This window comes from Citrobacter sp. R4, from assembly GCF_026719175.1.
Taxonomy (GTDB): Bacteria; Pseudomonadota; Gammaproteobacteria; order Enterobacterales; family Enterobacteriaceae; genus Citrobacter_A; species Citrobacter_A sedlakii.
The window spans coordinates 1-53,555 of sequence record NZ_JAPPSU010000002.1; the positions used below are offsets into that span (position 1 = coordinate 1).

At 53.4% G+C, this 53,555-nt stretch carries 72 protein-coding genes and 2 pseudogenes (1 of these 74 running past the window's edge); 8 read left to right on the forward strand and 66 right to left on the reverse strand.

What is annotated here, in order from left to right:
* The 17 genes from OOJ60_RS05395 to OOJ60_RS05475 all read right to left on the reverse strand — a co-directional run.
* Nucleotides 1-947: phage tail protein (locus tag OOJ60_RS05395; protein ID WP_233470879.1), on the reverse strand; the 947-nt coding region annotated here is incomplete at its 3' end.
* A complete protein-coding gene (locus OOJ60_RS05400; protein ID WP_205612158.1) occupies nt 944-1,549 on the reverse strand; it encodes a phage tail protein I in 606 nt (201 codons plus the stop codon). The genes OOJ60_RS05400 and OOJ60_RS05395, both read right to left, overlap by 4 nt.
* A complete protein-coding gene (locus OOJ60_RS05405) occupies nt 1,542-2,450 on the reverse strand; it encodes a baseplate assembly protein (RefSeq protein ID WP_205612159.1) in 909 nt (302 codons plus the stop codon). Before OOJ60_RS05405 ends, OOJ60_RS05400 begins: the two co-directional genes overlap by 8 nt.
* On the reverse strand, nt 2,437-2,796 hold the full coding sequence (locus OOJ60_RS05410) for a GPW/gp25 family protein (protein ID WP_063886526.1): 360 nt from the start codon (nt 2,794-2,796) through the stop codon (nt 2,437-2,439). Before OOJ60_RS05410 ends, OOJ60_RS05405 begins: the two co-directional genes overlap by 14 nt.
* Nucleotides 2,793-3,371, reverse strand: a complete 579-nt coding sequence (locus OOJ60_RS05415; RefSeq protein ID WP_205612160.1) for a phage baseplate assembly protein V — start codon at nt 3,369-3,371, stop codon at nt 2,793-2,795. The genes OOJ60_RS05410 and OOJ60_RS05415 overlap by 4 nt, the downstream gene beginning before the upstream one ends.
* 68 nt (nt 3,372-3,439) lie before the next feature.
* A complete protein-coding gene (locus OOJ60_RS05420) occupies nt 3,440-3,886 on the reverse strand; it encodes a phage virion morphogenesis protein (RefSeq protein ID WP_063886529.1) in 447 nt (148 codons plus the stop codon).
* The gene (locus OOJ60_RS05425) at nt 3,879-4,310 is read right to left on the reverse strand and encodes a phage tail protein (RefSeq protein WP_013098790.1); all 432 of its coding nucleotides are present in this window, start codon (nt 4,308-4,310) and stop codon (nt 3,879-3,881) included. The genes OOJ60_RS05420 and OOJ60_RS05425 overlap by 8 nt, the downstream gene beginning before the upstream one ends.
* Entirely contained in the window at nt 4,273-4,521 is a 249-nt protein-coding gene (gene lysC, locus OOJ60_RS05430; protein ID WP_223151184.1) for an Rz1-like lysis system protein LysC, read from the reverse strand. The genes OOJ60_RS05425 and lysC overlap by 38 nt, the downstream gene beginning before the upstream one ends.
* Nucleotides 4,406-4,834: an Rz-like lysis system protein LysB gene (lysB, locus tag OOJ60_RS05435; RefSeq protein WP_162926034.1), complete on the reverse strand. Its 429-nt coding sequence runs from the start codon at nt 4,832-4,834 to the stop codon at nt 4,406-4,408. Before lysB ends, lysC begins: the two co-directional genes overlap by 116 nt.
* A complete protein-coding gene (locus OOJ60_RS05440; protein WP_001528673.1) occupies nt 4,831-5,208 on the reverse strand; it encodes a DNZ54_00345 family protein in 378 nt (125 codons plus the stop codon). The genes lysB and OOJ60_RS05440 overlap by 4 nt, the downstream gene beginning before the upstream one ends.
* A gap of 4 nt (nt 5,209-5,212) precedes the next feature.
* A complete protein-coding gene (locus OOJ60_RS05445) occupies nt 5,213-5,722 on the reverse strand; it encodes a lysozyme (RefSeq protein WP_058109215.1) in 510 nt (169 codons plus the stop codon).
* Complete coding sequence (locus OOJ60_RS05450; RefSeq protein WP_000171565.1) at nt 5,703-5,918, reverse strand: HP1 family phage holin; 216 nt, start codon at nt 5,916-5,918, stop codon at nt 5,703-5,705. Before OOJ60_RS05450 ends, OOJ60_RS05445 begins: the two co-directional genes overlap by 20 nt.
* Nucleotides 5,919-5,921: 3 nt before the next feature.
* A complete protein-coding gene (locus tag OOJ60_RS05455; protein ID WP_000868184.1) occupies nt 5,922-6,125 on the reverse strand; it encodes a tail protein X in 204 nt (67 codons plus the stop codon).
* Entirely contained in the window at nt 6,125-6,589 is a 465-nt protein-coding gene (locus tag OOJ60_RS05460) for a head completion/stabilization protein (RefSeq protein ID WP_205612161.1), read from the reverse strand. Before OOJ60_RS05460 ends, OOJ60_RS05455 begins: the two co-directional genes overlap by 1 nt.
* Before the next feature lie 93 nt (nt 6,590-6,682).
* Nucleotides 6,683-7,333: a phage terminase small subunit gene (locus OOJ60_RS05465; protein ID WP_205612162.1), complete on the reverse strand. Its 651-nt coding sequence runs from the start codon at nt 7,331-7,333 to the stop codon at nt 6,683-6,685.
* A gap of 3 nt (nt 7,334-7,336) precedes the next feature.
* The gene (locus tag OOJ60_RS05470) at nt 7,337-8,416 is read right to left on the reverse strand and encodes a phage major capsid protein, P2 family (RefSeq protein ID WP_205612163.1); all 1,080 of its coding nucleotides are present in this window, start codon (nt 8,414-8,416) and stop codon (nt 7,337-7,339) included.
* Between the two features lie 16 nt (nt 8,417-8,432).
* Nucleotides 8,433-9,266, reverse strand: a complete 834-nt coding sequence (locus OOJ60_RS05475) for a GPO family capsid scaffolding protein (RefSeq protein WP_205612164.1) — start codon at nt 9,264-9,266, stop codon at nt 8,433-8,435.
* A 142-nt stretch (nt 9,267-9,408) separates the two neighbouring features.
* Between OOJ60_RS05475 and OOJ60_RS05480 the strand changes: the two genes are divergently transcribed.
* A complete protein-coding gene (locus OOJ60_RS05480) occupies nt 9,409-11,175 on the forward strand; it encodes a terminase ATPase subunit family protein (protein ID WP_205612165.1) in 1,767 nt (588 codons plus the stop codon).
* Nucleotides 11,175-12,215 carry a phage portal protein gene (locus tag OOJ60_RS05485; RefSeq protein WP_205612166.1) on the forward strand — a complete coding sequence of 347 codons (1,041 nt, stop codon included), beginning with the start codon at nt 11,175-11,177 and terminating at the stop codon, nt 12,213-12,215. The genes OOJ60_RS05480 and OOJ60_RS05485 overlap by 1 nt, the downstream gene beginning before the upstream one ends.
* A gap of 8 nt (nt 12,216-12,223) precedes the next feature.
* On the opposite strand, the gene OOJ60_RS05490 is transcribed toward OOJ60_RS05485, so the two are convergent.
* The 13 genes from OOJ60_RS05490 to OOJ60_RS05550 form a co-directional block, all read right to left on the reverse strand.
* On the reverse strand, nt 12,224-12,922 hold the full coding sequence (locus OOJ60_RS05490; RefSeq protein ID WP_205612167.1) for a DUF4145 domain-containing protein: 699 nt from the start codon (nt 12,920-12,922) through the stop codon (nt 12,224-12,226).
* Nucleotides 12,923-13,188: 266 nt separating this feature from the next.
* Nucleotides 13,189-13,446: a hypothetical protein gene (locus OOJ60_RS05495; protein ID WP_205612168.1), complete on the reverse strand. Its 258-nt coding sequence runs from the start codon at nt 13,444-13,446 to the stop codon at nt 13,189-13,191.
* Between the two features lie 75 nt (nt 13,447-13,521).
* Nucleotides 13,522-13,755, reverse strand: a complete 234-nt coding sequence (locus OOJ60_RS05500) for a DinI family protein (protein WP_080113007.1) — start codon at nt 13,753-13,755, stop codon at nt 13,522-13,524.
* Between the two features lie 11 nt (nt 13,756-13,766).
* Nucleotides 13,767-13,955: a hypothetical protein gene (locus tag OOJ60_RS05505; RefSeq protein ID WP_001154444.1), complete on the reverse strand. Its 189-nt coding sequence runs from the start codon at nt 13,953-13,955 to the stop codon at nt 13,767-13,769.
* Nucleotides 13,956-14,112: 157 nt separating this feature from the next.
* Entirely contained in the window at nt 14,113-16,443 is a 2,331-nt protein-coding gene (locus OOJ60_RS05510; protein WP_233470885.1) for a replication endonuclease, read from the reverse strand.
* Between the two features lie 89 nt (nt 16,444-16,532).
* A complete protein-coding gene (locus OOJ60_RS05515; RefSeq protein ID WP_205612170.1) occupies nt 16,533-17,543 on the reverse strand; it encodes a phosphoadenosine phosphosulfate reductase domain-containing protein in 1,011 nt (336 codons plus the stop codon).
* Nucleotides 17,540-18,385, reverse strand: coding sequence for a DNA adenine methylase (locus OOJ60_RS05520; RefSeq protein WP_205612171.1), 846 nt, complete (start codon nt 18,383-18,385; stop codon nt 17,540-17,542). Before OOJ60_RS05520 ends, OOJ60_RS05515 begins: the two co-directional genes overlap by 4 nt.
* Entirely contained in the window at nt 18,382-18,609 is a 228-nt protein-coding gene (locus tag OOJ60_RS05525; protein ID WP_013098805.1) for a TraR/DksA family transcriptional regulator, read from the reverse strand. Before OOJ60_RS05525 ends, OOJ60_RS05520 begins: the two co-directional genes overlap by 4 nt.
* Nucleotides 18,609-18,842, reverse strand: a complete 234-nt coding sequence (locus tag OOJ60_RS05530) for a DUF2732 family protein (protein ID WP_045415245.1) — start codon at nt 18,840-18,842, stop codon at nt 18,609-18,611. Before OOJ60_RS05530 ends, OOJ60_RS05525 begins: the two co-directional genes overlap by 1 nt.
* 67 nt (nt 18,843-18,909) lie before the next feature.
* Nucleotides 18,910-19,251 (reverse strand): DUF5347 domain-containing protein, encoded by a 342-nt coding sequence (locus tag OOJ60_RS05535; protein WP_205612172.1) that lies wholly within the window; start codon nt 19,249-19,251, stop codon nt 18,910-18,912.
* A complete protein-coding gene (locus OOJ60_RS05540) occupies nt 19,215-19,415 on the reverse strand; it encodes a phage filamentation protein Fil family protein (protein WP_015386352.1) in 201 nt (66 codons plus the stop codon). The genes OOJ60_RS05535 and OOJ60_RS05540 overlap by 37 nt, the downstream gene beginning before the upstream one ends.
* Nucleotides 19,416-19,422: 7 nt before the next feature.
* Nucleotides 19,423-19,932, reverse strand: a complete 510-nt coding sequence (locus tag OOJ60_RS05545) for a phage regulatory CII family protein (protein ID WP_103786896.1) — start codon at nt 19,930-19,932, stop codon at nt 19,423-19,425.
* A gap of 32 nt (nt 19,933-19,964) precedes the next feature.
* Nucleotides 19,965-20,207 (reverse strand): Rha family transcriptional regulator, encoded by a 243-nt coding sequence (locus OOJ60_RS05550; protein ID WP_057060132.1) that lies wholly within the window; start codon nt 20,205-20,207, stop codon nt 19,965-19,967.
* A gap of 119 nt (nt 20,208-20,326) precedes the next feature.
* Here OOJ60_RS05550 and OOJ60_RS05555 point away from each other — a divergent pair, with 119 nt between their 5' ends.
* The 4 genes from OOJ60_RS05555 (at nt 20,327) to OOJ60_RS05570 (ending at nt 24,643) form a co-directional block, all read left to right on the forward strand.
* The gene (locus OOJ60_RS05555) at nt 20,327-20,959 is read left to right on the forward strand and encodes a phage repressor protein CI (RefSeq protein WP_057060131.1); all 633 of its coding nucleotides are present in this window, start codon (nt 20,327-20,329) and stop codon (nt 20,957-20,959) included.
* A gap of 1 nt (nt 20,960) precedes the next feature.
* Nucleotides 20,961-21,986 carry a site-specific integrase gene (locus OOJ60_RS05560; RefSeq protein WP_205612173.1) on the forward strand — a complete coding sequence of 342 codons (1,026 nt, stop codon included), beginning with the start codon at nt 20,961-20,963 and terminating at the stop codon, nt 21,984-21,986.
* A 451-nt stretch (nt 21,987-22,437) separates the two neighbouring features.
* Nucleotides 22,438-23,643 carry a DUF4236 domain-containing protein gene (locus tag OOJ60_RS05565; RefSeq protein WP_205612174.1) on the forward strand — a complete coding sequence of 402 codons (1,206 nt, stop codon included), beginning with the start codon at nt 22,438-22,440 and terminating at the stop codon, nt 23,641-23,643.
* 331 nt (nt 23,644-23,974) lie between these two features.
* On the forward strand, nt 23,975-24,643 hold the full coding sequence (locus OOJ60_RS05570; RefSeq protein ID WP_205612175.1) for an SOS response-associated peptidase: 669 nt from the start codon (nt 23,975-23,977) through the stop codon (nt 24,641-24,643).
* A 1-nt stretch (nt 24,644) separates the two neighbouring features.
* Here the strand turns inward: OOJ60_RS05570 and OOJ60_RS05575 are convergent, their stop codons facing one another.
* Both OOJ60_RS05575 and OOJ60_RS05580 read right to left on the reverse strand, forming a co-directional pair.
* Complete coding sequence (locus tag OOJ60_RS05575) at nt 24,645-24,851, reverse strand: hypothetical protein (RefSeq protein WP_199956558.1); 207 nt, start codon at nt 24,849-24,851, stop codon at nt 24,645-24,647.
* 5 nt (nt 24,852-24,856) lie between these two features.
* Nucleotides 24,857-26,125 carry a Y-family DNA polymerase gene (locus OOJ60_RS05580; RefSeq protein WP_205612398.1) on the reverse strand — a complete coding sequence of 423 codons (1,269 nt, stop codon included), beginning with the start codon at nt 26,123-26,125 and terminating at the stop codon, nt 24,857-24,859.
* 147 nt (nt 26,126-26,272) lie between these two features.
* Here OOJ60_RS05580 and OOJ60_RS05585 point away from each other — a divergent pair, with 147 nt between their 5' ends.
* Nucleotides 26,273-26,518 (forward strand): DinI family protein, encoded by a 246-nt coding sequence (locus OOJ60_RS05585; RefSeq protein WP_205612176.1) that lies wholly within the window; start codon nt 26,273-26,275, stop codon nt 26,516-26,518.
* Between the two features lie 216 nt (nt 26,519-26,734).
* Nucleotides 26,735-26,920 (forward strand): hypothetical protein, encoded by a 186-nt coding sequence (locus tag OOJ60_RS05590; RefSeq protein WP_233470880.1) that lies wholly within the window; start codon nt 26,735-26,737, stop codon nt 26,918-26,920.
* Between the two features lie 31 nt (nt 26,921-26,951).
* Here the strand turns inward: OOJ60_RS05590 and OOJ60_RS05595 are convergent, their stop codons facing one another.
* From OOJ60_RS05595 to OOJ60_RS05755, 34 genes and pseudogenes are all read right to left on the reverse strand, one after another.
* Entirely contained in the window at nt 26,952-27,524 is a 573-nt protein-coding gene (locus OOJ60_RS05595; RefSeq protein ID WP_205612178.1) for a serine O-acetyltransferase, read from the reverse strand.
* Nucleotides 27,525-27,622: 98 nt separating this feature from the next.
* Nucleotides 27,623-28,204 (reverse strand): tail fiber assembly protein, encoded by a 582-nt coding sequence (locus OOJ60_RS05600; RefSeq protein WP_205612179.1) that lies wholly within the window; start codon nt 28,202-28,204, stop codon nt 27,623-27,625.
* Nucleotides 28,204-28,824, reverse strand: a pseudogene (locus OOJ60_RS24745) (phage tail protein); the annotation flags it as partial. The pseudogene OOJ60_RS24745 and the gene OOJ60_RS05600, both read right to left, overlap by 1 nt.
* A gap of 318 nt (nt 28,825-29,142) precedes the next feature.
* Nucleotides 29,143-29,490: pseudogene (locus tag OOJ60_RS24750) on the reverse strand (phage tail protein); the annotation flags it as partial.
* 2 nt (nt 29,491-29,492) lie between these two features.
* On the reverse strand, nt 29,493-30,044 hold the full coding sequence (locus OOJ60_RS05610; protein ID WP_205612180.1) for a phage tail protein I: 552 nt from the start codon (nt 30,042-30,044) through the stop codon (nt 29,493-29,495).
* The gene (locus tag OOJ60_RS05615) at nt 30,037-30,954 is read right to left on the reverse strand and encodes a baseplate assembly protein (RefSeq protein ID WP_205612181.1); all 918 of its coding nucleotides are present in this window, start codon (nt 30,952-30,954) and stop codon (nt 30,037-30,039) included. Before OOJ60_RS05615 ends, OOJ60_RS05610 begins: the two co-directional genes overlap by 8 nt.
* Nucleotides 30,938-31,291: a GPW/gp25 family protein gene (locus OOJ60_RS05620; RefSeq protein WP_181822709.1), complete on the reverse strand. Its 354-nt coding sequence runs from the start codon at nt 31,289-31,291 to the stop codon at nt 30,938-30,940. Before OOJ60_RS05620 ends, OOJ60_RS05615 begins: the two co-directional genes overlap by 17 nt.
* Nucleotides 31,292-31,329: 38 nt before the next feature.
* A complete protein-coding gene (locus OOJ60_RS05625) occupies nt 31,330-32,448 on the reverse strand; it encodes a contractile injection system protein, VgrG/Pvc8 family (protein WP_205612182.1) in 1,119 nt (372 codons plus the stop codon).
* A 1-nt stretch (nt 32,449) separates the two neighbouring features.
* Entirely contained in the window at nt 32,450-32,665 is a 216-nt protein-coding gene (locus OOJ60_RS05630) for a tail protein X (RefSeq protein ID WP_205612183.1), read from the reverse strand.
* Nucleotides 32,640-33,110 carry a phage tail protein gene (locus OOJ60_RS05635; protein WP_205612184.1) on the reverse strand — a complete coding sequence of 157 codons (471 nt, stop codon included), beginning with the start codon at nt 33,108-33,110 and terminating at the stop codon, nt 32,640-32,642. Before OOJ60_RS05635 ends, OOJ60_RS05630 begins: the two co-directional genes overlap by 26 nt.
* Complete coding sequence (locus tag OOJ60_RS05640; RefSeq protein WP_205612185.1) at nt 33,107-34,924, reverse strand: hypothetical protein; 1,818 nt, start codon at nt 34,922-34,924, stop codon at nt 33,107-33,109. Before OOJ60_RS05640 ends, OOJ60_RS05635 begins: the two co-directional genes overlap by 4 nt.
* Before the next feature lie 114 nt (nt 34,925-35,038).
* On the reverse strand, nt 35,039-35,326 hold the full coding sequence (locus OOJ60_RS05645; RefSeq protein ID WP_205612186.1) for a phage tail assembly protein: 288 nt from the start codon (nt 35,324-35,326) through the stop codon (nt 35,039-35,041).
* A gap of 55 nt (nt 35,327-35,381) precedes the next feature.
* The gene (locus OOJ60_RS05650) at nt 35,382-35,888 is read right to left on the reverse strand and encodes a phage major tail tube protein (RefSeq protein ID WP_205612187.1); all 507 of its coding nucleotides are present in this window, start codon (nt 35,886-35,888) and stop codon (nt 35,382-35,384) included.
* Nucleotides 35,885-37,354 carry a phage tail sheath family protein gene (locus tag OOJ60_RS05655; RefSeq protein ID WP_205612188.1) on the reverse strand — a complete coding sequence of 490 codons (1,470 nt, stop codon included), beginning with the start codon at nt 37,352-37,354 and terminating at the stop codon, nt 35,885-35,887. The genes OOJ60_RS05650 and OOJ60_RS05655 overlap by 4 nt, the downstream gene beginning before the upstream one ends.
* Before the next feature lie 38 nt (nt 37,355-37,392).
* Nucleotides 37,393-38,010, reverse strand: coding sequence for a phage baseplate assembly protein V (locus OOJ60_RS05660; RefSeq protein ID WP_205612189.1), 618 nt, complete (start codon nt 38,008-38,010; stop codon nt 37,393-37,395).
* On the reverse strand, nt 38,003-38,557 hold the full coding sequence (locus OOJ60_RS05665) for a hypothetical protein (RefSeq protein ID WP_205612190.1): 555 nt from the start codon (nt 38,555-38,557) through the stop codon (nt 38,003-38,005). The genes OOJ60_RS05660 and OOJ60_RS05665 overlap by 8 nt, the downstream gene beginning before the upstream one ends.
* An 8-nt stretch (nt 38,558-38,565) precedes the next feature.
* On the reverse strand, nt 38,566-39,228 hold the full coding sequence (locus tag OOJ60_RS05670) for a hypothetical protein (protein ID WP_205612191.1): 663 nt from the start codon (nt 39,226-39,228) through the stop codon (nt 38,566-38,568).
* Nucleotide 39,229: 1 nt separating this feature from the next.
* Nucleotides 39,230-39,586, reverse strand: a complete 357-nt coding sequence (locus OOJ60_RS05675) for a head-tail joining protein (protein ID WP_205612192.1) — start codon at nt 39,584-39,586, stop codon at nt 39,230-39,232.
* Nucleotides 39,586-39,921, reverse strand: coding sequence for a DUF2190 family protein (locus OOJ60_RS05680; protein ID WP_205612193.1), 336 nt, complete (start codon nt 39,919-39,921; stop codon nt 39,586-39,588). Before OOJ60_RS05680 ends, OOJ60_RS05675 begins: the two co-directional genes overlap by 1 nt.
* A gap of 73 nt (nt 39,922-39,994) precedes the next feature.
* Complete coding sequence (locus tag OOJ60_RS05685) at nt 39,995-42,076, reverse strand: ClpP-like prohead protease/major capsid protein fusion protein (protein ID WP_205612400.1); 2,082 nt, start codon at nt 42,074-42,076, stop codon at nt 39,995-39,997.
* Nucleotides 42,045-43,565, reverse strand: a complete 1,521-nt coding sequence (locus tag OOJ60_RS05690; RefSeq protein ID WP_205612194.1) for a phage portal protein — start codon at nt 43,563-43,565, stop codon at nt 42,045-42,047. The genes OOJ60_RS05685 and OOJ60_RS05690 overlap by 32 nt, the downstream gene beginning before the upstream one ends.
* Nucleotides 43,566-43,573: 8 nt before the next feature.
* Entirely contained in the window at nt 43,574-43,789 is a 216-nt protein-coding gene (locus OOJ60_RS05695) for a hypothetical protein (protein ID WP_205612195.1), read from the reverse strand.
* Nucleotides 43,786-45,903 carry a phage terminase large subunit family protein gene (locus OOJ60_RS05700; protein ID WP_205612196.1) on the reverse strand — a complete coding sequence of 706 codons (2,118 nt, stop codon included), beginning with the start codon at nt 45,901-45,903 and terminating at the stop codon, nt 43,786-43,788. The genes OOJ60_RS05695 and OOJ60_RS05700 overlap by 4 nt, the downstream gene beginning before the upstream one ends.
* Before the next feature lie 3 nt (nt 45,904-45,906).
* Nucleotides 45,907-46,410, reverse strand: coding sequence for a DUF1441 family protein (locus OOJ60_RS05705; protein WP_205612401.1), 504 nt, complete (start codon nt 46,408-46,410; stop codon nt 45,907-45,909).
* 258 nt (nt 46,411-46,668) lie between these two features.
* A complete protein-coding gene (locus tag OOJ60_RS05710; RefSeq protein WP_205612197.1) occupies nt 46,669-46,992 on the reverse strand; it encodes a hypothetical protein in 324 nt (107 codons plus the stop codon).
* A 246-nt stretch (nt 46,993-47,238) separates the two neighbouring features.
* Nucleotides 47,239-47,508 (reverse strand): hypothetical protein, encoded by a 270-nt coding sequence (locus OOJ60_RS05715; protein WP_205612198.1) that lies wholly within the window; start codon nt 47,506-47,508, stop codon nt 47,239-47,241.
* A gap of 7 nt (nt 47,509-47,515) precedes the next feature.
* A complete protein-coding gene (locus OOJ60_RS05720) occupies nt 47,516-48,145 on the reverse strand; it encodes a glycoside hydrolase family 19 protein (RefSeq protein WP_205612199.1) in 630 nt (209 codons plus the stop codon).
* Nucleotides 48,146-48,301: 156 nt separating this feature from the next.
* Nucleotides 48,302-48,583: a phage holin family protein gene (locus OOJ60_RS05725; RefSeq protein ID WP_044268894.1), complete on the reverse strand. Its 282-nt coding sequence runs from the start codon at nt 48,581-48,583 to the stop codon at nt 48,302-48,304.
* Nucleotides 48,570-48,965 carry a phage holin family protein gene (locus OOJ60_RS05730; RefSeq protein ID WP_205612200.1) on the reverse strand — a complete coding sequence of 132 codons (396 nt, stop codon included), beginning with the start codon at nt 48,963-48,965 and terminating at the stop codon, nt 48,570-48,572. Before OOJ60_RS05730 ends, OOJ60_RS05725 begins: the two co-directional genes overlap by 14 nt.
* Nucleotides 48,966-49,060: 95 nt before the next feature.
* Complete coding sequence (locus tag OOJ60_RS05735; protein WP_205612201.1) at nt 49,061-49,846, reverse strand: hypothetical protein; 786 nt, start codon at nt 49,844-49,846, stop codon at nt 49,061-49,063.
* Between the two features lie 150 nt (nt 49,847-49,996).
* Nucleotides 49,997-50,575 carry a DUF1133 family protein gene (locus tag OOJ60_RS05740; protein ID WP_205612202.1) on the reverse strand — a complete coding sequence of 193 codons (579 nt, stop codon included), beginning with the start codon at nt 50,573-50,575 and terminating at the stop codon, nt 49,997-49,999.
* Nucleotides 50,576-50,589: 14 nt separating this feature from the next.
* Nucleotides 50,590-51,630, reverse strand: a complete 1,041-nt coding sequence (locus OOJ60_RS05745) for a DUF968 domain-containing protein (protein WP_205612203.1) — start codon at nt 51,628-51,630, stop codon at nt 50,590-50,592.
* Nucleotides 51,627-53,474 (reverse strand): DNA cytosine methyltransferase, encoded by a 1,848-nt coding sequence (locus tag OOJ60_RS05750; RefSeq protein ID WP_205612204.1) that lies wholly within the window; start codon nt 53,472-53,474, stop codon nt 51,627-51,629. The genes OOJ60_RS05745 and OOJ60_RS05750 overlap by 4 nt, the downstream gene beginning before the upstream one ends.
* Nucleotides 53,467-53,555, reverse strand: the 3' end of a protein-coding gene (locus OOJ60_RS05755; RefSeq protein ID WP_205612205.1) for a phage N-6-adenine-methyltransferase. It continues 790 nt past the right edge of the window; 89 of the gene's 879 nt are visible here — the last part of the coding sequence; its start codon lies beyond the right edge, outside the window — the gene reads right to left on this strand; it ends in the stop codon at nt 53,467-53,469. The genes OOJ60_RS05750 and OOJ60_RS05755 overlap by 8 nt, the downstream gene beginning before the upstream one ends.

The following is a 53,555-nucleotide window of genomic DNA, read 5'->3' on the forward strand; positions in this document are numbered from 1 at the left end:
GAAAATGTCGCACCGTTGAATTTCAGAAACACCATATCTGCCCATTCATCCATAACCGTATTCGGCATCGCAGAGGACGGCCAGAAGAACGGAATTCCTATGGCTGGCGCGCCTGCTCCCAAACCAAGGTTTTTGAGAAACTCTGAAACATCAGCAATGTCTTTGCCATTGGCTGCCTTGTCCATCTTTCCGGCAAGCGCATTTGTCATGGTGGTGGCAAAATTAGGATCATTTCCCAACGCCGCCGCCAGTTCGTTAAGCGTATCGAGTGCAGTTGGAGAAGATGCCACCAGTGCCGCAATTGCCGCCTGCACAAAAGCAGTGTTTGCTAGTTGCGTGGAATTATTGCCTGCCGCTGCCGTTGGTGCTTTTGGCGTACCAGTGAATGTCGGACTGGCTTTGGTCGCATATTGCGTATGAGGATCTGCAGCTGCAAGGTGTTTAGCCATCAGGTCATCGACATACACTTTTAGCTCCAGCACCTTGTCATCCACATACTTGCGAGTTGCCAGCACTACTGCAGGGTCAATTTTCAGGGTGATATTATCGGTGCTGCTGGTAATCAGCACCATGCGCACGGTCTGCGTGCGCCCGCTCCCCTCCGCGAGCTGCGGCTTGTAGCTCTCCGGGCAGTTTCCCACGGCAATCAATGCGCCGGTATCATCGAAAAGACCGACCTCACGAATCCACCAACCGCCTTCCGTTTCGGGGATCACCTGCTCAGCAATAATCTGGCTACTGTTTTGCGGATCGATATACAGCATATTCAGCGCGGCGCGTCGTTTTTCAGCAACTAACGCGGTCTGCTGCGCGCTTGGTGTGGGTAATACGCCGCCACCGTCGCCCACCGCCATCTGGGTAATTTTCAGCGGAACACCAAGCGCGGCGGCGCTTGCCAGTTTCGCCGCACCGATATCCGTCAGCAGGGTATAAAATTTTGCGCTCATGGATTCACTCTCATTGTGTCAATAACATGGACCGCCCCGCCCTCATAAGCGGTGCCGCCGGAAATAATGGTTTCGTTGATATACGGGTAGATCGTGATTTCTTCGCCGGTGTAGGTGGCGGCACCCACAAAATAAGGGCCGCTGGTCTGCAGGTTGATGGACATGCCGATCAGATGGCGGCTGCACGGCTTGGCGTCACCGATCAGGCGCTCCAGTTCCAGATAGGTTTCTTCCGTGATGCCCTGGTCCTGCACGCCAATATCCAGGCGAAACGTCCCCGGCATTTCTCCGGTCTGCCACCATTCAATGATGCGGATCAGGAAGCCGAATGGCTCAACCACTCTCCGAACGGCACTGGTTGTTCCCTTGTGCTGATGGATATAAAAAGCATCCTGTACCACACGACGCTTGACGCTCTCCGTCCAGCTTTCATCCCAGCGGTCAACGGAAAACGCCCACGCCAGATATGGCAGGAACCTGACCGGACACGTTGCCGGGTTCCACAGGTCGCGCAGCGATACCTGCAGATCGGAAATGCCGCTGCAGGTCTGCGCCAGTCGGCGCTCAAGCGGCGATGAACCTGGCGGCAGCAGGCTATTCATCCGTGCCCCCATTGGTTACGCTCCATTCCGTACATGACGCTGCCTGCGTCTTATCCAGCACAACGTCTTCCAGCGGTGATGCCAGCTCCACACGCTGGACACCCTCGACATGCAGCGCGGCATAAATCGCGCTGCGACGGATATCACGGCCCAGCCGCGTCTGACTGGCGATATACTTCTGCAGGCTGGCTTTTGCCGCCTCCATTACCGGCTCAGCTTCCGGCCCCGGATATAGAAAAATCGTCGCATTTACGCTGTACGGGATTATTTCGGCGCTGCGCACCGTCAGGCGGTCTGCCACGGGACGCACGCTCTCGCTGTTAAGCGCCTGCTCCACCACCGCCAGCAGATCATCCCCAGCCGAGCCGTCACCCTCACGGCTCAGAACGGTAAGCACCACCTCCGCCGGTGCCGGGCTGGTTGCGCTGGCATCCGCCACGCGCCCGTCCGCGCTTCTGGCGTGAAATTCATATGCTCCAGTCGGGCCAGCAACCGACAGCCCCTCAAATGCAGCAGGTATGCGCTGTCGCAGCGCCTCATCATCCTCCATCACTGCTGCGACCGGCGGTACCGCATCGTTATCAGCAGGCACTACCGTCAGGCGTTTCACGTTGCAGTTTGCTGCCAGCTGCTCAAGATCATTTCCCATCGAATAGGCGACCATCACCGCCTGCGCAGCCTCGTTGATACGCTGGCGCAGCAGGATTTCTCGGTAGGTGCTTTCCTGCAGTAGTTTGGTAACGGGTTCAGATTCCAGCGCCAGCGTGCGCCGCACCGCGTCCTGCTCATCTGCCGGATAGAGCGCCACAAAAGCGGCCTTGCGCTCAGCCAGCAGTGCCTCAAAATCCGGCATGTCCACTATCTGCGGCGCGGGCAGTTGGGAAAGGTCAATTACTGCCATTTTCTGCTCCTGTTGATACCGAAAGGGAAACCGGCTCGCCGTTATTGCGCTGCCCGGTAAGCTCAACCACCATGGAACCGTCAAAATTGCTGCTGATGGTGATGGAATCCAGCGTAAGCCGTGGCTCCCAGCGACTCAGGGCCACATAGACCGCAGACATGACCTGCAGGCGCAGCGCCGGGTTCTGCGGCTGGTCAATCAGGGCGGACAGCAGGGAGCCATATTCCCGGCGGGCAATACGGCTGCCCTGCGGTGTCAGCAGAATATCCCGCACGGACTGGCGCAGATGGTCAGTGTCTGTAATGCTCTGCCCGTCTTTCTGGTTCATGCCGATGTACAGCGTCATACCGGACCTCCGGTATTTGCACCACCCTTCGCAACACCAGTATGCTCATGGTCATCCACCACGATCCCGTTAGAACTCATCGCGCCGCCACCCTGGGTGACGCCGCCATTGATCACCACCTCGCTGTTAATACGCGTGGTGTCAGCTTCCACCACGAACGCACTGGTTTTGAGGGTGATATTGTCCGCCGCCTCGATCACCATGGATTTGATGCCCCGGACATGCCAGCGCCCGGTGGCGGGTTCATACTCAAACCAGCCCCCGTCCGGGTACTCCGTCACATCAGCACTTTCAGAGTCAGACGGTGGAGGGAATTCATTTGAATAAACTGCCGGTAGCGCAAAGGCGGTTTCCAAATTTCCCCCCAGACTGAACAACACGACTTGCTCACCCGGTGACGGGCACCACCATGTCCTAGACTTACCAGCGCGGTAAGTCAGCCAATTAATCCAGTTCGTTTCAAGCTCACCCGTTTTCACCCGGCACAGCCAGTTTTCCCGGTCCACTTCGGACACGGTGCCGGTGCGGATCAGGTTGGTGATAAGACGCATGATTTCGGTCAGTTGTGCATTCATAACGAAAGGTTGCCATCAGAGGGAAAAGGTAGGCAGTTCTGGCGGTTGTACCAGCGATGAAACAAAGATCACCCCGCCAGCCAGCGCAGCATGGTGTCACGGGTGACGGTTTCCACTTCTTCATTCACGCCCAGCAGGCGGCGCTCTGCGTAGCGAACCTCCGGGCCTTTTCGGCTGACGCGATCCCGCAGGCCGTAATGGTGAACACGGGCAATGCGCTGCACCTTGCCATCAAACTGCACGCTGGCGGAGTCCGCACTGGCGGTGGTTTTCAGGTATTTTGTTGTGCGCAGCTTTGCAAACATCTGGCGTTTGATACGCCCCTTTTTGCTACGGGCCGTCATCCGGCGCGGCTCATAGCCGCTGCCGTCGGGATTACGCTGCAGCCTGATGTTCTGCTGCTGCGTCCGGCGCAGCTGTTGCGCCAGTTGCCGCATCATACGGTTGCGTGCGGCAGGCTCCAGATTTGCCAGCAGCGCCGTCAGCCAGTCATCCACCCTCTGCAGCTCATCCACGTTTCACCGTCCACATTTCTTCGGGTTCGTCCGGTTCCGGCACAGCTTCAACGCTCGACACGCTGCCGTCAGTGCTGACCAGCACGCGCTCCGTCAGTTGCAGATTCAGGCTTATGTCACATACATCGTTGCGCAGAATATCCACTTCAAAGGTGAACAGTTTTTCGCGCAGCTCCGGGTTATTGATAGCATCCGGCTGGTTGTCACTTAGCCACAGCAGCACAGGAGCCATCAGCAGATTCTGGTCGCCGCTGAAATCCTCGATCACCACGTTCAGGGTGTAGCGGTACTCCCATGACATGGAGCTGGCACCTGTTGCCACCAGTGAGCCGTTATCAACGAAAAGATGCAGCTTGTCCGGGTTGTCGCGGACATAAGCAACCGCTTTATTCAGGGCGCTGCGTAAGGACTGCGGTTTGTTCACTGTCTCGCTCCTGACACGCAATAATCGTGTCCACTTTGTCAGCACAGACCGCCCAGGCGGCCTCGGTTTCATCCAGCACCGCGTTCAGATCGCCGTTACTGCGCGGCGCTGACCTTTCCAGACGGCACTGCGTCACTCTGGGACAGCCACTCACGGTAAGCTGCACCTCCGGCGAGGGCCGGACGCTCCCGCAGCCGGATAATGTCAGCAGGCAAAGGAGTATCAGCCCAGCGGCGCAAATCCTCATTTTCACGTTTCAGTTCCTCGATCCGGTGCTGGCGGCTGCGCAGAAGTGCGGTGGTCTGTTCCGCTGCAGCATAAAGCCGCGCCTGCTCCCGGCTGTTGGTTTCGGTCAGAATGGACAGGCCGATCAGTTGGCTGTTTTTCTTCGTCAGCTCCTGCGTTTTGCTTTTCAGCGCCGCGCCCTGCGTCTCGATAGTGTGGCTGGCATTGTTAAGCCGCCACGACTGCCAGCCCAGCGCCGCAAGTGCCAGCGCCAGCACTACCGCCAGCGCACGCATCAGGCCGCCATCGGCTCATGAAGCGGCGCGCGGGCAATCTGATACAGAACCAGCGTCAGCAGGTAAAACACCAGGGTGATCACCCATCCAGAAAACGCCAGGCACAGAACAATAAGCAGCCTGATTACCCATGTACGCACGGGTTTTACGGGGTGTGCCCTGAATTTCAGCAATGCCGCCCTGACCTCATCGCGCGCCCGATCTCCGGCGAACCACCCTACAGCGCACAGCGCAGCAAGCAGCCAGGCGAGAAAGCATGACACCCAGACAGACGCACCAACCAGAACCGGCGCAACGCTGCGCGGATACAGCAGGCTGATAACCAACAGCGCAGCCCATGCCAGCTGGAAAAAAACGCTCATGACTTTCTTTTTCATTCCGTTATGCTCCTTTTAAGCACCAGGCCATTTCCCGCGCGCGGCGGTTGTCCAGCCCCTGATTAAACACACCTTTGACATATACCCAGCGCGGCAGTTGATGGCAGGCATCCGCCCAGCGCCGCTGGTTCAGCAACTTAACCAGCGTGGAGTTGCAGGCGTTGCCGGTGCCCACGTTGAAAGCAAACGACACCACCGCGTCATAGACCTTTTGCGGCATCGGCTGTACCACACATTTTTCCAGCGCCCGCTCCACGCGCAGCACATTGGTGATAAGTCCCTGCGCCGCCTGCCGTTCAGTGATAGTTTTGCCCGGCACCACACCGGACGTATTGCCGATCCCGTCAGTCCAAACGCCCGCGCTGCACTGATAAGGCTGCAGGCGGCATCCCTCGTAATCGGCGATCAGTTTCAGCCCCTCAACGGAGGTATGAAGCGACTGGAAACCGGGCAGCGTGGCGGCGATAGCCAGCACCGCCCCGACAAGGCAGCGCTTAACGATTGAAGGATTCATATTCCCCCCGCGAAATTTTGCCGCCACGTAACAATTTGAAAGACTGGTGTTTGTAGTACCAGTTGATAGCCAGCATCAGCACACCAATCAGTACGCCGCCAACCGTTGACGCATCCTTGAGCGACAGATCGCCCAGCCATGCCAGCAGCACGGCGATGCAGTAAGTGATAAAGGCGCTGATTCGTTCAAGCGTCATAATTCAGTCCCATAGCTGGACGGTCTGCGCCGTGGTTGACGCCGTAATGTCCGGCAGCTCCACCTGCAGCCCGTGCGGTAAAAATGGGCCGTACTCAGCCAGCCCCGGATTTGCCTGCAGAACCTGCTCAGTGACACCCTGCGTACGCCCGTAATGACGCCAGCAAAGCGCGTCCACCGTGTCATACTGATGCGCACGCACTTTCATCAGATAAGCTCCACCGTACAGTGCGGTGCATCCTGCACCCGGCTGATAGCCCAGCGGGCATCACGCCACAGATCGCCGCTGGCCTCCGCCAGCTCCTCCCCTCGCTTCACACCTGACGCCGTGGCGTCATAGTCCTGATAACGCTCATTGAGCACGGCGCGCGCCCAGCAAAAAACAGCGTTGTGGTAGTGCCGGATACGCTCGCTTTTGCCGTCCAGCATTTCTGCGGGAACCTCAGCAAGTGTCCGCCAGCCCAGCATCTGCTGACGGCTGCGGAAGTCGAACAGCTCAGCGTTAACCTCAGAAATTGCCGTCAGCACGACCTGCTTTAAACGTGGCGGCGTCACCGTGCCGTCAGTGCGCATCACACTGCGAAATTCCGACAGATCCACATCAGGCCAGAACGGCGTATTTTTGATGACCTCCGCCAGTTCCGGTGCCTGTTCGGGCGCAACAAACTTCATGCGGCTTTCTCCTGAATAAGTGGGCGGTGGACGGGGTTTTGATGTGGCAGTGCCGTTCGCCACCCCGTGCCGCCCGTGCGCGGGGCACGTTCGTTAGCGGCTGTCATTGCGCAGTCTGCGCTCCAGCTGCTGCTTTTCTTTTTTCACGCCACAGCGGGGATCGAGCTGCAGCGCATGGGTAAGGTGATTCAGTGCAGATGCCGGGTTGCTTTCGCTCAGTACAGCGCCGATGGCTTTATGCAGGCGCGCCCGCGACTGGTCCGGCATATCCAGATCGGCGGTCAGGTCCAGCGTCTGCAGAAGCAGATCGGCATCAAAACCGATAGCGGCAAGCAGAGCGCTTTGCGCCGCGTCTGCCATTTCTTCTGCCAGCACGGTCTGCACGTTACGGTTGCCCAGCGGCATCACCCAGCCATGGCGCAGCGCATGACGCCCGATTTCCAGCGCACCGGCATAATCACCGGCATCGATACGCCACAGCATCACGTACATCAGCACGTCATCCTGCTGCGCACCTCCGGCAGCCAGCACGCCCTCCGCCCAGGCGGAATATTTCGGCAACAGTTCCACCTTGATTTCCGCCTTTTTCACCGTGGACTGGACGCCCTTGAGGCGGCGGCGGTCTTCTGCCAGCTGCAGCAGCATCAGGTCATAGCCCGACGCATGGCGAACACTGCCGCCCTCACGGGCGGCCTGTTCAGCCTGAATGCGCAGGCGGTGCTGCCGTGCGGGACTCAGGCTCATGCGTTATTCCCCACTTTCCGGTGCGGCAGGCGCGCTGAAATCACCGATTTCGATGTTTTCTACCAGCGCCGCGCAGCGGTAGTCCTCGACCACATACGCCTCGTTGACGGATTCAAAGTTTTCAATCCGGTCGCGTTTCGGGTTGTCGATAACTGAACGGCGGCGGGTATCTTCCTGCCAGTAGATGGACAGGTTATCCAGACGGGTGATCAGCAGGGCATTTGCCGGGAAGAAAGGCGCGCGCACAGCCTGCAGGCCGCCCATGCGTTTCTGGCTGATGATCAGATCGGCGGCGATTTTCTCGCTGTTGTCCTGCTCTTTGTTGACCAGCGGGAAATACTTGTCAGACAGCAGTTCACGTCCGCAGACGACAACCAGCTCGTCATCGTCCTGATAGACCACATCGATCAGTTCGTTAACCGCATCCATTACCAGTGCGTCCAGATTTTCGTAGCCGCCTTCAGTTAATTCAGAAGCCTTTTTACCGACTTTAACGGTGCCCGCTGTCGTAACACCGTCTTTTGTGGTGCTTCCCATGACATGATCCGGTGCATCTTCGCGAATTTTCTGCAGCCAGCCTTTATTGACGTCCTGCAGTAGCGGGTTTTCAGCACGGTTGGACGTTTTTGCACGCTTCACGCCGTTAAAGCCAATCATGATGCGGTCCAGTGCCTGACGCTTGACGATGGCGTTGCGGATACGCACCTGGAAGTCCTGGAATTTTGCCCACAGATCCAGCTTTGCGTAGGTTATTGCCGTATCAAAGTTGGTCTGCTCGCATTTATATTCCACGTCCTCCATCAGCATCGGATCGGTAGGTTCACGCTCTTTGGTGGTGGTGTCAGTGGTTCCGGCAATGGTTGAACCAACACCCAACCCCAGCAACTGACCGGACTGCTCAGTGACCGGCGTGATGTTAATTAGCGAAAGGAAAGCTACTGACTGCTGGATCTGGTCTTCCAGCGTCTGCTGAACAGAGGGTTCCACGGTGAACTTGCTGGAGAGTTCTTCAATCTCCACACCGTTCAGGCGCGCCAGCTGCTGCAGGTAAGCGTTAAAGGCAAAGCGGGTTTTCTTTTTCATCGGGTTTTATGCTCCATCAGCAATTGGTCAGGGTGCCTGCCGGTGCGTCACCGCCCGGCGCGCGCTGGCGGTAGTCTTTACGGCTGTCTTCGCTGCTCAGCTTTTGCTCAAGCTCGGCAAAGGCGGTCCGCTGCTCCTGCAGGGATGACTCCAGCTCAGAAAGGCGCTTGTCCTGTTCGGTCAGGGATTTATCCGTGCGCTCGCTCAGGTTCTGCTGCTCGGTGGCAACCAGTTCCACGGCTTTATGCACGTCGGAGAAGCGCGCCTCATCGGTCTGCTCTTTTTTGGTGAACAGCGCGGTGACGCGGGCAAAGAGGGACGGCTTTTCGTCCTGGGCTTCTTCCAGTTCGATCAGCGTTTCAACCGCTTCCGAAAACAGGTTTTCAGGGTTCTGCTTACGGTTCGCCAGTGGGTTGTGCGCGGCGCTGGCGCTGAATGCCAGCATTTCGGTGCCAAGGCTCGCCGGATCGTCCGTCGCACCCAGCCCCACAAGGTAGGCTTTGCCGGTGTCGGCAAACTTCGTGCTGACCTCCATGGAGGTGAAAAGCTTCTGGCCTTTCTTCACCAGTTCCACCAGGGCGTCCGTGGGTTCGATATCGGCATAAAGCGCCATCTTGCCCGCCAGCGGCCCGTCCTTGATTTCTTCTGCAACCAGCCCCGTCACCCTGCCGTAGCGGTTAAAGGTGCTGTCCGGCAGATAAGACTTGATGTGCTCAAGGTTAATCAGCGCGGTATAAACCGTCGGGTTGTAGCTGGCAGCCATCTGTACCAGCCATTCACGCTGGATTTCGCGCCCGTCAGTGGTGGCACCTTCCACCCCGATACGGAAACGCTTTGCTTTCACTGTCATGAGCCGTGCTCCGTTAGAAAAAACTTACTGGAGCCTTATGTTTGCGGTGATGGGGGGAGTGAAACAACGCGCGGCACTTGTACGGTAAACCACACAAACCGCAGCCGGGGAAAGCCGTCAGGCAAGGCCGTATGTTTGGGCCATGAACACGACACTGACCCCCGCAGACCTCGATCCCCGTCGGCAGGCCATGCTGCTGTACTTTCAGGGATACCGCGTAGCCCGCATTGCTGAAATGCTGGGCGAAAAAGTTGCAACCGTTCACAGCTGGAAGAAGCGCGACAAGTGGGGCGACTATGGGCCGCTGGATCAGATGCAGCTCACCACCGCCGCACGTTACTGCCAGCTCATCATGAAGGAGCACAAAGAAGGGAAAGACTTCAAGGAGATTGACCTGCTGGCGCGCCAGTCAGAGCGCCACGCCCGGATCGGTAAATTTAACGACGGCGGGAACGAAGCAGACTTAAACCCGAAAGTTGCCAACCGCAACAAAGGCCCGCGCCGCCAGCCAGAAAAGAATGTTTTCACTGATGAACAGACCGAAAAGCTGGAAGAAATCTTCCGCAACGGCATGTTTGAATATCAGCGCCACTGGTGGCAGGCAGGCGTAAAACACCGCATTCGCAACCTGCTTAAGTCACGCCAGATTGGGGCAACATACTTTTTTGCCCGCGAAGCGCTGATTGATGCCATCACCACCGGGCGCAACCAGATTTTCCTTTCAGCCAGTAAGGCACAGGCGCACGTCTTTAAGCAGTACATCATCGACTTTGCAAAAGAGGTGGATGTTGAGCTGAAAGGCGACCCGATGACGCTCAGCAACGGCGCGTGCCTGTACTTCCTCGGCACCAATGCCCGCACGGCGCAGAGCTACCACGGCAACCTGTACCTTGATGAATATTTTTGGATACCGAAATTCCAGGAGCTGCGCAAGGTTGCCTCCGGCATGGCCATTCACAAGAAATGGCGACAAACCTACTTCTCCACCCCATCCAGCCTGACCCACAGCGCCTATCCGTTCTGGTCCGGCGCACTATTCAACCGGGGCCGCGCCAAAGCAGACAAGGTGGACATTGACCTGACCCACAACAACCTTGCGCGCGGCGTGCTCTGCCCGGACGGACAGTATCGCCAGATCGTCACCGTGGAAGATGCGGTGCGCGGCGGCTGTAATCTGTTCGACCTCGACCAGCTGCGCATGGAGTACAGCCCGGACGAATACCAGAACCTGCTGATGTGCGAATTTATTGACGATCTGGCGTCAGTGTTCCCGCTCAGCGAGCTGCAGGCGTGCATGGTGGACAGCTGGGAAGTGTGGGCAGATTTTCAGGCGCTGGCGCTGCGCCCGTTTGGCTGGCGCGAAGTCTGGATCGGATACGACCCAGCGAAAGGCACGCAGAACGGTGACAGCGCCGGGTGCGTGGTGGTGGCACCGCCAACCGTACCGGGCGGCAAGTTCCGTATTCTTGAACGGCACCAGTGGCGCGGGATGGACTTCCGCGCCCAGGCTGACGCTATTAAAAAACTGACGCAGCAGTACAACGTGACCTATATCGGCATCGACTCGACCGGCGTCGGTCACGGTGTTTACCTGAACGTAAAAGACTTTTTCCCAGCGGTTCGGGAGTTTGTCTACAACCCCAACGTCAAAAACGCCCTGGTGCTAAAAGCCTACGACATTATCAGCCACCGCCGTCTGGAGTTTGACGCGGGACACACCGACATTGCGCAGTCCTTTATGGCAATCCGCCGTGCCACTACCGCCAGCGGCAACCGCCCCACCTACGAAGCCAGCCGCAGCGAAGAAGCCAGCCACGCAGATTTGGCCTGGGCAACGATGCACGCACTGTTTAACGAACCGCTGCAGGGCGAATCCGCCAATACCAGCAATATTGTGGAGATTTTTTGATGAGTGAACACGAAGCCTTAACCAGTACAACGCCAACAGAAGCTACGGCACCTAAAAACACAGGCGTAAGTGCCGAGGCTTTCAGCTTTGGCGATCCGATCCCGGTACTGGACCGCCGCGAGCTGCTGGACTATGTGGAATGCGTACAGATGGACAGATGGTATGAACCGCCGGTCAGTTTTGATGGGCTGGCTCGCACCTATCGCGCCGCCGTACATCACAGCTCACCGATTGCCGTCAAGCGCAACATTTTGACCAGTACATTTATCCCACATCCACTACTGAGCCAGCAAGCATTCAGCCGCTTTGTGCAGGACTATCTGGTGTTTGGTAACGCTTATCTGGAGAAACGAACGAACCGGCTCGGCGGCATTCTGTCGCTGGAGCCATCGCTGGCGAAATACACCCGCCGCGGGATCGACTTAGACACCTACTGGTTTGTGCAATACGGTCTAACCAGGCAGCCCTACGAGTTCACTAAAGGCAGTATCTTTCACCTGATGGAGCCGGACCTGAACCAGGAAATTTACGGCCTGCCGGAATACCTGTCCGCCATCCCTTCTGCTCTGCTGAATGAGTCAGCAACGCTGTTCCGCCGCAAGTATTACATCAACGGCAGCCACGCGGGTTTTATCATGTACATGACTGACGCGGCGCAGAACCAGGAGGACGTGAACAACATCCGCCAGGCAATGAAAAGCGCCAAAGGACCGGGCAACTTCCGAAACTTGTTTATGTACTCACCCAACGGCAAAAAGGACGGTATTCAGATCATCCCTCTGTCAGAGGTGGCGGCAAAAGATGAATTTCTGAACATCAAGAACGTGAGCCGCGATGACATGATGGCAGCTCACCGCGTTCCGCCGCAGATGATGGGGATTATTCCCAACAATACCGGCGGCTTTGGCGATGTGGAAAAGGCCAGCCGTGTCTTTGTCCGCAACGAACTGATGCCGCTGCAGAAGCGACTGCAGGAGCTTAACGACTGGCTGGGCGAAGAAGTGATTAAATTCACGCCCTATACCCTTGCTGAGGAATAATTCTTACCTTATTTATTTCGCCTTTGCTCACGCCTTATTCGGGCTTCGATAAGGCGCTGAGGTTCAGTATAAAGACGCTCTAAAAAAAGATAGGTAAAATCTTCAAGATCCTCAGCGGCAGCCTTATCTAAGATCCCTTCATGAGCGCCATCATTTCCATCATCTTTGACACATTCAGCCAGTTCTCTCAAGGACTCAGGTAAGAGTTGATTATCAAATAACCATCCCATTCTTAAACCTAAGCTTCTCTTGATTTTCTGTGCAGGCCCTTGCTCATCATTAGGAACAAGTCCTTTAGTTGCATAATCAAGACAAAGCCTAAACATGGTTGCCGCAGCGTTATAGCAGCCAATTGCCAAACATTTTGCCCCTTCCTCATATGCGCTGTTTATATGTTCAGGCAAAAATTCAGGTGGTTCATCTACAGCTATGTCAGCTGGTGAAATAGGCCTACCCACATTGACTACCTCCTTTAGCCCAAAAAGCCCACTTCCCCAATTGTAACCATCTAAAGTTTTATTTTTTTCCAAAGGCCAGCAGATAAACATAGTTGTCTTGCGACATTCGCGGCAAACACAGTAAACCTCGTACTCGTACGTTTTTGACCCATCAAGGTTTGTGTAAACTCCAGTAAGGTTCAATCCATTAACATCAAATGAAATTTTTTGCGAACCACACCTTGGACAGTCGTCCACTAACATCACCATGTCAGCCATCCTCCCACTGATGAAACACATGCCCAACTATTAACTTTCAACGGCTTAAAAAGCTAACCCTTTGATACCACAAATTCAATATTCCAACCATGAGCGCGCGCTCGTATCCCCGCCACGCCTGCCCGCTTTATGTAGTGGTTTTCATGCACCTGCATGACATGAGCAAAAGCCCGCCAGTTCTGGCGGGCCTCAGCAAAAACGATCCTCAAACGATCATGCGATCTCATGCAGCATAGCCATGCACCCACACGTGCAGGTCAAAACAAAGAAAAATTATCATCGAACTCATTGCTCAGGGCTTCAACTTTCTTAAGTTGAAGGAGGTAAACCAGACCGTCGTGCAGCGAAGTGGGGAATTCAAGTTCCAGCCAGAACAGCCCATCATAAGTACGGCCTAACCAGTAACCACCTCCACATTCCTTTGGACGTTGAAAGAACACCAATCCCCCCGGAATGTACACTTTAAGTTCTTCACCCCGATAAACTATCTGGTAGTTCTGGTCAACTTTACCCATTTTCTAACGCCTCGCCTTGCTCGTTGTTCAACCTTGCCAGCGCAAGAATTTAAATTCTTACGCTGGCAACGTTCCTCAATGCATCCAGCTGTCGTCCTCCCAGACCTGCTGCATAATTTCCATTACTCGCTTTTTATCTTCATCCAGTCTTAAGCCGCTCAGTTCGAGGCCGTTTGCGCTGCCCTTGCGAATACGAATAGCTGTTTTGGGATACAGAGGGCGCAAATTTCGGTAAAGCTCGGTTTCAAGGGCGTCCAGCGTGGACTGGCTAATCTTCTGCTCTTTATCGATCATTATTTCAATGCGCATACAGATTCCCCTTAACTGGTTACGTCCATTGACCGGCTGTATTCATGGCTGCGAATTTTCGCCATCAGCTCATCGGTCAGTTCAGACACCCACTGGATAGCCAGCCTCTTTTCTTCGTCGCTGCACTCACTGGCAGCTACAAGCTTGATAAAAAAATCAATGCGCTGGAGTTTCAAAGACTCCAAAAGATAGTCCTGCATCTTCCCTCCTCTCACTGCTACGGATACACAATACTGTATATATATCCACTGTTTATAATTACAGTATAGTAGGAAAAGGAAAATGTAAAACTGTTTTTGGTCAGTCAATTAGATGGATCTGATGCTGATCAATAAAGCACAAATTGTTAACCCCGCCTCAGCCGTACCATTGCCGCCATTTATCATCTTCCCGCAGGCGATGGTTGCGGTAAAAAATACGCAGCCCGGCACCTGACGGGATACTGCCGCCGCGCAAAAGTAGATCGATCTCAGATTCACTGCCATCGAACCCTCTGGAACTCAGTTCTGCCTCAAGCTGCAGGCGCTGCTGATCCGAAATAGTCTGTTTATAGGCTTTTTTCCGCTTCGGTTTTACCAGCCTTAGCCTGGCTGTCAGCTCCCGCCGTTCCTTCTGGCCCATGTTGTGGAGATATTCCTGCAGCTCCTTCTCATCCATGGTTTTAATATCGGGTAAATCACCCCCTGATTTGTTTAGATTTTCAACAGGGGGACAGTTATTGCCACGAGTCCAAGGGGCGCAAGCGCCCTGGTCGGCTGCCGCCTCCTGAACGTCAACGGCCTTACGAACCTTTTTCCACTTCATCGCGTGCGTGCAAATCTTGCCCTCTACAATAGGGGACCAGATGCCATAGATACGGATACCGTGATCGCCGTAGGCGCTCGGTTCGTCGTTAAGCTCATAAGCCGTGCGGACAAGGTGATGTTTGCGGGGAACCAGTACACCGCCCTGCTTCATAATGTAGGTGGCAAAGCAGCCCGCATCAGCCGCCGCCAGTACCGCATCCAGACGTGGATTATCCAGTACCGGCGCACCCGCTTTGCGTTCGCCCTGTACTCTCGCCGCCTGACCTGCCAGCAAGCGCAGCTCGCGGTATGCCTGACGCCCAGGAATACCAAAGAAACGAAATTGCTGAACACGGTGCAGTGACGCCCAGGCGCTGACATGCTCGGCGCTGTCACGCAGTGATCTGCCGGTTTCTTTGCTGATTTCTTTAGCCAGCCCACGCCCGTCGATGTTCTTACTGATGTATTTGGCGATATAGCTGGTCGGCGTTCCCTTGCGCGGATTGATTAGCTCGGACTTGAAGCGCGGCCCGGTATTGGTGCCCAGCTCCTCGCGGTCTTCACGGATGGCAAACTTACGCAGCAGTGCGGTGATGGAACGGCGGTCTTTTTTGCGCATGAAGCACAGAAGATGCCAGTGCACGGTGCCGTCATGGTGCGGCTCTGCAACGCGAACGCCATACCAGCGCAACCCGGCCTTGTGCATGGCCTTGCGGAAAGCGGCGAACGTATCAACCAGGTAGTCACTGCTCTGCCGGACAGTGGCACTGGTCCACTTCGGATTAGGTCTGCCGTTGTTGAGGGTTGCGTGGAAGCGTGACGGGCAGGTGATGGTATAAAACACCGCGCAGTCTCCGCGCATTTCCGCGATCAGCTCCAGTCCCTTAACACAGGCCATCATTTCATTACGGCGGTGTGCCGGGTTGCTGTTGCTGGCGTTCACCACGTCTTCCATGTCCAGCGTGTCGCCGTCTTCGTTGACCAGCTCATGCGAGCGGAAGAACTCCAGCGATTTGCGGCGCTGCTCGCGTTTGTGGATCACGGCTTCATAGCTGACATACGGGGACGCTTTTTTGTTGACCAGGCAGACGGCACGCAGCTGTTCCTCCCGCCACTCGCAGCGCATCTGCCAAAGTTTGCGATACCACCAGTCCGCGCACAGCATACGCGCCAGCGACGGTGGGATCAGTTCATAAGGCACCGGCTTGCGGCGGCGCTTTTTGCGGCGCAACTGCTCAAAGGCAGGCGGGATTACCTCAAGGCGCATGGCTTCTGCGGCAACCCTTTCCCATGCCTGGCGGATTTCTTCTGGTTTAACATCGTCACAGACAAACAAATCACCGCAGGCCGCATCAAGACACATGCTCATATGTGCCGCAACCAGCGTGGAAAGGCGCTTGACCTGATCCTGACTCATTTCAGGCAGTACCAGCAGCCCCTCCAGCCCGTCATGGCTCGCCATGAACCGGAAAGACGCAGACACCTGACTGTCACGCACGCGCTCCAGCCGCTCAAGACACGGCCTGATGGTTTCGCGCAGGTAGCGGGAATAAGCCTTTGCCCTGCCCAGGCTATGGAAATATTTAATCCGTTCCAGCAAAGGCTTGCTGATGTGGGGCGGCATGGCGTTAACGTCAGCCAGAATGACCAGATCGGGATTAAAACGCTGCTGCTCGCGCGCCATTTTGGCACGACTAATCAGCCGGTCCTGCTCCATTTCGCGCTGGACAGGATCACGGGATTCATTGAAGAAATAACGTTCCCAGACCTCATCGCTCAGCGCCTCACGGCGCAGCTGCTCCTGCTCGTTATCCGCAGCGTAAAGAGCGATCAGGTTTGAAAGCGCAGACTCCGGCGCAACTTCCGCCGGGTTCAGATAGGGGTTAACTGCGTTCCTGGGCAAATTCCACGAATAAGGCCCGGTAGCATTTTCAACACTACCGGGAGTTTCAGTAACAAATGGGGCGGCGAAGCGGCCTGTACTGATTTCCGTCACTCGCAGACTCCGGCATAAACACTGCTGCACACTGCCTTATCGTTCATGCCAGCCAGCAGATCGAACTGCACACCGCCACGAGTGGTTAAGGCCCAGTCGCGATAAGACTCAATGCCATAAGCATCAACGGTAATGACTTCAATACGTTTTTCAGCACGGCGCGGGTCATGCGTGGACGGGAAGAATGTTGAATTGCCACGCCGTGAACATTCCGCAACCATCCTCTCCCATTCAGCCACACGGCGGATTTCTTCAGGCCAGCGCTGGAAAATTTCTGCAAGCTCGGACTTGCGGGCGTGAATGCATGGCATACACCCGACACGGCTGCAGCCCTGCAGATAAAGTGGGTTAGGCTTAATGCCATGGCGTCTGGCAAGAGCGAACACATCTTCATGCAGCCAGTTGAGGATCGGACGATAAACATGAAGGCCCGGTGTATCGTCTGCGTCTTCCTCCCACTCAGGCAGCAAAGCACGTTCTGGGGATTCCTGTCCCCTGACGCCCTGCCAGCTGATTACCTCGTCGTATTTCTCCAGAGCCGGGACGATCACCTGCGTACGCACCGGCTCATGTTTCAGCTCAAAAGTACAAAAACGAACTTTTGTTGAAGGAAAACGGCCTTTCCACATGCACAGATCAAGAAACGGAATGCCGGTTGGTTTAAGGATTTCCAGTGCCCGGTGGATACGTTCTGCAGCCTCATCCGGCGACATACCGCATTCCTGAACCAGAGAAACAGGCCACTTTTCCGCAATAAATTTACGTTTCCCTTCTATCTGGCGTGTGAAATCAGCTTTAACGCGGATAACCTTGCCCAGCTTTGATTCCAGATAATCCAGATATTCCATCGTCTGGGGGTGTTCATGGCCCGTATCAGCAAAGACAGAGATATGCGGAACATCGTTTTCAATGGCTCTTAGCCACTGTGCAAGACTATCTTTGCCGCCTGAAATACTGATGGTGTTGATGGTGCTGGCAGCGAAGCAGCGCGGATCGATGGCATTCATACGCGCACCTCAACGGTACGGTCTGGACCTCTGGCTAAATCAACACCGAACCAGCGCACTGACTTCGTGGCGATGATTTCGGCTGCAGATTTACCATCACCCGCAGCCACACCCATGCTGCGTTTTGCGGTGATACGGTGGCGGGTGAAATTACGATAAAGGGAGCGTGTCAGGGATGTGTCGCTGTTGGACACGATAACCGGATGACCTTCTGATGAGCGGCGCTCAAGAATAGACGCCAGATGATACTGATCGTCCTCCGTAAAACCGGCAGTGTGATAAGCGGTAAACGTGCCGTCATATGGTGGATCACAGTAGACAACATCCCCCGCCTGCAGCAGCGCCAGTGTCTCGTCATAGCTGCCGCAGATAAACGTTGCGCGTTGTGCCTTTTCGGCAAAAGCGCGTATTTCATTTTCAGGGAGATACGGATTTTTATAATTACCGTAAGGGACATTGAAAATTCCACTTAAGTTATAGCGGCACAAACCGCGATAACAATGGCGATTCAAATATAGAAAATATGCTGCTTTTTCTACTTCATTAGAAAGGGAGTAATTGAAGTGCTGGCGGACACGGTAATACTGAACATCCGAATTAAAACCTTTAAATAACTCCCTCGCTATCTGAATGACAGCCTCATGATCTTTCTGAATCATCAAATAAAGATTAATCAAATCAGGATTAATATCAGCAACAAGATAATGAGGATAGTCTGTCGCCATCATTACAGCGCATGAACCCGCGAAAGGTTCAACCAGTCGCGGGCCAGCAGGAAGGTGTTTTTTCAGTTCCGGCATGATGACGGTTTTATTTCCCGCCCATTTCAGGATAGTGCTCATACAGCACCTCCGTTGTAATGTTTGCCTTTCAGCTCTGCTATTTCCTGACAAGTGACGCAGCACTGCACGCCCGGAATGGCGCGGCGGCGAGCTGGCGGGATCGGCGCATCGCAATCAATGCAGAGAACACGGGAAACGCCCGGTGCCTTATTGCGGGCGGTGTGGATGTGGCGCTGGCGTTCTTCTTCAACGCGCTGTTGTACGAGGTCCATTGAATCAGCCATCAGTGGATCTCCTGCGCTTCGTTCTGAATCTTCACAGCTTCCTGACGCAGCAGCTCAGCCGCTTCCGTGTGGTTAAGCTGACGTGACACGATACGGGCAGCTAAAGAATCCAGACGCGCAGCCATCACATCTGCGCGTCCCCGGCGTTCTTCTTTGCGTGCCTCAGTCAGCAGCAGGTTGAGTCCAGCATCATCTGGTCCTGTTTTAATGGTACGGGTTTCAATATTTCGCATAGTTGTTTCTCCTGAATTTGGGCAATAAGAAGCCCGGCGGGTTTACGCCATTAATTTCTGTTGTGGATTAATTCGGCATGGTTAGCCGCTTTGGAAATAAGCTCACCACTGCACGAAAATGATTCATTGCGTTCACCAGTTCCCGCTTTTCGTCAGTAGTCAGTTCACTAATATTGACGCCGTGACGTTCTGCCGGAATTTTTGCCATATAAAAAATGGCTGCCAGTGCCCGCTCATTCTGTTTATTATTTACGTCGCGTGGATCGCGCATATCTTTAATAAACCTTTCAAGCTCCGGCTCAATATTCAGACCAAACACTTTAGCCCTCAATTCCGCAATATGGTTTAGTCCGTCCAGACGTTCACCGGGGCTTAATGGAACAGTCGCCGTAGCGCCTTCAATAGCCATGATTTCCCCTGTTTGGTTGTGGACAGGTCAGCCAGCAGTTCATCCTGAGAGCGGCACGGGTGCCAGCGTTTGCCATCCTTCCCCATGATCCAGCCGTGACCGTAGTGCATTGCCGGGCTTTGCTTTATGAGAAGTGACGCGAAAGATGGTTCTTTAGTCAGCATAACCACCTCAGATCAGACCGAACGAAGCACCGAGGCCCGTCACGGTATCCACCGCGCTTGCCATCGCCGGGTTAGCCTGCAAACGCGCCTGCATCGAAACGGCAGCCAGTGCCATCAGACGAGTAACAGAGTTAATGCTGCTGATAACATCGCGGCGGCCTGCGGTGGTTTTCACATCACCCGATACGGCACCCGCAGCAACACGTCCGATTTCAGCAGTAGCGCTCATGACGTAATGCGGCAGCTTCTCTTTTGCCACTTCGTTCATCGGTACACATGGCAGGCAGTGAATCTGAGCCAGAAAACCGTCAACCAGCGTGGAGTCCTCAGTGATATCCGTCAGCATCCAGATTTCCGGCGGCGTCAGTTGATGTGGCTGGTCCGGGTTCAGCTTGTTGCGCAGAGTCTGGACATTCATTCCGGCGCGTTCCGCCAGCTTCGCCATGTTGTGACGTAGTGCGAAAGCCCGGCAGGCGTCGTCAAAGTGCGGATGTTTGGAAATCTTATAATCAAACATGTGAGCCTCTTCGAAAGTTCTCATAATTGAACTCACTGACCAACAACAACGCGGAAGTTGGAATGACCAAGGGACTCGCGAACCTGATCGGTTTTGTACATAAGATAACGCAGGCTTACGCGGCCCTTATTTTTATCCTTTTTAACCATGTATTTAGCCAGCTGACCATGGTGGATTTTTTGATAAACAGAACCGCGTGAAATGCCTTCCCATTCGGCGAATTCCGCAGGCGTAGCCATCTCTTTTGGTACACGAATTGAAATATCAGTGCTCATAGTGCAGTATCTCTCAGTTAAGGTTTGGTTTATGTCGTTTTATCTTGTTTTATGTGATTCAACATTTGAACAATCGAGATACTACGATCCAATATTTGATACGTCAATAGGATTAAAAAATGATACAGGTGAAAGCAGGCGAGAATACAGGGGGTAGAGAGGCTATCCATAGGTTGATGGCTGCCTATGATTTCAAGTCCAGACAGCAGCTATGCGATCACCTAGGCGCATCTAAAAGCACCATGGCAAACAGATACTTAAGGGACAGCTTTCCTGCAGAATGGGTGATCCAATGCGCTCTTGAAACAGGCGTTTCGTTACTCTGGCTAACCACAGGACAAGGCGAACCAGGAGCAAAAATTGATGATAAAAAAAGTATCAATATCGTGAACTCCAGCAAGGTAAAACCTCTTTCTGAACTTATATCGCCAGAGATTGACAAGGCTACCCTTATAGGAGGTTCGTTGGTTGAAGCCGGGAAGGCCATCATTGATAGCAGCCTGCTTCCCCCTGACTCAAACGAGCTGCTTCTCGTAAATACCACTGGCGATTCATATTTAGTTGACCGTAACCAGACACCACCAGTGAATGGGATGTGGTTGGTCGATATCGACGGGATAAAAAGCATTGTTAAGCTAACTCGCCTTCCGGGAAACAGATTAGTTGTGCATCAAGATGACTCTTCGTTTGAGTGCAGCTTGGATGATATCGAGGTTGTTGGCCGCGCATTGAAAATTATTAAGAGCCTTTGATATGACCATCAGAAAACAGCCGAACGGAAAATGGTTGTGCGAGTGTTACCCGAACGGGCGTGACGGCAAGCGCGTGCGCAAGCAATTTGCGACAAAGGGCGAGGCTGTAGCATTCGAAAACTTCACCATGGATGAAGTGAACAAAAAGCCGTGGCTGGGTGAAAAGGAAGATCGGCGGCGTTTGTCAGAATTGATTGAGCAGTGGCACTCCCTTTACGGCCAGACGCTCGCAGACCCCAAGCGCCTAATGGCGAAACTGAATATTATCTGCAATGGCCTGGGCGATCCCGTCGCCTCTGAGTTAACCGCCGGTGACTTTACAAAATATCGCGAAGCACGATTAAAAGGTGAAGTACGTAACGAAAACGGCGCGCTGATGTCGCCAGTAAAGCCCCGCACGGTAAACCTGGAACAGCGTAACCTATCATCCGTTTTTGGCACCCTGAAAAAGCTGGGCCACTGGTCAGCGCCTAACCCGCTCGCCGGGCTACCAACATTCAAAATCGCAGAGGGGGAACTGGCGTTCCTTGCCCAAGACGAAATTAAACGCCTGCTTGATGCCTGCGCTGATTCTCAAAGCCCCAGCCTATTAATGATCGCAAAGGTATGCCTGGCCACCGGCGCGCGGTGGAGTGAAGCCGAAAACCTGCAGGGCCATCAGTTATCTAAATACCGGATCACCTATACCAAAACCAAAGGCAAGAAAAACCGAACCGTACCGATATCTCAGGATCTTTATGACGATCTGCCCAAAAACAGAGGTAAGCTATTCACACCCTGCAGAAAAGCTTTTGAGCGCGCAGTAAAAAGAGCGGGTATCGACTTGCCTGAAGGCCAGTGCACGCATGTACTGCGCCACACATTCGCCAGCCACTTTATGATGAACGGCGGAAACATACTGGTACTGCGCGATATTCTAGGCCATGCCGATATTAAAATGACGATGGTTTACGCACACTTTGCACCCGACCACCTGGAAGATGCCGTTACCAAAAACCCGCTTCACAATCTCAACTGGAACCGCTAATTTATGGCGGCACTTTGGCGGCAGAGCGTTAAAAAGGCATAAAACGGACAAACACCAAATAACACTAACACTCTGTTTTTAAACGTAAATAACTGATTTCATTACAGTAAAAATGGTATGTAGGAATTTCGGACGCGGGTTCAACTCCCGCCAGCTCCACCAATCATGATTGGACAGTGATAGGACATCGCTAGAAATAACAGGTAGTTAGCAGTCTCAGCAGGACACCAGCCAGACGGTGAGGGGACAAAAAAGGATACGCAAAGGAGCCGCGGCTCCCGAGTGATGAAAAAGCCCGCTTATGCGGGTTTTTTCATTTTACTTCACCAGCAAGTAAACCGCTGTATCATGGCGGTATGAAGATGAGCTAAGGATAGGCTTCTGTATCAGCTCAATGTTCATATAAAAACATTTCGAACTTTGGTGCACAAAACTACATAGGGATAACTTTATGTCTCTTCGTTTCAGACAAACGTTTACTCTGTTTCCTGGCGTTAAGCTCAACATTGGTAAACGTGGAATAAGCGCAAGCATCGGTGTACCTGGTGCAACTGTCAATGTTGGGACAAAAGGACTCAGAGCGACTGTCGGACTACCGGGTACAGGCTTATCTTATACTACACCTACCCTGCCCTATGATGATGGGCACTCAGTTACCAATCCATTAGCGCCGTCCTCCACAGAGCCACATTTTGGAATGCCGGAAGCATTTCCAAGTAACACCCCATCGAACGCTAAAATATATATGCCCATGGCTGGCATGAATGAAATTTCCAGCGCTTCGGTAGAAGTCCTGACGAGCACCTCCCTTTTACCTTTACGAGATTTGATTGCTAAAGCGCGAGAACAAAGGGCGGAGATAAAAGCTGACCTACAAGAGGCTCTTGCTGAAGAATCAAACCAAAAGAACGAGCTGGTTCGACGCAAATCAAGTCTATTCCGTTGGTTTTACAAACGACGTATCGCAGAACTTGAGACAGAACTCCCACTAACTCAGGCTGAGATATCTCGCCTAGTATCTTGGGAGGACAGCACAAAAATAGCCATAACCTTCGAGAGCAGTGATACTTCACAGCGCGCATATGCAGCAATGGTCCGTGCATTCGATATGTTAAAATCGAGTGTCAAAAAATGGGATATTACTGCAGATAAAGCTACAGACCAGTTTGCCGAAAGAACATTAGCAACCAGGTCTGTTAATCGTCACCCAGTTACCTTTGATTTCAGTTCAACGGATCTCATTCAATTTGCAGGGCGTGCGATGCGGTTTGAAAATGTGAATGGCGACGATATTTTGCTTTATCCTGGAGTTGCAGTCCTACCACGAGCTGATGGAGCGTTCGCTCTGATTGATTTACGCGAATTACAAATCAGTTCAGAATATCGAAGATTTCATGAGGAAGAAGGTGTTCCCAGTGATTCTCGCATAGATGGCCATACATGGGCGAAAACGAATAAGAATGGCTCGCCAGACCGGCGATTTAAAGACAACTACCAAATCCCTATTTGCATTTATGGAAATATTACTTTCCATTCTCAAACAGGGGTAACTGAAGAATATATGGTATCTAATGCAGATGCCGCGCAAGCCTTTGCTGAGGCAGTAAAGCGCTATCAGACATCACTCACAGAATCTGAAGCGTTGGTACAGACCTAACTTATCGCAGATATGGGGTGTCGGGGGTCGGAGGTTCAAATCCTCTCGTGCCGACCAAAATTCCCCTTAAGAACCAGCCTGTTATGGCTGGTTTTTTTATGCCTTAAATTTGAATGGGGAGCCTGTGGGGTGAAACCGGGGAATAAAGCCTGTTAGATACAAAGCAATTTACGATTGTTGCCTCGTTTTGCTCTCTGCTCAGTTTCGGAATTCATCAATACACAAATTTTTCATTTCGAATTACCGTATAGCCTCCCTTTAAATCATTACCGGCGCGCGCCACTTTTTCTCTCTACCCTATACTTTCAGTCTGACGACGGGAGGTTAACCTATGTGTGGAAGATTCGCTCAATCTCAAACCCGTGAAGAATACCTGAGCTATTTAGCTGATGAAGCTGAACGTGACATCGCATACGATCCGGAACCAATTGGTCGATACAATGTGGCTCCTGGGACCAAAGTTCTGCTGCTGAGTGAGCGTGACGAACAACTTCATCTTGATCCAGTTTACTGGGGGTACGCGCCAGGATGGTGGGAAAAACCGCCACTGATTAACGCACGCGTTGAAACTGCGGCCACCAGCAGAATGTTTAAACCTCTATGGCAGCATGGCCGGGCTATATGCTTCGCTGACGGATGGTTTGAATGGAAGAAGGAAGGCGATAAGAAACAGCCCTACTTCATCCACCGTGCAGACGGTCAACCAATATTTATGGCTGCGATCGGAAGCATACCGTTTGAGCGCGGCGACGAAGCTGAAGGTTTTCTCATCGTGACATCAGCAGCAGATCAGGGACTGGTCGATATACACGACCGACAGCCACTTGTGCTTACGCCGGAAGCAGCAAGGGAATGGATGCGACAGGATGTTGGGGGGAAAGAGGCAGAGGCGATAATTGCCGATGGTACAGTGCCAGTAGATAAATTTACCTGGCACGCTGTATCGCGTGCCGTGGGGAATGTGAAAAATCAAGGGGCTGATTTGATTATCCCGCTTTAACTTATTGTTTCCTTTCTAACAACTGCTTTATTGCTTCCAATTGAGAGGTTTGTCTTCTCATCTCCAGAAGGCGCATCGCTTCATAAGCTTCGATTCCAACTAATTGTTGATCTCCCAACATATCGAGGTCATTAATCAACATATCTACTTCTTCTTTAGTTATTGGCGTTCTCATGAAAGTCTCGCTTTGGTAATTGATGGTATACATTCATTTTATCTCACTCTCAGCAGATCGGAGTACCTTGTAGTATATCGAGGCGAAAGCTTCTCTCGCTTCATCTGCCATTGCTGCTGGATACCCTGCCCGGCGAAATAGAGAGTTCCCTTCCCATCTTTGGCGTTGAGGTGGTCCAACACTTCCATTAGTTTTTCGCTGCCGGCACGCGGCGCATTATCATCAAACAGGTTAAGCTGCGCCACGCCCTGGCTGAAAAAGTCACCCAGCATCACACCCGCCTTTTGATAACGGTGCCCGTCTTTCCAGATAACATCAAGACAACGCGTGGCCGCGCCGATAATGTCCCTGCTGTCCTGCGTTGGTGTCAACAATTTAACGGAAGCGCTGTTACCGTAATAAGGCTCATTGAGGGCAAAGGGTGAGGTTTTGACGAATACCGAAATAAACCTGCAATACTGATGTTCCCCGCGGAGTTTTTCAGCCGCACGCGCTGCGTAACTGCAAATGGCCTGCCTCATCTGCTCGTAATCAGTTACCCGATCGCCGAACGAACGGGAGCAGACAATTTCCTGCTTTGCCGACGCAAACTCTTCCAGCCCCAGGCATGATTCGCCACGGAGCTCTCTTACAGTCCTTTCCAACACCACGCTGAAATGCTTACGGATAAACCGGATGTCGGTGTCTGCCAGATCGAGAACCGTCTTGATCCCCATGGACTCGAGTTTTTTAGCGATTCGGCGACCAACGCCCCATGTTTCATCAACCGGCAGCGCCGCCATTAATTTACGCTGCCGATCAAAATTTGACAGGTCGACTACACCGCCGGTTTGCCTCAGCCACTTTTTCGCCGCATGATTTGCCAACTTGGCCAGCGTCTTTGTCTGCCCTATGCCAACGCCCACCGCAAGTCGTGTATTCCTGTAGACAGCTTCCTGCAGTTCCCTGCCGAAGTCTTCCAGCACACGGCAGTTACGCACACCAGTCAGATCACAGAACGCTTCGTCTATAGAGTAAATCTCTACCCGCGGTGCCAGCTCTTCGAGCGTGGTCATCACACGCTGGCTCATATCCGCGTACAGCTCATAGTTGCTGCTGAAGCAAACGACGCCTGCGCGCCGAATTTGATCTTTTAACTTGAAGTACGGCTCCCCCATCGCTATCCCAGCGGCTTTAGCTTCCGCGCTACGCGCAATCACGCAACCGTCATTGTTAGACAATACGACAACGGGCCTTCCCTTAAGATCTGGCCTAAATACCGTCTCGCAACTCGCATAAAACGAGTTCACATCAACCAGGGCAAACATCATAACTCCGCTCAGCCTCAGCGACTGGCATAACGTAAGTCGATGTTTTTCTAAAGTTATAATTCATAAATCCTCCCTTGCATTGACACTGAGTTTTAAAACAGTATAAATACTGTATATCCAACCAGTAAAGTAAGGAGAAAAAATATGTTTGTTGAGCTGGTTTATGACAAGCGTAATGTTGAGGGATTGACGGGAGCCAGAGAGATCATCTTGGCTGAACTGACGAAGCGTGTGCATCGGATTTTCCCGGATGCAGAAGTGAAGGTGAAGCCGATGCAGGCAAACGGCCTGAATAGCGACGCCAGCAAAAGCGATCGAGAAAAGCTAAACCGTATGCTTGAGGAAATGTTTGAAGAAGCCGATATGTGGCTTGTTACTGAATTCACTTAAGTGCTCAAAATATTTAATTATTTTCTTGACCTATAGCACCGAAAGGGCTAATTTGACTCGCATTATGGCAGCAATGCCCCCTCCTGTATTCCAACAATAAAAGCTCCGTCGGGAGCTTTTTAAAGGTTATATATGCGATTGATAAGCAGCTACACTGCACCCACACCGGAAGACCTGCATGAGCTTAAAGCGCGTCTCGGTTACACCGGAAACCAGATGGCTGACCTTGCCGGTGTTGCCAGCAACAGCCAGTGGCGCAAGTACACTGGCGGCGAATCTCCCCGCGCAATGTCGCCTCATATCCTCTTTTTCATGGCGGCACAGTTGGCGTTAAGCGATAAAGAACTTACTGCTGTAATAAACAAAATGAGGGAAATCGGCGCATGTATTAAGAGCAAATAAATGGATCTAATATTATACAGACAAATCAAATCTAAGCTTCTTCCATCAAGTTGAGCTTGTTTATCAAAGAATATTTCTTCGTGATATATACACTGTTAGCTGGAATGTCTTTATTTACAAAAGACATTGCTCCAATAATAACATTATCCCCTATTGTTAAGTCATCACCTATAATACATGAGTTAGCGCCTATTTCTACATTATCACCGATTTTAATAGCGTTTATTCCATCAACAGTTTTTAGTCCAATTGTTGTATTCTGTCGAATGCGAACATTCTTGCCAATGATAGCTTGGGGGCAGATGACAATCCCAACAAAGTGATAAATTTTAAAACCTTCACCGATCTTAGCACCCAACCCTATATCAGTGTTGTATTTCGACACTAACATGCTATGAATTCTACGTGCCCATCTAACTCTATTTTTCCCGCCCTGAGAATAAAGGCAGTTAGCTATCCTCCACCAACACATAAACCTGTATCCTCGCTGCCGTAAACAACGGAGGTAAACTCTCCTCCATGAGAATTTTTTTCTTCCTTTAAGAACTTCAACATGAAGTAGTCTTTTCAATTCTTCATAATGTTGTCTGCGATAATCGGTCATATATAATCCCTTAGCAATGAGAGGGCTATAATAACATATAATCACAGAGATAAAAGCCAATCAAAACAAAAAATATGATATTTTTAAAAAAAACACAGCTATTTTTTGGGCTTATCCGGCCAAGAAATAGCTGGAGCCGTGTTAAGATTAAGTTTATTAAGTTCAATCCGGAATTTACGCCATTTCGTTAAAAGTGCTTTATCCTCCTCCGTTGCCATATCAAAATCAATAGTATCCTGTAATATTTCAATATTAGTATTTGCGAGTTTCATTAATTCATTTTTTAATAACTCTGCATCTCTCACATGAGCATTATGCTCAGCTTCACTATCGCTTACCCATGCGCTACCATTCCATTTCTGCCATTCATTTTCGGGGGGAAGAGTTGTTGTCCCTACAGGATACGGGCCAAGTTCAGTAATCAATTGCTTATTGCCATTTTCTGTATCAAAAACACTCTCGCCACGATGATCCTCACACAAAAACCATTTTTTCTTATTTGTATCAAAAATTGCCGCAAACCCTGCTTCAATTACAGGTGGCTTTATTGTTGTGCAGTTAGCGGGCAACCCCGTATAAGCAGGAATGTAAGCGTCACCGATACCAATGAATTCGTTTGTATCGGAACGAAGATTATAAACAGTAATTGTTTGATCGATTTCACTCATTGTAAAAGTCATTATGCAAGTCTCACTATATAGTTAAACGCAATGTTTCTAACTGTCGTTTCGGGGTTACCTGTAGCGTTGACGGTAATGATATGACTATGAGCTCCTATTGCGACAGTATGAGAGTGCGCACCTATTCCAACCCAATGATCGTGGGCGCCAATCCAAACAGAGTGCGCGTGATTCCCAGCAGCACCAGATGTTCCGTCAAATGTTGGATTATCAAACCCTATATTACCCCAAGAACTATTTGTCGGGGCATTACCCCTCCACACTGTATGAGTATGGTCACCTGAAGCATTCGTACTTTTAGAACCGTAGTCAAAAGCCGTTGTTTGTTTTGAACCATAGTCGAATGTTGATACTGTTTTTGTTCCCAAGTCTGTATCGGATGCATTGGCGCTGTGAATATGCGACTTAATGCCGTCTTGCTCCAGAGACAATACAGCACGTCCACTTACAGGTTTTCCTTTGATTGTCCATCCTCGCATATCCGGTATAACGCCTGAAGGATAGGCAATAGCTAATAGAGGATAAGCTGATTTATCGAATTCCTGTCCTTGCATTAACGCATAACCAAGAGGAGTTGAATCAGAAGACCAAGGGATTGGGGCACCTATGGGATAAACATCATTTAAATTTAATATCGCCAACTCACCTAAGCCCAGATTCGTTCTGGCCATATCTTTATCTAACAGATCAGACAGGTTCATCTCTTTTTGCAGGGCATTAACAATACGCATATCATCGCCTGCCGCAACAGTATTGGCTGTTTTCCCTACGTCCAGTACAGCCGCCCTCTTCAGGCCGAGGTTTTTTCGTGACAGAGCAACATCCTTCACATCACTAAGATTAGCGTCCTGTCTTAGAAATAACCCGTCTCCAGTTGCTACCTTCAACTCAATGCTCGCGGTTTCAGATATCGCCAGTCGGTATTGCAGGTTTACGCTTACACCATTTTCTGGCTTCTCGATGGCCGCACAATTCGCTAATGAATAAAGTTCTCCCGCATCTGTCAGCAGGCCGACTTCCCTTACAACAAACCCTCCAATTTCTGCCGTTAACACCAGTTGAGCAATAAACTGGTTCGCCTGATCGGGTGAGATCTGCAACGCAGAAATCGCACCGCGATAGACTTCACGTACAAGTTTCGTCTGTGCTGGATCTGGTTTAACGGACTGCCCATTTCCATCGCCAATAACAAAATCTTTGATAAGAATAGGCTCTCCGCTTGCAGAAGACTGTGCCTCAAGTTCTTTACCCCGGTTGGTCAGAATACTGTAATACTTCTCAGCCATGATTATTCTCCGGCCACAACAACATCAATCCAGGCGGTAACTGCGCCGCCGGTATAATAGGTTCCCTTAGTTCCAAGGTCGGCTATCACATCAATAGTGGTAAGCAGGCTGCGAAGGTTTTTAGCTTTATCCACCTGGCGGCGTATGCGCTGATACAGCGCCTCGTCAATGGCTTGGGTGCTGTAGACCTCTACACGAAAGGTATACGGTGGTTTGCGGGGCTCATCCTCCCACCACTCCACAACTGTGGTCGGTAGATCGATTGCTCCCAGTGAACGCCTGACAGCGCCAGCAGTACCGCGGTGCTGGTGAACATAGGGCGCATCTTTTATCACCTGCCGCTTCTGCGCCTCTGTCCAGCTGTCATCCCAGAAATCAACAGCGCTTTCCCATGCCAGCCACGGAAGAAGATGTGCCGGGCAGTCGTCGGCATTCTTCACCTTGCGCACCATATCGGTATCCAGTGACATGATCAGTTCCGTTGCGGCCTGCTCCTGCGCCCGTTCTTCCCTGAAAGCACTGGGCGGCAACAGGGAGCGAAATTTATCAGCCATTACCACTTTCCTCCTCTCGCGTAACATTAATCGCGGTACACCACGGTGCTTTGCCGGCTTCGGCTTCCAGATCTGCAACCGGGGAAATCAGTTTCACCCTTACAACACCGGCCTGCTGCAGCGCAGCATAGATTGCTGAAAGAGGGATGACGGCTTTTATTCGGTGAGAAAGGATGGTGTATGCCTGTAAAACATCAGTCGCATTCTTCAGCACCGTCTGCGCGTCCGGTCCGTCCGGTATTTGAAGTCTGGCGGTCACTTCATACCTGACGATCTCTGCACTTTTAACTGTCACATAATCAGTTAACGGGCGGACTTCATCAGCGTTCAGATTGCGTCTGACAGCTTCCAACAGCGTTTCCCCCGCCGTACCATCCCCTTTTCGCGACAGAACATAGATATCTACTTCGCCGGGGCGATTGTGGGTTTCCGGACCATAGGCATCCGAGTCCAGCACATCGGTGTCTGCTGATTTGGCATGGAAGCGGTATGCGTTTCGCGCACCGGCGGTGTTTAGCTGCGCCCATGAAAGCTGGATGCGCTCACGGAAAGCGTCATCGTCTTCATAGACAGGATCGACGGGTGGCACGGCATTCGGATCACCCGGCGTAATAACAAGCCGTTTAACATTAAACGCCGCACCGAGTTGATCGAGATCGTCACCTTTTGAACTTGCAAGAAATACTGCCCGGACAGCGTCATTGACACGCTGGAAAGCCAGCATTAACTGATAAGCTGTTATCTCTCCCTGTTTGTAGGTCGGATCCGATTCCACCAGCGCATCAAATGCCGGATCCAGTTCGCGCAGGCGCGCCAGCCATCGGGTAAAAATATCTGCGGCATCCGGTACCACTATTGCATCCGGTACCGCCAGGGCGGACAGGTTAATCACGTCATAGCTGCTTGCCATAAATCGGTATGCCTCCGGTGCTGACAGGAAGATTGTTTTCTTTGTTAATCCCTTCGATATCCACCACACACCCCGTTTCATCTGCCGGGAAAGAGACGGCCACGCGCGTGACCTTTAGCCGGGGTTCCCAGCGCGCCAGCGCCGAGGCGGTCGCTGCGATAATGCGCAGCCTGGTCAGGTCATCACGGGGGTTGTCTACCAGTAAAAACAGGTTGCTGCCATAATCACGGACCAGCAGACGGCTGCCGACGGGCGTGGAGAGGATGTCGCTGACCGACTGACGCAAATGGTCAATACCGGACAGGCGTTTACCCGTCCGGCTGTTTACGCCGTTCATAGTATTTTTCCGTATCGGGTCCGCCGGGTGGCGGAACGTTAGCCGAAGTAATCCGGGCCGGTTTTATCCTTGTTGCCGGATTTTTTAGAGGATTTTGCAGGTTTGCGAATATCAACCACCAGGTTGTATGTGTAGCTGAACCCGGCAGGTGTCAGGGAATACACCAGCGATTCCACCACCCAGGTACGATCCTCCCGCTCACCAAAACCGGAGGTAGACACTCCAGATTCTGCCGTGAGAGGAACATGCTTAGGGCGACACGGGCCAGAAACTGTCATTTTCTGTTCATTGCGTAGGGCCTGTGTCTTTTTTGATTTAGCCTGCTGGTCAGCCGTGGCCTTCACCGGCTGGGTATAGGGATTAGCCATCGTGGGACCATCATGGTCAACCGTGGTGGTTTTGGTCTTCCCATCCGCTTCATCGTAATACCGCACACCGATTTTGCCCGATGACTTACCACCACTGCCGGTAGCTTTCCCCGTAGAACTTCCCCGTTCCCCCTCACTGTATGACCAGTTCGATACTTCATCCGGGGTGATGACCAGCGCATCAGTTTGCCTGCCAGAAGCGTTCGCCGTAGCGCCTTGCCTGAGAAACAACCAGTAGCCGCCGGAGGGTTTGCTTACAGCGTTCCATGTCCTGGCAAGGCGGGTCAGCAGATTGGCGTCGGATTCTGCCACCTGGTCGATATGATCGATATGAATATCAGCAAGCTCTGAGGCCACTTTGGGCTTCAGCCCGTTTTCAATAGCAACGGTCTTGACCAGATCCGCCAGCCGCAGATTATCCCAGCTGCGCGTTTTATGGCTAAGCACATCGCCTGGCTGTTTCTGCGCGTTCATCGGCGCCGCGGTGGCATATATCTCGATACGACGTGGCGGGCCGCTGCTGCCAACACCGGACACCACGAACCAGCCCTTATCCACTAACTGGTCGTTAAAGCCCAGCGCGACACTTAGCCGTGCCCCTTTTGTCGGCAGGGACAGCGTTTCCGACAGAAGAGTGATTTTCAGCTCATCCGCCTTTGCCGTGGAGCCGCCGTAATCGGTGAGTGTCAGCTCCGTTAGGCTTTGCTGTAGCGCGCGGGTAATGTCTTTCCCTTCGGCGCTAACACTGTATGCGGGCGCATATTCTGGTTTAACAATCTGTTCGGTCATTTTAATCCCACAGGTTGAATGCAGATTCCTGAACGGGCGGAGACATATCCGGCAATGTGATAAGCAGACCTGACGGATAAACTGCCCCGCGGTCAGCCAGCCCCGGATTCGCTTCCAGTACCTGCGTCACAATATAAGAGAGGTTTTCCGTGCCGTAACGCGCTGCACAAATCGCATCCAGCACATCACCGTCATGGGTTTGATATATCGTCTGCATAATGTTTCAGCGTCATCGTCCAGTTTTTGTTACGGTGGCCGCCGCCTGGCAGAAAACGGCTGGTGGAATCGGAGAAGTCGATTACAACCCACCAGCCCAGCACATCGCCTTCGCCACTGACCAGCTGCTGTGGCTTTTTCTGATCGGCGAGGTCATAGAGATCGTTAACGGCATCCACCCCTTTACGGAAGAAAGCATGCGATTCCCCCTCGAGTCGGACGGTTCGCCCCGGCTTGCCGGTATACTGCAGTAAATCCTGTTTGCCGATCCGCTCCTGCTCGCTCCATCGCCAACTGGCCTCGCGGGTCAGTTGTTTATACGCCGTGGTATCGATGGAAAAGGCAAAGCCCCCAAGCATCATCATCACCCTGGCGGCCTGCCCGCCACGAACAGAGCTGGACCGGGACTGTCCGAAATCCTCAAAGACAGGTATGATTTCACTCACCAGATTTGTCCTCCGTCCAGCATGCTGCTGTCTCCCGTAAATGCCGGATTGCTTTTCGCCACCGCCCCCACCTCATCAGCAATCGCTCGTTCGTCCTGGCCTGGTGCACCGTAAATTTCAAACCGGTATTCAAACTTGCGGTTATCAGTAAGCTGTCGCGGTGGAGGTTGTTTATCAGCAGTATCTAATCGCTGTAATAGTGTGTCCCAGTAATCCGCCCCGGTCTGCCCCTGTTCACGGCCCGTCTGTCCGGCCATCCCTGCAGAGTCAGGCCAAGCCTGGTTGATGCTTACGGCCGACGGGCCAGATGGCTCTGCAGCCAGCGGACGATTCTCCCGTAAACCTGCCCCGGCACCCGTCTGCATGCCGGGTTGCTGACGGTTGCCTTGCAGCGAGGTGCTCCAGTCAAACTGTGCACCGCTGCTCTCCGGCGTCACATACTTATCGAGTGTGGAGTTGAATGTGTCCTCGTCGTCACGGAAAAAACCTCGCGTATCGCGGTACGATTTTTTCACATCATCCGGGAGATCCGGTTTTTCCTTAAGCTGCTGCTCAAACCATTCGCCCTGACCGTTACGCTGCGCGGTGATACGGGCAATATCGACTGAGCCTGTCATGGCCAGCGATTTGAGCACGTCCCGTTGATCGCCTCGCTCATCCGGCAGCAGCCAGGACAGTTTTTTCGCCAGCGCATAAGCCACTTTCCCGACGAAGACAATCCCCTGCCCGAAGGTCAGCACCCCGGGGTAAAGATCATTACGCAGGAAGCTGACAATGCGCTTTATCCCGCCACCCTTAAACCACTCTGCCAGATCGTCAGTCAGTCGGCGGATGTCCGGGGCCAGTTCGTTCCCCAGTTGTCCCGAAATCTCTGCAACTGCGGAGGAGAAGACGGTGCGCAGGTTCGTGACGGCGCGGTTGCCCGCCATCGCCCCTTCGGCGCCCTCTTTCGTGACGAGGTTATACCGCCGCTGCTCGTCCATCAGGTCGCGGTAACTTTTTCCGGATTGTTTCAGGAGCATCAGCAGTTTGCTGGCCTCACCGCCAAACAGCGAATCCAGAGCAAATGAGGCTTTCGACTCATCCTGCAGACTGAGCGCACGCTCAACAATTTTTTCAAACTGCGCCATATCGCTGAGCCCGGCCAAATCACCCGCCTTAAATCCCAGCGTATCAAACGCATCCTGCAGTGAACCCTGCTTGCCGTTCTGCTTGTACTCCCCCGCTTTGTGTAGGTACTCCTCGAACAGGTCGCCTATATTCTCCCCATTCATGTCGTACTGTTTCGCGAGCGTGTCCCAGGCATCAAACGTCGGAATATCAACGCCATAGCTTTTTGCCACGCCTGCGCGCTGGGCCGTTTCCGCGTTGGTGGCTGCCGGGGCGATCAGGGTACCCAGAGCGGAGGCCACCACGCCCCCGCCACCAATCGCCAGCCCCGGCGCCACCATGCCGCCCAGTTGTCCGGCGATACCCAGACCGCGGCGAAACAGCCCTTTCCCGGCGCCTCTGAACGCCGCGAGCCGTTGCGCCTTCTGCATCTGCTGATTCAGCTTCTGCTGCTCGGTCTCCGTTTTGCGGATTTCACGGGACACTTCACTGTAACGGCGTTTCAGATCGCCCAGGCTTTGCCCTGCCAGCTTTGCTTTCTTAATCTCCGCCGCCAGCTTCGCCTGGTCTTTTGTCAGTTTTTCTGACTGCTTCCCGACGTCCTTCAGGCTCTTTTGCAGACCGTTCGCTGAACGGTTCCAGGAGCTGTCGATATTGCCGCCAAAGGTAATGACGGCCTTAAGATTCTGGCTTAATCCTGCCACGATTTACCGCCTCCACTTCGTCGGTGAGAAAATCAGAAAACACGCTGAATGGCATATCCAGGTATTCCGTCATGGGAAAATGCAGACGCCGTCCCAGAAAGCGTATCGCCCGCATCAGACCTCTTTCGGTCGCTCCGCGGGCGGGAGCATAAAAACATTAAACGCGTCCAGCAGTTGCGCATAATCCGCCGCCGTCAGTTGCCATATATCCTGTTCACTAAGATTGCAGAGGAGCGCGATCATGCGTGCTTCTTTTTCTTCTTCGCTGCCGCGGTCTTTAGAAAAAGCGATACGGTCACGTACCAGCGGCTCGCGCAGAATCACCTGATCAAGAAGACCACCGTTTTCAAATGAAACGGGCGAATACAGTTTGATGACGCGGGTTTCACCGGGAAAGCTCATAAAAACTCCTTAAAGTAAAAACGGCCCGCAGGCCGTTGGTAGCCTGTGGGATAAATCAGAGGCGAACTTTTGCCGCCAGACCAGAAAGCACATCCACACCGTTCACCCGGCGCGCAAAGCGCTCTGTATCGATGGCGAAGAGTTCCCGGCCGTCTTTCGTCTGGCGGTAGTAACTCACGGCAATATCGACCGTGGCGGCGTTTTCAGACAAATTGTCCTTCCCGCGCGCATCCGGTGTAACCGTCTGCACAAAACCTTCAATTTCCTCAATGGTGCCCAGCGCGGTTCCGTTCGCCAGATAGCCCTGATACGCCGTAAAGCGCGGACGGCTGCCGCTGACAAAACCGAATGCAGTCAGCATGTCCGTATCGATGCCGTAGAACTTGACCTGGCACGTCAGAGCTTCCATCCCGTCATCAACGGGCGTCGGTGCATCCTGCGCGCCGGTACGAAGATCTGTTTTAACGACTGCCAACGACGGCGGCGTAAACTCATGCGCCCCATGAATGCGGATCCCCTGCCGGAAGAAGGTCCAGACGCGTAGTGTGTTTTTTTCACTCATGCTGCAAGCATCTCCTCAAGCGCATAGTTGTTATTCACCCGGACGCGCAGGCTGATAAGCTCAGTCGGCGATTTCGGACCAAAGTCATAGTTGATGTACAGGACACCTGCCGCCATGCTTTCTGCGGTATTCAACTCTTCATCCAGCCAGGCGCGACCGCCGAATATGGCACCGAGTCCAACCAGCTGCCGCATATAGGCATTGATGGTGCCGATAATGTCGTCGGCGTTTTCCCGGTCCAGCGGGCGGTCAACGTATTCCAGCATTGTTTCCTGTATGCTGTCCTCGATGACGTCAGCAGTGCGGCGAACCGATTCAAAGCGCCACTGCGGATTGGTACCACACAGACGGTTGCCCCAGTGCTTAAACCCGGCACGACGGATAATGGTGGACACGTTCTGCATGTTGAGCAGGTTCGCGTCGCAGTTTTCATCGCCGAGAATAAACTCGTCGATCTGCTCCACGCCGAGGATATTGTTGATGTCCTGGTTGGATTTGCTCCACCACCATCCCTTCTCAAAGTCGATGCGCGCACGCAGCCCGGCAGCAAATGCCGAATACGGGCGATAGACCAGCTGGCCATCAGCGTTGCTGACCTGTACGCGCGGACGCAGCAGCTCGGTGCGGGTACCATATGACTGGCGGCGCTGCACCACTTCCTGCAACGTCGCACCGGATTCACAGTCAACATACGCCACCGCCCGCAGCTTGCCTGCAACGGTTTCCAGCGCCTTGCCCACCGCATCATCCTCACTGAATCCCGGTGCAATCACGATCCGGGGCTGGTACGTTGTGACAGATTTAGCAGATGACAATGCGCCGATCCCTGCCAGCACCGCAGCCCGTTGCTTTGTTTCTTCTGTTTCTTCCGCCACGCGGATCACCACCGTCAGGGCGTTACGCTGGTCGTTGATTTCCGTCAGCGCCTGCTTAAGCGTGCCTTTTTCCCCAAGGCGAGAGAGCATCGTCGTGCCTGCGATCGCCACCGGCGTATTCAGTGGAAAAGGTTCATCCTCACCACCAGCCAACTGGATGCTGAACGGTGTGACAATACCGCTGCCGCTTCCCTGTGCGGTCACTTTCACATCAGCCAGTGCGCCCACCGCAGTGACAACATCCGCAGGTGTTGCCGTCAGTTTTCCCGTATCATCACAGCCTAACGTGATGGTCAGCGTTAATGCCGTAGCATCCCAGACCGCAGATGTGTCCACCCTGGCTGGATTTTCCGTATCCGGGATCCCGGCTGCAGCCTCTACCACCACAACGTTTCCTGCCCTGCCCGCGATCGTCGCGGCAAAGTCAACAACGTTATCCATAATAGGGGTTCCGGTGGTGGCACTTGCCGCGGTACCGGCTGACGCATCCGGAGCAGTCCCCACCAGGCCGATGATCGCGGTCTGGATTGTAGTGACCGCCACAGTCCCTGAGGTTAGTTCTATTGTTTCAACGCCATGTAACTGAGACATGTTTTTTCTCCAGGCATAAAAAAACCTGCCGTAGCAGGTTACATTTTCTGATTAGGTTGCTTAGTGGTTCCGCCACTGTCTCCGGGGTGGTCATGAATGTTAAAGGTTTGCCGGATCCCGCTCATACTGCCGGTTTTATCCGTAATTTCCTGAGAGGCGCCGATATTACCTTTTACGGTGGTATCGGCATTGATCTGCGTTTTCCCCTGTACCGTCAGGGTATCGGTGATCTCTACCGGGCCGTCCAGCGTACCTTTGCCAATGATTTTGTAGGTGCCGCTCTCCGCCAGGGTGATGGTCAGGGCATGCGCGGCACGGTCATACCGAATTTCGGTACCGTCGCCGTAGCGGGTGATATGTTCACTGTCGCTACCCTCCGGTACCGGCAGCCCGCCGGTATTCCAGCCGGGAAACACCCGGCCATTGTTGAGCTCGCCAGCCTCAGACAGTACTGTCACAGCATCCCCAACCGCGTACGGATTGGAGTCTGCCCGGTTCATACCAGAAAAGCCCTGGCAGAGAGGCAGCCAGGTGGTTATGATGTCGCCCAGATCAACCCGGCATTTAGGGATCCGGTCATGCGTGACAGAATGAATGACGCCGCGCCGTACAATATTCGCCAGCCGGCGCTGTAAATCTCCTTCAATATCATTCATCAGGCTCAGCCTCATAAATCAGTCGGTAGTCATCAACATGTGCGCTGCCAATGTCCGGCGCCCTGCCGATCCACGCCTGTTTGAGCGGTGCGTTCATCTGAGCAAACGGATCCGCACCAAAGGCGGCGGCCTGTGTGTACGAAATGCGCCAGACAAGGTAATCATCCATTCGTGGGTCAAACTCATCGCGCGCAGCGTCGATAAAAATGGCAGGCTCCAGATTTGTCAGGCCAAACTGCTGGCCATCAATCCACTGCGTAACGTCCGCAGCCGCAGTACGGAGAAATATTTCCGGGCGGCTGACACCGTGGCCGGCGGCATCCACTACCACGTACAAATCACAGGACAGGTTTACGTTGAGTTGCCCTTCATTACCGCCCCCCTGCTCCCAGCCATTAATGGAAAAATACACTGCCGGGGTGGAGAGCCCGGAAAAGCGCGGTATGTTTTTTTCCGGATAGGCATCAGCGTCACGCACCCACGCAATTTTTTTCAGCGAGCTGGTGACGGCATCGTGATATTGCCCCAGCAATAAAGGCTCGGCCATAAGCCACCTCAGACAGATATACGGGCTTTCACTCGCCCGCGCAGATCAGTTTCAAAGTGATGCATAAATATCTCCATCGCCTCCGCAAACGCGTTGTCCTCGATGTAGTTCAACATCGGCTCATATATGTCGACTTCCGCTTCGCGGGTGCGGCGGGTGTCCGGATCACGGATTACCACCGTTCTCCTGTTTTCCCGTCGGGATCGGGCAACCTCACCATTTTCATAGGTACGTGGTGAGAGCAAACTACCTTTTGGTGTGAATCCGGCATTTTCCGCCTGGCGCCGCGCCTTAATAAACCGCCCTGTGGATTTATCCCGCCGGGTGTGATGAGGCCTGACACGCCCGTTAATGCGACCTTTAAGGTCTTTGACTTTGATGGCGTTAAGGCCAAACCACAGACGAAAATTATCCAGCCTTGATTGAGAGGCGCGATCGAGACGAAAGGAAAGAAGACGGCGACGCACCAGATCAAGACTGCGTGGTGCCAGGCCACTTTTCAGATCGGCTACCGCTTGTTTACGGAGCGTTGCCGCTGTTCTGGTCAGGGCGCGGGAATACGCGGCCCGGAATTGTTTATGGGTGGCACCGATGTGCTCCGCTATCCGCCAGATGGCATCCACATCGATATCGACAGGCAAATCCCGTCGCAGTCTGGACTCACGCGCCATATCAACTCCACTTATTGATAGCCGGCTGCACTTTACCCGGTGCGCCATACGCCAATGTGACGCGGGTACGGCCTTCTTCATCAGCCCCTACATGCGTCACACGATAAGTCGTACCGTTGATCTCCACACCGTGATGCTTCTCAAGTCCCGCGATATCGGAGGTCATTGCACTGAATGCCGGAGAACGATCCTGAATTTGCCCACCGCCCGGAACATCTACCGGGGCATCAGGCGTCTCGAAAATCACGGTAACAGGACGCAACTCAGCGTCGATATACAGGACGGCAGGCACATCTTCGGCAAATGCCCGGGAGATCCGGACATCCGCATTTAACAGGCGTTGACGAAAGCGGTTCATCAGTAACCCAGCCGGACCGGAACAGATTCGGCATCCGCCGCCGCCGCCGCCCAAGCTGTACCCACCAGAGGATTCAGTGCTGCCGCCTCCCCTGCTTCCACTGTCAATTTACCGTCTGCCAGATACAGCTTCTGACCAACAGTGACCGCTTCCGCCACCTTAGGCAGAACGAAAACCCCCGTGGTGTGCAGCACGCCCCACAGCCCTGCCGGAATGTCATCGTGGGCGACGCCCACCAGCCCCCCTGAAAGCACGGCATCACCTGAGTGAATATCGGTCGCGCCGGTATTCTGAAAATCAAGAGTGTTGCCGTCCTGCTGATAATTATTCGCCATATTTTTTCTCCATAAGAGGATAAGGCGGCCCGCGCCGCCTTCAGGGATAAAAAAAACCGCCAGGCGGCGGTCGTTATTTTTTGGTGACTTTAACCAGCCCGCGCCAGTCGAGCGGGGCCACACCCGCATCAATGCGAACCTTGAATGCGGCACCGTCCACAGTGAAGCCCTGCTGCTGTTCCAGATACGGCGTGTCGATACCGTCCAGATACGCCACTTCAATGGTGTCGCGTCCCTTCGCAGCCGCCAGGTAATAATCAGTCGGGCTGCTGTCATCCAGTCGCGCTTCTGAAAGTACCGTGGCAAAGTTCCGGATCGGGTTATCAATACCGCTATTGGCATCTGCCCCCGGCACACTGGCAGATTTGATCAACTGATTAGCACGGGATTCAATAGCTACCGGCGTCAACGCAAAAGCCGGGCGGATATTGAGGTGACGATCGCCAGACTTCTGCAACAACATCGCCTTACGTCCATCATCCAGTCCATCAATGCTCAGGTCAGCCGCTATCAGGTTGCCATGGTCAGCATGGAACAACGGTTTGCCATCAGACATTTTCGGATTACTGGTCAGCACCGCCCAGACCAGATCGCCGACGGTAGCGCGCGCCGCACCGCCCATAGCCTTCGGGATACGGGTAAGCATATCCATATCGTCGTTAATGATGGTCTGGCGATCGATGCTGAAAAGCTCGCCATAGGTCGCCAACGCAATGGGTTCTCCGCGATCTTTCAGAGTGACATACTTATATTCCGCCCCGGCACGCACCTTGCGCAGGGTCGGGAATGAGTCCAGCCCAGGGCGGTGCGCAGTTTTAAAATCAGTCAGCGTGCCTTTACGGGTCCACTGGTCGAAGTTTTCATTTGCTTCATCCCAGCCCAGCAGTGCCGCTTTGTGCGCCACATCCATCAGGATATTACCGAAGTCGCTGCCGCTGTGGGTAAAGGCCAGGCCGACCATCGCCAGCGGTGTGCCGTGCCCGGAGATACCGATACCGCGATCGACCAGCGACGCGCGCGCCAGTTCACGCAGGGTATAGCCGCTATAGGCATTATCTTTTTCTGCCTGGGCAAACCCCGCCCGGGTCATTACCGCAGCGCGAATGGAATCACCGACCAGATTGCCGTTACCAGCATAAAGATGAATGGCTCCCGGACCTGCGCTTGGGGTGGTGCCTGCCGCCAGCGCCTGCAGCAGTTTGTCGCGGGCCTTTTCGGCGTTGCATGTGAAGTCGGCAAGACATTCCGCCTTCAGCGTCGCGAAGGCCGGGAACGCCTCAAACACGGCTGAAACGGAATTCACGCGCTCCGCGTTCACCGTCTGCATCTGCTGCTGCAACTGCTGGGCAAGCGCGGTAATATCGATGTTCGACATCTGAGGTGCAGGCTGTTGTGGTGCTGGCGGGTTAAGATTTGCCTGTACCGGAGCAGGCTGCTGCGGCTGATTCACAGGAGCTTCGGCGCGCGGCGTAAATAGGGAATTAATCTGTTCTGGCATATTCTGGTAATCCTTCAGTTTATTTTGATTCACACAGGCCGCGGCCTGCAGTTCAGGTTCAAGTTTGTCGGCGAAACCTTTTTCCACCGCCTCGGCACCGTTAAGCCAGGTCTCTGCTTTCAGCATCGCTTCCAGCTCCTCCTGCCCCAGTCCTGTTTTGTTCATGTAGGCGCTGAGCATCAAGGACTCATTACGATCAAGCCAGGCGGCGTAATCGCGCATATCGTCAGAATCGCCGGCGATGCCGCCCCACGGTTTGTGGACCATAATCCAGGCGTTTTCCGGCATGTGCACCGTTGCGCCGGGCAGGCAGACAATCATCGAGGCCATGCTTGCCGCCACGCCGTCCACCCAGATATCCACTTTCGCTTTCAGCCGCGACAGGGTGTTGTAAATGGCAAAACCCTGCATCACATCGCCGCCGGGGCTGTGGATATGCAAGTCCACCGCGCTGGCGTCAAACACCCCCGCCTCTTTACAGTCAGCGACAAACTGCTGGGCAGTGATGCCCCAGCCGCCGATCACGTCATAAAGGAAGATTTCGACGCGGCCTGCGGATAGCGCGCGGATTTCATACCAGCACTGACCGTTTGCCGCATCGACACCCGCCAGGCTGGCGCGCGGATTAATCATCATCGTCCGGTTCACGCCGGGCATCATTTGTTTTTGCCGTTGCATCTGGCATCGCTCCTTTGTCATTGGCGGCGTCGGAATCAAACACCAGCCCGTGTTTACGGTTAAATTCTGTTTCACGAAGTCGCTGGCGTTTAACCTCCTGCGGGTTTTTCCCACGGGCCCGCGCCCATTCCGCTTCTGTACCCGCACCGCCACGCACAATCGCTTTCCAGGCGTTAGCCTCTTTCCCCGGATCAATCCATGGCATAACCGGCCCGAGATAAAGTGCGTTATAGAGAGAATTCGGATCCACATCCGGCGGAACCTCAACGCCACTCAGCAACGCCATTGCCAGCCATGCACGGTAAACGGGCCGGCTGTGCTGGCCGACAAACCATTGTTGCAGGACGTTGTAACCTTCGAAGCTTTCCACCAGCTCCTGACGCTGGGAGCTGTAGGTGCCGTTATAGTCCCGGGCAATGCTGGAATAGCTGCCGCGAGTGCCTGCGGCCACAGCGCGCATCTGTCCGTTTCGGAATTCGTAGAGGTGGACATTCGGGCGGTTTGATTCCACCATGCCCAGGTCCTCGCCGGGCCGCAGTTCGTCGTAAATCATGCCCGGCGAGATATCGAAGTGACGCTGCCCGCCGGGGGGTGAAAACTCACCGTCATCACCAAGTGACTGTGCATCGCCGCGCTTGATGTAGAAGCCCAGCGCAGCGGCAATACGCGCGGCCACGCGCTCGCTCTCTTCATAATCCTTGATGTCTGACAGACGGGTAATGACCCCGTGGATCAGGCTGATACCCCGCAGCTGGTGCAGTCGCTTGCGTTGCGCCAGGTGAAGCATGTTGTCAGCTGAGACAGTTTTGAGTTCGGCGCTGAACCGCGTCATGTTCGCCGGGTGGTATTTGTAAACCCGGTACCCGACAGGGCGGCCCCAGTCGTTCACGATGATGCCCTGCCGAACCTGCTGGCCGGAGGTGCTGTTCAGGTTGAACGGTACAAAATCCGCCTCCAGCATTTCCAGCGAGAACGGTATGGAGGTGGCATGCTGCAGGCCCGGCACATTCCCCCTGACTAACTGCGTGAACACTTCCCCGTCACGCAATGCAGAACGCAACAGCAGGCGCTCGGCTTCCGGCCGGGTAAATATGCCGGTTACTTCCGGGCGCACCGACCATTCCGCCCAGAGTGCCGAAAGCTGTCCGGCAAAATCGGAATGGAGATTGCCCTCCAGATCGAGTGGCTGAGGCTCAACATGGATGCCGTGGGCACCAATTACCCGGTCTTCCATTTTGTCGAACAGGCCGATCACGAGGTCATGGTTTTCATCGAGCCAACGGGCCTGTTCCCGCAGGGACTGGCCTGCTGCAAATACCGAGGTGTCCGCAGACTGGCTTTGCTTTTTGGCCTTGTGCAGCCGTGACGGGTTAGCCGCTTCATACGCATTAAGCCGGAGTCTGTCCCGCGCGCGCGCCGCTGCCCACCCGGGGGAGATAGCCCCCAGTGTTCTTTCAAGAATGCCCATAGAACGCCTTACAGAAAGTTAGCGAGTTTGTACGAACCACCACGATTGTTAACTGTACGCCAGCGACGCTCCCAGTATTCAAGCTCGTCGCGCAGCGCTTTCGGGTCGTGGTTGGTAATGGCGCGACCATTTACGCCGGTAAAGGAGATACTCTTGCCGTCCAGCGAATCCTGGTAGGCCTGGCGCACCATCAGCAGTGTTTTCCAGATGTCGTCTTTCGTCACAGCCAGCCTCCCTTACCGGAAGATCCCAGCCAGTTGCCGGACAGCTCGGTACCCTTTTCAGGTTCAGCCCGGACAGGCGACTGAACAGGTTTTGTTTTTTTCACGGTGATCTCCCGAGGGCGTTCCCCTTCATGAATATTTGGGTTGAGATCCTGCGGCTCAGCCCAGGCAGGGGGTTTTTCCCAGTCACGAATTTTTTCGTAGCCGCGCAGAACCGCAACGGCGTGGGCATAGCAAAACAGGTCAAAGGCCTCGTTGGCACCCTTGCCTGGCTTGCGCCATTTGCCATCCACACCACGCTCTTCGTAGGCCAGTTCTTCGTAGAACCACTCCCCAAGCCAGTCGGGAAAATGGATGTAGCCAGCGCCAGGTGTCTCACGGTCCAGATTATTGCTGAGCTGATCCTTGAGCAGATCGGTCTGCAGCAGATACACGGGCACCTCGCCGCGCGCGTCGGCACGACGGTCGCTGCGTTCGGTATTATTCGGGTGGGTTTTGGTAATGATTTTCTGGCGCTTTGTGCTGTCGCCCTTGACCAGATAGACTCGCTTGCCCAGACCATCGCGCCGGCACTGACGCCAGAATTTATAGGCATTGTCCGTTACGCCCTCTTCACCGCCGCTGTCGACGGCCATGGCCAGCACAGGCATACGCCGCGTCGGATCAGCCTGAAGGGCATACATTTTTTCCAGCACTTCTGAGATCAGAAGTTGCCAGTCCTCCGGATACGCGCCTGGGTGGATCGGCTCCGCCTCGCCGTGCTCATTGCAGCGCAGCGACTGGCGGATGTTGTAGCGATCCACCAGCCAGCGTTCACCGTTTTCGCCATAACCGATAATCTGCACGACGAAACGCCGCTTTTTGCCGCCCTGGACGTCCACGGCCGCCAGCAGGAAACGTACTTTTGGCGGCACCAGGCGTTTACCGTAATCCTCCGCACGCAGCATCAGCGCATCAGCGCGGCGTTGTTCGCTGGCCGATCGCGGCAGATACGGTAGCCCCCAGTCGGTATTGATTACCGCCTTGAGGGTTTCCTCGCTGCCGGTGGCCTCATACTCCTGCTCAGCTGTCAGAAGCTTGTACACCAGCTGCGCCCAAGTCTGATAAGCGGCTGCGGGTCCTTCCATCCAGAACGACGCAATACGCGAACGGCGTGGCTCACCGGAAACATTGCCGTCACGGTCAATACTCTGACCTTCACGCAACCAGACGCCCACCCCGTTAAGCTCGCGCTTTTTATTTGCTGTGATAACGCTGCTGCAGTGCGGACAAAGCAGATGGGCTGACTCGCTGGCTTTCACCGGATCCGGTTCATCCCGGTAGCCAGTCATCGCCTCCATCGCTGGCTGAAAATATTCACCACAGTGCGGACACGGCCAGTACCACCGACGGCGATCGCCGCGATTGTACAGAGAAAGCGCACCTGTCGTCGGTGGCGCTTCATGAGGAGACTTACGGCGCCATTTGCTGTCTCGAATATCACGACCTGGGGAACACTCCACCAGCGTCATCCCGGCGGACATAAACGTCGTGGTACGTTTGGAGGCCAGGGTAAAGCCGTCACCCTCGCCGTCTATGTCCTCTGGGAAGCGGTCATAATCCGTGAGCGCCACACATTTGAAATCTGACGAGGACATGATGTTGATTGAAGGCCAGCCAATCTTGAGATAGTTCCCCGCCAGAAAAGTACGATCATGCACGTTGTTGTCGTTTCGTAACGGGCTCAGGCGTTTTGCAACCTCAGGACTAACTCGGAAGGTTCGGGCCAGTCGCTTTTTTGAATGCTCTCGGGCTTTCTCTTCGGTCATCTGGACGACGAGCATATCGGACGGGTCGCAGACGATGTTGTAAACCACCCAGCCATCCACAAGGCCAATAGTTTTCCCCGTTCGTGCCGGCCCAACAAACACCACCGCATCGTATTCACGCATCGCGAGGCAGTTCATCGGCTCAATCACATACGGGGCAACGGCAGGGTCCCACGGTACCGAGTTACCAGCCCCCATGGGTACGCGCATAAATTTCTGAACCGCCTCAGCCACAGGCATACGGCGCGGGGCTTTGAGAATGGCGGAAGCATTACGCCTGACTTCCGCTGCCGTGGCCTGTCGCATGACTTACTCCTCTTCTGGCATATCCTCCTGTTCCGGTGAGTCGGCCTGCTCAACTTTGAGGGCTATCTGATCGCGCAGATCGTCAATAACATGCTGCACCCTGACAACCGCGGCAGGGGTCATGGCGCAATCGCGCTCAAGAATATCGGGTAACGTTTCCAGCACCTGAACCATCGCTTTCGCCATGGAGGAAAACTCCCTGGTGACTTCAGATGCTGGGATCAGCTCCCCGGTTTCCTGCTGAAACTTGAGCCTTTCGCGCTCTGACTGAAACCAGGCTTTACGATCCGGGGGAATCATTTTGTCGACGTCCACCAGCTCGGACGGTGTGGTGCTTGTCAGCAGCTCCCGCAAAATATCGGTGACGGCATAAAGCTTGAGCTTCGGATTGCTGCCGGGTGCGGGTTGCACATTTGTCAGCTTGCTTGCGACCGTCTGGCGGTGCAGATCGGTAATGGCTGCCAGCTGAGTGATATTCAGCCGGAAATTTTTCAGTTCGTTATCCATGATGGTGAACAAAAAATAGTCATTTCGACATCCTGCAAATGCTCAGGACTGAAATATCAAGAGGTTAAACGGATGATGATGAAACCCATAAAATGCAAAAAACTAGCCGTTTTCCGCGTGTCCGCGCCCCCTCGGTGTTTAGAATCGCCGGGAGGACCCATTAAAATGATAATAGTTATCATTTGAAAATGAGTCTCACGATGTGCGCGTGCGATGCGCAATAAAAAGGCCGCTAAAGCGACCCTTCATGAAGATTTATCAGAGTTCTGAAAATGAAAGTGTTAGTTGATTGCAAACATAACTTCCATTCCTTTCAGTAGTACTGGCATCAACCCCTCTTAGATTGAGAATTCGATGTTCATCACCTGGTCCCTTAATGAATGATAATGTCACTAAATTACCTAGCTTTAAAATTATCTGGGAAAGCTCATCCGGAACGAAAGAAGTGCCAAAAGGCTCCACTGTGATTTTTATCTGACCTGAACCTACTGTTGCATCAAATTCATAGGTCAGAAGTTTCCCCAAGCCGATTCGATAATCACCGCCGATATCGATATGAACCAAAGATTTGTTGTCTATCATGAGCTATTCCTTCATCGAATTTAATAAGGATTATCTCATGAAAACTGGCTCACGCCCTCTGTGTCCAAGATTTTCTCTCTTTCGCCAACTTATCCGCCATCCCTTCATCTGGTTTCCTTCTGACAGTTCACCTGCCACGCTTTGTTATGCGCCAGGATGTCTTTCTTCGTTTGGCGGTCCAGAACATCCCAGTCGTGCTCCGTTCCGTAGATGGGTTTAACCCAGTCGCAAGCCGTGTCCACTACCTCAACCCTTACGGGTCCAGTTGTCCCGCAGCTCGCGATCAACATCGTCGCCAGGCATATGGTTAACAGTCTGCTGTACATTGCTGGCCTCTTTCGTTGCTTCAACCCGGCGTTCGGCTGCTGTGACCGTTGCCGCTGCGTTATCTTCGGTGCGCTGCTGGTCGGCTTTCGCTTTCGCTTTGCTGGTGCCGCGTATATGGCCCAGGCCAAAAGCGCCGGCGATAGCGGAAATTACCAACGCGGCCAGCCCGATTATCGTTTCGATACCCACACTCACCTCACGCCAGAACTGATTTCGCCAGATTAAACAGCGCGCGACGTTTATCCAGCCCGTTGCGGCCGCCATTGATTAACAATGTCACGCGCTCCACGTCGCCGGAATGAAGCAGGCAGCCGCTGGTGGCAAAATACCATGCAGCGGAGCGCGCCGCATTTTCGTCCAGTTCCAGCAACTCCGGCTGCGCGACAAGATCCATTTTTAGCGCCAGCCCACATTTGCGGTAGTTGCTTAATCCGGTAACCTGTTTCAGCCCACGACCACGGTATTTCCAGCCATCACCCGCAACCTGATTACCCAGGTTAGTTTTGCCCCACTCTCCGCCGTAAACCAGATTGGCGATCGCTCTCTGGTTGGCTGGCTGCGTTGCTGTTCTGCCAAGTGCGGCAGCCTGCTGTTCCGTGATACGGTGCTTGCCGAATACGGGAACAAGACGATCGGCAGCGTAGTTCAGGCTTTCCACCACCTTTTCATACCCGCCGGACTCATGCCCCATCTGAGCGATGAACATTGCCTGGTCCAGCGGAGCGGTGATGCAGAATTCCTTCATAGCGGCGTCGATATGCGGAAACCAGCGCGCAGCAAGCCCGGCGCTTATACCAGCCGCCTGCTGAAATTGTGATTGTTTCATGTGATTAATCCGAAATTGAGGCAGGACAAAACTCAAATCAAAGGATGTGATGTAATACCCGCGAAACAGAGTTTGACTAAAGTCGACACTCCACCTCATTAAAACAACACAAAGCCTCGAACTTTCAGGGAAGCGGAGATGTCGCGCTTCCCTTTTTTATTTCTGAAGAATGTTAATTAAGCGTGCCAGGTTCCCCCGAGCGCGAAGCACGATGGCACAGATGATCAGATTGACGATGACCACCATCCAGTGAGACTCCTGATAGAGGCCAAACAGATACCGGAACGGGATGCTGGCATATATCAGCACAACAAAGTAGGCCAGCATAGATATCATCGGGCGATGTCTCGCCCCGTCACGTTGGTAGAACATCAGAACAAGAACGATGACCCCGCAGATTAATGCATTGATCATCGCTGAAGGATCACTTGTTACCATTACTGGTCCCTCCTCCGCGCAAACGAGAGAGAATGCCAAACAGGCTACCCAAATCCTGGCTGTTGACGAAAGTCAGTAGCTTAATGGCAATTGCTGCAACGAGTACCGCACCCAGCGCATCAAGTGGCCTGTCGCTGTATCCAGTCCATTTAGAAAAAAACGAGCCAACTAGCGGAGCGCCAAGAACGCCAAAGATGAATGACGTGATGAAATATCCCACCAGCTTAAAGCGGCTGATGTTCACCGCCGTCGCAACGTAGAATACAGCACCAGCAAAAGCACCAAACACTACGCCGTAATCAATGCCGGTTGCCAGGCCGAACATGCTGGCCCCCATCAGTCCACCAGCAGCTATAGTAGTGCCAGAAACAGGATCGGACATTTAGCCTCCTATTAATTGCTGTGAGTCCTCACAGAAAGAGGGAAAATAAAAAAGGCCGTCCGTGGGCAGCCTTCATAGATTTGATGATAATAATATTAGCTTGGTAAAAGTTGTGGCGGTCCAACCCATGGGAAAGAGTTAAAAACTTCTTGAATGATTGATGTGATTTTCAGCATTGATTCTTCTGACACATCTACTTCACCATGATGTCCGTCAGCCATCGTATACCCAAGCTTGGTACCGAATAAGTTATTCAGCATTAATGCACCCTGAGGGGCAACAACGATACCATTATCCACAGGCTGGAGTTTCAAGGGTTTTGGAACCTTTCCTGCACCAAGGCCTCGCGCCCTATCTTCTAAGTGTTGAGCTGAATTCCTCACCGCCCTCAAGTGGGGAAAATCATTGGCTACCTGAGCAAGTAACTGTTTTATTTGCGCTGGAGCACCATCTTCTTCAGAAATGACTTTTATAAATTTATCAATTGTGTCAAGAGCATACAGAAATGATTTGGCATGTAAAAAAATAATTCTCTGTTCATGGCTTAATGGAACATCTCCGGTACGCCATTTATCCCTTTTTAAGCGAGCATCAACCTCAAACCTTACTTCTTCGTAACCTTCATAGGGCTGTATGCCCAATTCATTTCTCACCTGCTGTTCTAAAACCTGGCGTTTTTGGAAATCATTCTGCCACTGCTCAGGGTTTTGAACTCCCAAAGCGGATCTGTTATCACTTTCGCCATTAAATAAATTTAATGCGACATTAGCATCATAAAAGGCCGTTTCTAAATGACTTAACAGTCTTTCAAATTTCCAGCTTAGTTCCCTATCTTCGTAATTAAGGTTGCTCCCGGGCTTAGTTAATTCGAAAATCAACATTTGTCTGTTCCGTAGTAAGAATGTCAGACAATTATATTACTCCCAAAAAATGATTAATCTATTTGTGAGCGCACAAAAAAACCCGCTGAAAGGCGGGCTTCTTTTAGTCCTGTTGCTCAGTTCGCTTTAACGTCCCGAGCTTATCACAATTTAAGCACTTACTGGTTCACTTTTCAAGTATAACTTGCTGCTATTTGTTTCGAATGCGTCACAAAGTGGAGCATAAAGCATCGATTCTGCAAGACTTAGCCAAGTGTCGATACGACGACGACAGGTCATGAATGTCCATTCTGGATGTTTTTGCTGCAATTCAGTTGCCATCTGACGCTTGCTCTTGCGCAGGCGATGACGGTCCGCGATCACCCTATAGAGAGAGCTGTAATCCTCGTTCATCAAAACAGCGGCAATCACACCGTCAATCTTTAGGCCTTCATCGTCCGAGCAGAACGCCAGACCACTTTTATTCTTCCCTTCGAGAATCTCTCTGAAGAACGATTCCAACTCTGGTTTACTGATACCAGCTTTCTTCATGCGGCGTAGCGCTTCGTTGATTGCCGTTTTGGTGATTTTCCCTGATGCCAGTAGCTGGTTAAACATGTTCCCACCAGTTCCACCGCCGATGAAAGACCAGCGCCCCCACATACGCAACTTGCCTTGTATCCAGATACTTTCCAGAGTTCGAAGGCGAACCATTTCATCAGCTTTGCCTACTTCAGAAGGATTAATCATTTAGTGTTCTCCACTTATACCAACACACCAATAGCAAGCGCGCGATCGATAAAACGAAATATCAACTCCAGTTGGGAGCCGTATTTCTCTTCGAATGCCACGGTATCCGCATGTAACTCGTCGTGATGCTTTCTGCACAAAGGCAACACCCAGAGGTCATGTGCTTTTGTCCCCATGCCGCCCTGACCGTGACCTATCAGGTGGTGCGGATCATCTGCCGGATGGCGACAACACTCGCAGGGCTGGCTTTTTACCCAGCGCGTATACTTTTCATTCTCCCAGCGGCGGCGCTTAGGCCGTAACATGAACGACTCAGGACTATCCGGATCCGCTTGTAGCGCCATAACAGGCTTTTGCTCTACCGGCTCCGGGGCTTCTGTCCGTTTAAACCGTCTTGCTCTCTGCTGAAGTTGAACCGCCGATGGGACAGGGTCGCCCGGGATGATATCGGCCTCTTTGTAGACCGACAGAAATGGTTCAACAGGGAGACGCAGCGCCTGATGCGCCATTCCCTCCGTTATTGAATCCCCAATCCCGGAGTAAATAGCCCACCAACACAATTCCCCAAGGGACAGCTCGCGCTCTTTGTTGTATCCGAGCCCCAGTAATACTCTCTCGATCACCCATTCCGTGGCGTTATTCAGCGCCATCGCCCCAAGCGTTTCCGTCGTTTGGTCTTTCAGTGTGTGGTCGCAGTGCCAACAAACAGCTATCGCCGACGATGCGTAGCGCATTGTGACCACCTCGTTATGGTGATAATCACCGTGGGGGTACTGACACTTTTTGAAGCGCCTCAGCAACCACTCTTCCAGGGCATTGATTCCCCCAGCGGCCTGAATAACTCGCGCATCAGAGAAAAAGGACTGGAGGTTTTTGTTTTCGGCTAGCGGTTGGCGTGCGTCCGGGACTCGCCCAGTAGGCATGCCTGCCATATGCTCAGGCTGACGTTCCACCAGCACACGGCCACCTGTAAATAGGGAAAATAGTTCGCTGCCAGGCTTGAGGAGCACCACGCCTAGACGTGGCACAACTTCAGGGGTTAGCAGCGCTCTCATGCAACCTCCCGCTGCCGGTTGCATAACTCGGGCAGGTTGGCCTCCACCAGCGCACGGGCAAACGGAGGCGGAACGGCGTTACCGCAGCGTGCAACCTGCTTGTCTTTTGCATAGCGCTGGCCGCGATAATCACGATCGATAATGTAACCTTCAGGAAAGCCTTGGGCCTTATACAACTCATGAGGTTGCAACATGCGCATGCCAATATCGACAATCTGGTAGTTGGCACCGTCAACCGTTACCAGGCCGAAGCGATCATTGGTTGTGACGGTTCCCAGTGGTTCATCCAGAGATACGCCGCTTTTTTCATTTCCGTAGTACTTCATCAGGAAGGCGCGAACCTCTCCGATATGCAGGCCGCCGGCGGTAACCGTAGGAATGGGCTGGTCCACTTTACGACCGTCTTTGCAGGTACCGCGCAGATGAACCAGGTGTGAGGTCACAACAGCATGGTGATCGGTGGTCGTTACGGTATGCGTCGGTTCATTCATTGCGGCGCCGGGACCGGGACCGGAATAATTACCCCCGTAATGCTTCGCCAGAAATGCACTTACAGCAGCAAATTTATTCCCCCCGGCGGTCACCGTTCCCAGCGGTTTCTCAAGCTGGAGCACACGAGGTGGTTGCCCTTCCCTTTCGCCATAGCCCATCTGAATCAGCGTTGAGGTCACCAGTTGAGATTTACCGCCACCACCAGCAGTAATGGTCGCGCTCGGCTCGTCCGCTCGATGACCTATGCTGGCCCCGAACTGGCGGGTTATCACTGGCGCAACGAGACAGGCCCGGGATTGTTTCAGAATGGTGTGCGTCGGCTTATCAAGTGGGCGTGGCTTCGCCTGGTACTCGCTGCCACCATTTCCGGCGATGAACGGAGTAACAACAGCATAACCATGTTTTTTCGTGATTGTCTGAAGCGGACTATCGATGTCCTGCCCACGGAAGCAATCGTGAGCGCCGCTGGTGCCATGGTTGCACTTCACGATAAACGGCGTCGGATTGTTCAGCACAAAGCGCTCAATACCGCGCGCAATACGTTTTAAAGTGTTCTCTGCCAGGGGCTTTTTGCGTTCGAAGATGCTCTGGCACGGAAGAGACCAGTCGATACACTCCGCCGCGGTACGCCATGGTGCCAGCCTGCCGCTCTGAACCTCCAGCGATTTAGGATCGCCATGTGTTGGCTCTGGCCAGTGAATATCCTCACCATCACAGCGCATAACCATGAAGAAACGCTTGCGGATAGTCGGCGCGCCGAAGTCACAGGCTCGTAGCTCGCGGTAATCAATGCTGTACCCCAGCCCGTTAACCAGTGCCCGGGCCTGAACACCATCAGACGGGATAGACAGGAACTCGCACACCTCCGCCAGGGCGGGATGATCCGCAGGGATGCCATCAGACAGCATGCCGACAAACGCCGCGAAGGTTTCACCTGTGCGGGATGGATCCGGGCGCATTTCATCTGCCAGCAGCGGCCCCCACGTTTTGAATTCCTCCACGTTCTCCAACATCATAACGCGCGGACGCTTCGCCAGCGCCCAACGCACCACGACCCACGCCAGACCACGAATTTCTTTTTTTACCGGCTTAGCACCCTTCGCCTTTGAGAAGTGCCGGCAATCAGGGCTAAACCATGCGAGGCCGACTGGATTGTCGCCAGTGGCAGCCACCGGATCAACATCGAAGACGGATTCGCAGTAATGCAGGGTGTCGGGGTGGTTAGTTTTGTGCATGGCGATCGCGTTTTCGTCATGGTTAATGGCAATATCCACACTGCGCCCGATCGCCAGCTCGATACCGGTACTCGCACCGCCGCCGCCAGCAAAATTATCAACGATAATCTCACGCATGGGTCACCACCTGCATGCTACTAACAAGACCTGACGCAACGGTAATGATCTCGCTGGTGGGCATACGCTCAAGCCAGAGCT

Bases quoted from the DNA above. Each gene is read 5' to 3' on its own strand.
- OOJ60_RS05400 (WP_205612158.1), bottom strand. From the start codon at position 1,549: ATGAATAGCCTGCTGCCGCCAGGTTCATCGCCGCTTGAGCGCCGACTG.
- OOJ60_RS05405 (WP_205612159.1), bottom strand. From the start codon at position 2,450: ATGGCAGTAATTGACCTTTCCCAACTGCCCGCGCCGCAGATAGTGGAC.
- OOJ60_RS05410 (WP_063886526.1), bottom strand. From the start codon at position 2,796: ATGACGCTGTACATCGGCATGAACCAGAAAGACGGGCAGAGCATTACA.
- OOJ60_RS05415 (WP_205612160.1), bottom strand. From the start codon at position 3,371: ATGAATGCACAACTGACCGAAATCATGCGTCTTATCACCAACCTGATC.
- OOJ60_RS05440 (WP_001528673.1), bottom strand. From the start codon at position 5,208: ATGAAAAAGAAAGTCATGAGCGTTTTTTTCCAGCTGGCATGGGCTGCG.
- OOJ60_RS05445 (WP_058109215.1), bottom strand. From the start codon at position 5,722: ATGAATCCTTCAATCGTTAAGCGCTGCCTTGTCGGGGCGGTGCTGGCT.
- OOJ60_RS05450 (WP_000171565.1), bottom strand. From the start codon at position 5,918: ATGACGCTTGAACGAATCAGCGCCTTTATCACTTACTGCATCGCCGTG.
- OOJ60_RS05455 (WP_000868184.1), bottom strand. From the start codon at position 6,125: ATGAAAGTGCGTGCGCATCAGTATGACACGGTGGACGCGCTTTGCTGG.
- OOJ60_RS05460 (WP_205612161.1), bottom strand. From the start codon at position 6,589: ATGAAGTTTGTTGCGCCCGAACAGGCACCGGAACTGGCGGAGGTCATC.
- OOJ60_RS05465 (WP_205612162.1), bottom strand. From the start codon at position 7,333: ATGAGCCTGAGTCCCGCACGGCAGCACCGCCTGCGCATTCAGGCTGAA.
- OOJ60_RS05470 (WP_205612163.1), bottom strand. From the start codon at position 8,416: ATGAAAAAGAAAACCCGCTTTGCCTTTAACGCTTACCTGCAGCAGCTG.
- OOJ60_RS05475 (WP_205612164.1), bottom strand. From the start codon at position 9,266: ATGACAGTGAAAGCAAAGCGTTTCCGTATCGGGGTGGAAGGTGCCACC.
- OOJ60_RS05480 (WP_205612165.1), top strand. From the start codon at position 9,409: ATGAACACGACACTGACCCCCGCAGACCTCGATCCCCGTCGGCAGGCC.
- OOJ60_RS05485 (WP_205612166.1), top strand. From the start codon at position 11,175: ATGAGTGAACACGAAGCCTTAACCAGTACAACGCCAACAGAAGCTACG.
- OOJ60_RS05490 (WP_205612167.1), bottom strand. From the start codon at position 12,922: ATGGTGATGTTAGTGGACGACTGTCCAAGGTGTGGTTCGCAAAAAATT.
- OOJ60_RS05495 (WP_205612168.1), bottom strand. From the start codon at position 13,446: ATGGGTAAAGTTGACCAGAACTACCAGATAGTTTATCGGGGTGAAGAA.
- OOJ60_RS05500 (WP_080113007.1), bottom strand. From the start codon at position 13,755: ATGCGCATTGAAATAATGATCGATAAAGAGCAGAAGATTAGCCAGTCC.
- OOJ60_RS05505 (WP_001154444.1), bottom strand. From the start codon at position 13,955: ATGCAGGACTATCTTTTGGAGTCTTTGAAACTCCAGCGCATTGATTTT.
- OOJ60_RS05515 (WP_205612170.1), bottom strand. From the start codon at position 17,543: ATGAATGCCATCGATCCGCGCTGCTTCGCTGCCAGCACCATCAACACC.
- OOJ60_RS05520 (WP_205612171.1), bottom strand. From the start codon at position 18,385: ATGAGCACTATCCTGAAATGGGCGGGAAATAAAACCGTCATCATGCCG.
- OOJ60_RS05525 (WP_013098805.1), bottom strand. From the start codon at position 18,609: ATGGCTGATTCAATGGACCTCGTACAACAGCGCGTTGAAGAAGAACGC.
- OOJ60_RS05530 (WP_045415245.1), bottom strand. From the start codon at position 18,842: ATGCGAAATATTGAAACCCGTACCATTAAAACAGGACCAGATGATGCT.
- OOJ60_RS05535 (WP_205612172.1), bottom strand. From the start codon at position 19,251: ATGGCTATTGAAGGCGCTACGGCGACTGTTCCATTAAGCCCCGGTGAA.
- OOJ60_RS05540 (WP_015386352.1), bottom strand. From the start codon at position 19,415: ATGCTGACTAAAGAACCATCTTTCGCGTCACTTCTCATAAAGCAAAGC.
- OOJ60_RS05545 (WP_103786896.1), bottom strand. From the start codon at position 19,932: ATGTTTGATTATAAGATTTCCAAACATCCGCACTTTGACGACGCCTGC.
- OOJ60_RS05550 (WP_057060132.1), bottom strand. From the start codon at position 20,207: ATGAGCACTGATATTTCAATTCGTGTACCAAAAGAGATGGCTACGCCT.
- OOJ60_RS05555 (WP_057060131.1), top strand. From the start codon at position 20,327: ATGATACAGGTGAAAGCAGGCGAGAATACAGGGGGTAGAGAGGCTATC.
- OOJ60_RS05560 (WP_205612173.1), top strand. From the start codon at position 20,961: ATGACCATCAGAAAACAGCCGAACGGAAAATGGTTGTGCGAGTGTTAC.
- OOJ60_RS05565 (WP_205612174.1), top strand. From the start codon at position 22,438: ATGTCTCTTCGTTTCAGACAAACGTTTACTCTGTTTCCTGGCGTTAAG.
- OOJ60_RS05570 (WP_205612175.1), top strand. From the start codon at position 23,975: ATGTGTGGAAGATTCGCTCAATCTCAAACCCGTGAAGAATACCTGAGC.
- OOJ60_RS05575 (WP_199956558.1), bottom strand. From the start codon at position 24,851: ATGTATACCATCAATTACCAAAGCGAGACTTTCATGAGAACGCCAATA.
- OOJ60_RS05580 (WP_205612398.1), bottom strand. From the start codon at position 26,125: ATGTTTGCCCTGGTTGATGTGAACTCGTTTTATGCGAGTTGCGAGACG.
- OOJ60_RS05585 (WP_205612176.1), top strand. From the start codon at position 26,273: ATGTTTGTTGAGCTGGTTTATGACAAGCGTAATGTTGAGGGATTGACG.
- OOJ60_RS05590 (WP_233470880.1), top strand. From the start codon at position 26,735: ATGGCTGACCTTGCCGGTGTTGCCAGCAACAGCCAGTGGCGCAAGTAC.
- OOJ60_RS05595 (WP_205612178.1), bottom strand. From the start codon at position 27,524: ATGACCGATTATCGCAGACAACATTATGAAGAATTGAAAAGACTACTT.
- OOJ60_RS05600 (WP_205612179.1), bottom strand. From the start codon at position 28,204: ATGACTTTTACAATGAGTGAAATCGATCAAACAATTACTGTTTATAAT.
- OOJ60_RS05610 (WP_205612180.1), bottom strand. From the start codon at position 30,044: ATGGCTGATAAATTTCGCTCCCTGTTGCCGCCCAGTGCTTTCAGGGAA.
- OOJ60_RS05615 (WP_205612181.1), bottom strand. From the start codon at position 30,954: ATGGCAAGCAGCTATGACGTGATTAACCTGTCCGCCCTGGCGGTACCG.
- OOJ60_RS05620 (WP_181822709.1), bottom strand. From the start codon at position 31,291: ATGAACGGCGTAAACAGCCGGACGGGTAAACGCCTGTCCGGTATTGAC.
- OOJ60_RS05625 (WP_205612182.1), bottom strand. From the start codon at position 32,448: ATGACCGAACAGATTGTTAAACCAGAATATGCGCCCGCATACAGTGTT.
- OOJ60_RS05630 (WP_205612183.1), bottom strand. From the start codon at position 32,665: ATGCAGACGATATATCAAACCCATGACGGTGATGTGCTGGATGCGATT.
- OOJ60_RS05645 (WP_205612186.1), bottom strand. From the start codon at position 35,326: ATGAGCTTTCCCGGTGAAACCCGCGTCATCAAACTGTATTCGCCCGTT.
- OOJ60_RS05650 (WP_205612187.1), bottom strand. From the start codon at position 35,888: ATGAGTGAAAAAAACACACTACGCGTCTGGACCTTCTTCCGGCAGGGG.
- OOJ60_RS05655 (WP_205612188.1), bottom strand. From the start codon at position 37,354: ATGTCTCAGTTACATGGCGTTGAAACAATAGAACTAACCTCAGGGACT.
- OOJ60_RS05660 (WP_205612189.1), bottom strand. From the start codon at position 38,010: ATGAATGATATTGAAGGAGATTTACAGCGCCGGCTGGCGAATATTGTA.
- OOJ60_RS05665 (WP_205612190.1), bottom strand. From the start codon at position 38,557: ATGGCCGAGCCTTTATTGCTGGGGCAATATCACGATGCCGTCACCAGC.
- OOJ60_RS05670 (WP_205612191.1), bottom strand. From the start codon at position 39,228: ATGGCGCGTGAGTCCAGACTGCGACGGGATTTGCCTGTCGATATCGAT.
- OOJ60_RS05675 (WP_205612192.1), bottom strand. From the start codon at position 39,586: ATGAACCGCTTTCGTCAACGCCTGTTAAATGCGGATGTCCGGATCTCC.
- OOJ60_RS05680 (WP_205612193.1), bottom strand. From the start codon at position 39,921: ATGGCGAATAATTATCAGCAGGACGGCAACACTCTTGATTTTCAGAAT.
- OOJ60_RS05685 (WP_205612400.1), bottom strand. From the start codon at position 42,076: ATGCCCGGCGTGAACCGGACGATGATGATTAATCCGCGCGCCAGCCTG.
- OOJ60_RS05690 (WP_205612194.1), bottom strand. From the start codon at position 43,565: ATGGGCATTCTTGAAAGAACACTGGGGGCTATCTCCCCCGGGTGGGCA.
- OOJ60_RS05700 (WP_205612196.1), bottom strand. From the start codon at position 45,903: ATGCGACAGGCCACGGCAGCGGAAGTCAGGCGTAATGCTTCCGCCATT.
- OOJ60_RS05705 (WP_205612401.1), bottom strand. From the start codon at position 46,410: ATGGATAACGAACTGAAAAATTTCCGGCTGAATATCACTCAGCTGGCA.
- OOJ60_RS05710 (WP_205612197.1), bottom strand. From the start codon at position 46,992: ATGATAGACAACAAATCTTTGGTTCATATCGATATCGGCGGTGATTAT.
- OOJ60_RS05720 (WP_205612199.1), bottom strand. From the start codon at position 48,145: ATGAAACAATCACAATTTCAGCAGGCGGCTGGTATAAGCGCCGGGCTT.
- OOJ60_RS05725 (WP_044268894.1), bottom strand. From the start codon at position 48,583: ATGGTAACAAGTGATCCTTCAGCGATGATCAATGCATTAATCTGCGGG.
- OOJ60_RS05730 (WP_205612200.1), bottom strand. From the start codon at position 48,965: ATGTCCGATCCTGTTTCTGGCACTACTATAGCTGCTGGTGGACTGATG.
- OOJ60_RS05735 (WP_205612201.1), bottom strand. From the start codon at position 49,846: ATGTTGATTTTCGAATTAACTAAGCCCGGGAGCAACCTTAATTACGAA.
- OOJ60_RS05740 (WP_205612202.1), bottom strand. From the start codon at position 50,575: ATGATTAATCCTTCTGAAGTAGGCAAAGCTGATGAAATGGTTCGCCTT.
- OOJ60_RS05745 (WP_205612203.1), bottom strand. From the start codon at position 51,630: ATGAGAGCGCTGCTAACCCCTGAAGTTGTGCCACGTCTAGGCGTGGTG.
- OOJ60_RS05750 (WP_205612204.1), bottom strand. From the start codon at position 53,474: ATGCGTGAGATTATCGTTGATAATTTTGCTGGCGGCGGCGGTGCGAGT.